The organism is Paenibacillus sp. NPDC057886 (genome assembly GCF_042796655.1).
GTDB lineage: Bacteria > Bacillota > Bacilli > Paenibacillales > Paenibacillaceae > Paenibacillus.
Window position 1 is genome coordinate 461,371 of sequence record NZ_JBHVMZ010000006.1, and the last position, 57,107, is coordinate 518,477.

Consider the following 57,107-nt stretch of genomic DNA (forward strand, 5'->3'; position numbering starts at 1 on the left):
TTCTTCATGAGTGAAGCCACACTATCGGAAGGGTTGAACCCAAGGGGATGATAGAGTGTTAGTGGGAATCCCTGAACCCCCATTACATACCATTCTCCATCCAGCTCAAGCAGCACGCTTGCTGTTTCTCCCGTGCCTGTACTTCCGCCCAGGCGTTTCCACATATGTTCGTGTTTCTCTTCATAGTGGGCAATCCACTGTTCTGCTTTCTGTTCTTCACCCACATGTTTAGCAATACAGCGCAGCTGCTCGGCCGTATTGCTGGCCGGATCAATGGTCAGTGTGGGCGCCACCTGCTCAAGCAATTCTCTCATCGCGTCCGAACGGTGTTCATAGACAATAAGGTCAGGCTCCAGACCTGCAATAACGGAAGCGTTGTTGATTACACCGACATCTTCAATGTGCTGCAATTGGTTCCGGTACACGACTTGATGACGGATGATGGTGAGTTCTGCGCCAACAGGCCGAATGCCCAGTGTCAGCATGTGCCCGACCATACTGCCCATCGTGACAATTTTGGGAGAGTGTGTCGTCGGTTTGGACTGCAAAGGGTTAACAGCAACGGGGAGAATCGATGGAAAGGATGGAACAGGTGCATTAGGTGCATTCTCTGAGTCGGATGGTGCCAGGGAGGGGGAAGCGGACAATATGTTTGTTGAGTCAGAGTCAGGTGAAGTTTGGGATACGTTCCAGGTGGATAAGAAACTACTGTCGCTTCGATGCTGACGAACATATTGTTTGGGTGAAAATCCAGTCATCTGACTGAATCGCCGATTGAAATAGTACTCATCGCTGAACCCTACGCTGCGAGCGATCTCACGTAAAGGATCCTCTGTACGCATCAGCAGGGTCTTGGCCTGTTCGATTCGTAACCGGGTAATATAGTCCAGCGGCTTATACCCCGTTATGCTCTGGAATCGTGAACTATATTGTGAGCGTCCCATACTGGCTTGTGTTGCAAGCTGTTCAACTGTAAGTGATTCTGTGTAATGCTGCCCGATGTATTGAATGGTGGCGCGCACTGATTCATCCGGATGGGTATTTTTGCGAACGGTTTGGGCATTTTCCAGCAGAAGCACGATCATTTCCTGTAAAATAATCTGCTGTCTGAACTGTTGCAGCTCATCCAATGCATCTTCCCCGTACCCAACATGTTGTTCAAGCAAATGAACATATTGAGCGAACGGACGAACAGGTATCGGCTGCCCGTAAGGAAAAAGACGGTCCAAGGCAGATACCGGTTCCTTGCTGCCTCTGGCAAACACATCAAAAGAGATATGGATTCCGTCTAACTGTCCGTCGCTGGTTAATTGAATCCGACTCTGGGGATGCAGGATCATGGTGGTTCCTTTTTTGACGGGTACAGGGATTTCCTGTACATATAAAGTTCCTTTTCCCGAAGTAAACGAGAGCAGGGAATGCTTTGCAAGAACGGTGGAGATGTTCGGTGTCAGCAGATTGCTGAGCAAATGGGATTGTGAGTTGGCATAGGATAGGGACAGAAGATCCGGAGTAATCTGGGTAGGTTGTCTCAACACGGAATCCTCTTTTCATAACGTATTTATTGAGAATAGTTATCAATTATAGTTGATTGTATATAAAGGAGCGCTTTTTTTCAATGGCAAATAACCGGAGGCTCCTGTGTGTCAGGAACTGCTCCGGTCATGAGTGGAGGGCAGTAGCCCTACAGATATTGCTTTACTGGCAAAATGGTTTATCCAGAAGACCCTAACGCTTCATGAATTGATGCGTTATTTACCTAGTATGGAAGGTAGCTCATCCATCAGTCGTTCTTTGGTAATTGGATCATCAAAGTTCCACTTGGTATTAAGATAGTAGACTTTATTGTTTTTAACAGCCGGGATGGACTTCCAGATATCGGTTGTCATGATGGAGTCACTGTTATTTCGCTCTTCCTCCGACAGATCCGTGAGGACAAACAAATATTCGCCTGCATATTCCGGCAGCAGCTCGCTGGAGATGTTGGCAAAGGGTTCATTTTTATCAATCAGGGATTCTTTAACTTTGGGAGCCGGGATGAACTGCAACGTATCATACACCGTTTCGGCAAGTGCGCTGTTACCCATTACGTACATGTCTTTGCCAAGCTGGAGAAAGACGGATGCGGTAACACCTGTGGGCAAATCAAGCTGATTGCGTACTTGCTCGGATTGCTCTGCATAGGTTTTGATCCATTCCTCGGCTGCCTGCTCTTTCCCTAGAATGTCACCGAAGACTTTCACACGTTCATTGGTTGATAGTCGGTCATAGGTTACTGTCGGAGCAATCTTCGACAACAAAGTATATTGGTTCTCTTCATAATAACTGCCGCCAGCATCCAGCAGGATCAGATCAGGACTTAATGAAGTGATTTTCTCCAGATCGCCTTGCAAGTCGCCTACATCTTCAATCCCATCCAGCAATTCGGGATAAGCGATCTGATCACCAATGATGCCTAGGGCTGCACCAACAGGCTTAACATCCAAGACGAGCAAATCTCCCAGATCACTGCCGGTGAAAATAATGCGTTTCGCGTTGACCGGAATCTCTACCGTGTGGCCTAGTGAGTCGGTGTAACTCTTGGTTTCACTTTGTCCGGACTCCGCTTGAGTTGAGGTGGTAGATTCACCTGATTCTGCTTTAGCGGTTGTAGCAGATGGCTCTGTTTTGCTGCCACAGGCTGATAACAGCGCACCAATCAGGGTAATCATGAATATAAGGGTACCGAGCTTGCGTGTTGCTTTCATCGTTATGGTTCCTCCCGCATATGGTTACTTATTGGATAATGATAATCATTATCAATTTAGTTCGAATGTGATCAGTTTATCGAAAGCGGGGTGGCAGTACAATGGACAAACAGGCGGAAATCCTTTGTACAAAAATAGAAGGAAGTTAAGAGAGGAGACAATCGCTATGTTCTACATTTTCATAACTTGGCTAATATTGATTTTATTGCTGATTATCCTGACTCAAGGCATCCAAAAGAATTCCAAGGATAGAGGGGGATCTGTTTTCAAACGTTGGGGCGGATGGTTAATCGGACTTTTTGTGGTAGGTAGCGTACCATTGGGTTATGCATTATATACGGAGTTACGCGGGGGCTATATAGGAGCCAACATCGGGCTGGGACTGGCTTTGTTTTTCACCTGGGGATACTGTGCGCTTTTGTTATGTGTGGCATTATTTGTATGGGGGAGATACTGTTACAAGAGAAATAGATCAAGGTGATTCTGTTGACATAAAAGGGATGTTAAACGTACGTTGAATGCAACAATCACCCTATAGGCAACGTCAAAAAGAGAATGAGGAAGTAAATTGAGGGGGCTTTACATATGTGGAATCTTCGTATGCTGCTCAGATCGTTCTCGATCTTGATATTATGTCTTACAGGTTGTACTGTTACTGAGAAAAATGAATGTGAGACAACGCATGTTCAAGCGGATGCACAAAGAGAAGAAGGCTTCGTTGGTTATGTGGTTGACCGCAAAGATAATTCCATGCTTGTTGTTAACCCTGCATATGAAAATTTCAGTACCAGAAGGGAAGAGGATCGGTATTATCCGGCAAAATGGTTCTCCAATGCGCCTGATCCACAGGTCGGCACCTATGTTGAAGTCTGGACGGATGGTAGCCCCTTACCCTGGACAAGCCAGAGCGGAAACGATTGCTGTATCTTGCCCGGCCACTCCAGATGGTGCTCATATGAGTGAGGCGGATGCCATCCGGGCTGGATTGTACTCATCAGATGGAGAGCAAGTACGTATTCCCGTAATTGAGAATGTCGATTTCGATGAGGATATAGGAACATGGACCATTCGTATGCGAGATGCCATGTCAACCACGGATACTCAGGATCAGATTGAAGTGAAAATAGAAGATATCGAGCCGACGGAGGAGCAGAAGTAGGAATGCAGGATTTCATCGTTGGATGACAAGAGGTGATGAGCATGGATGTTAGAGAATGGCTTCCCCGCGACAAGCATGATTTCGAAGCGGTGCGTAAGTTAAGTGAATTAGGTAATGAAGAGTTGCGAGATATCATTCCTGATCTTATGGAATGGTTGCAAGACGGAAATTGGCCCATTGCCAAGTCCGTAGAAGATTTATTTTTGAGATTTGGAGAAGAACTTATTCCTCATATAAAGCATGTTTTTAGAACGAGAGACTCTACATGGGAATATTATATGTTGACGGGGTTAATTAATAGATTGCCTTCTAAGTATTTGGTTATGTTGAAAGAAGATTTAGAAAGATTATTAAAAAATCCTACGGAAGATGAGGTACTAGAGGAATTAAATGAGATTATAAAACCATTGCTGAATAAAATACAATGTCCTTAATAATCTTGAACGGTTTATTGCCTTTCAGGTTTTTTTTTGTTAAAAACAGATCATACTTTTAAGTACAAGCCATAGCTAAATATAACATTTTTGAGTTGAACTTACGATCCACTTGTGTTGTGCTTAATTTGGAAACAAAAAAGACGAACGTATGTTTTACAAATGAATTGACTTTTTGTCCTGACAATAATATATTAATGTCAGGACAAAAAAAGAGGTGAAGCGATGTCCTCCAAAAAGATGGGGCGTCCTAAATCCGACAAACCCAAAAGCAAAACGATTGAGATACGTGTCGATGATGAAATTATGAACAAGCTCGATATTTCGGCGGAGAAGCTGAATACGAACCGATCAGACATCGTTCGCAAAGGGATTGAGAAGATCTACGACGAGCTCCAAAAATAAAAAAAAGGAAGCAGCGTGAGTCCCGAGAAGAACACCGCTACTTCCTATCTGCAATCACTTAGAATGAGCTGACTGCATAAATATCCTACCATGTGCAGAACACTCATTCAAGTCGATGCGAATCCATTTCTGGGAGGATGCACATGAATTCAATTCTGGAAGCACTTTATAGCGGGCGACTTCGCCCGGATGAGACGATGATGCCGACACATCCTGAATACCAATTATTAGGGCGGCAAATTGCGGCTCTGACGGAACAATGGAAGAATCGATTGAGCGAGGACGAATTCCGTGAGCTTGAACAGTTGTTCGACTTGTGTGGCCAATGTGATGGCATACATAGCGAAGCTGCATTTGTTCAGGGATTTCGACTGGGGGCCAACATGCTGATCGAAGTGATGAGTCATGAGTCAACGTGAGGAGTCGGTTCTGGCGACCTCTGTAGATTGTAGTGTATGGATGATTTAATGGTGTAGAAGTTTATTGAAAAAAGAAGGTGTGATTTTGTATCAAGGAAAATCAAGAAAATTCATCATTGTATTGTTATCGTTGTATACTTGTTTAACATTGTATTTCTTATTCTTGGGCTTCGATAGAAGCTCATCCAGTCCTGATCAGGGCTTGCGATACAGCTTAACCCCTCAAGGAATTCCTTTACATTTTCCGATGGGGAGAGATTTTAAGATTTGGTTTTTTGAAATGGGGAATTTTATAGCCTTCATCCCCTTCGGGATGGTCATTCCGCTCCTCTTTCGCTGTGGGTTTATTCGCTTTATCAGCCTATTCATTCTATGTATTACGATGATAGAGACATTGCAAATGATTTCCCGCTTAGGTGCGTTTGATATAGACGATATCCTGATTAATACTTTAGGGGCTGCCGTGGGATATGGGGCACAGCGGATAGTAACGCATCATCGGAATACATTAAAAGGACTTATTCGAATCTTCCTGACAGCGATTATTTTTTCAATGGCTACGATCACTGTTGTTGGCGGCCTCAATCATTATTTAGATAACGTTGACGGTAAAAGAGTTGCACTGAATGAACTTGCTTTGAGTGACGGGGCTGTAGTATGGGATACAGAGCTCTCCGATTTTACAGTAGGCCAGACAAAGGTCGAGCCTCAAATCAATTTGTATAGTAGAGAGAAACAAAAAACGAATGAGTTTTCATATCTCTTAAATGGAAAATACAAAAATATGACAGGTTATTTCGCTATACCGGACGATGTTGTCCGAACAGCAAGCCATGAGACTATTACAATAAGTTTTTTCGCCGATGGCACAGAAATCTATTCCCTGGTTGTATCAGCGAACAGCGGGGAGAACCATCCTGACTCTTTTCAAACTCCGTTAAATGGAGTTAATGAATTGACTGTAAAAGTAATGAATGATGGTTCAAATCTGCTGGCCAATATAGTGATGTGGGATATTACACTGACAGAGCCAAACACAGGGCAAAAGTTCATCAATAGCATTAAATCCATGTTTTAATATATCAATGATAAAGCCCTCGATCCTGCCACTGAAGCAGCAAGATCTGAGGGCTTAATCCATTTTCATGCCAAATCAACAACAACTAATACATCCACTACATAACGCTACCTTAATCCGCAATATTTCCCGCCATCTTCAGACGACGTGCAATTTCCTGGAAGTCTTCCTGCGAAATACCTGGTGCGAATTCTTCTTCCACCGCAGGAGCTTCAGGAATCGGGTACCCTTCAGGTACGCCTTGAATGACTTCCAGCGGTTGTCCATCTTCAGGGTGTGTCCCTTTCCAGATCTGACTAATCGCATTAAAGTCTTTATCACTATAGGTATACAGCTTGGTGTGTAGGCCTTTTTCTTCGTATTTCCACGCTTCGTTAAAGGATTTGTTGCTCAGTGATGGAATCGGCACCAATTTGGTTACATTTACTCCGGTTGCAATCTCAAGCGCTTTAGCATAAGCGACCACATGCACGCCGCCACGTACCAGCAAATAGCCAACAACTGCCCGGGCTGCGGGGTGATCAGTCATTTCGTAAACTTTCATTTTATGTGTACGTGCTCCGCATTCAAGAAAAAAGTTATGCAGCAGATCTTCAACCAGATTTCCACTGTTAAAGACATGGGCGCCTGTCCATGGATTGCCCATGGAGTCGAAAGGCATTGCTCCCTGTGCGCCAGCCAGGAAATGATAGGAGAGACGCGCATCCTTCACGGAACCAAGTGGTGTATCGTCAGGCTCTTTGTACTCAGTGGAACCTCTGAGGCATTTGTTAATGCCATGAGACACAAGCTCTACATGACCCAATTCTTCGGCGGTGATACTCATCACCAGATCGTAGAAGGGTTTCAATTTTTCCTTGGAGCGAAAATTAAAGGATTGATAGAGGTAGTTGTTCAACGTTGACATCTCTCCGAATTTACCACCCAGCAATTCTTGTATCGCTGCCGCTGCATTCGGGTCCGGCCTCTCGACATTGGGGATTTCAATTGCGATTTCATCCATACGTTTGAACATTCGGGTGTAACCTCCTCGAAATGATTGTTCAGAATAAAGAAGTGATGTTGTCATGGCCTATTACACGTTTATCCACTACGCTAAACCCATAATTATGCAAATGAGGCTTAAGGCGTATGTAGTTTACGTTTCTCATTCGTCTACTGGTGTAAAATAAACTTCTACAGGGCAGGCTAACGTAAACATTGTTCCGAGGAGTGAATGATATGAGAATGCTCATCGTAGCCCTGATGACGGTGATACTAAGTTTAAGTGGATTATCAACCAGTTCAGCAACTGCGATTCCGGATTATGCGAAGTGGGGAATCATTGCAGTGAAGGAAACACAAACCAAGTACAACGTGGATATTTTGGATTACAAACACATCGGCCGCACCTCACTAACAGCAGACCAATCCCGTGAACAGTTCAAGTTATGGGTTCGTAACAAAGACGGTAAACAATTTGCTGTATTTGTAAATGTTGATTTTAATCCGTCTACCCAGCAGCTGAAAAAAGTACAATTCACGGAATCGGATCGACGTTGAACTGAACATGAACTGCACAGCAAGCAGGATAGGAACCAGACTTCCCTATGAAAGGGAGTGAGTCTGGTTTTTTTATTTCAAAAAATCCTTTTTTTAGTTGTTGAATAAAGAACTTATGTTCGTATATAATAATAAAACAAACACATGTTCTTATTGGGGGGATGATTATGCTAGGGAAATATATTGGTCAGATGGTGGAGCTCGTCTACATGGATCGTGCAGGGCATATTACACAGCGGCAGATTCGAATCAACAGTGTACGGGGCGGGAAGATTAGAGCATCTGCAGGTAAAGAAGGGGCACCCCGAACATTTCTGGAACAAGGTATTCTGGCATGGCGTCCCGTACTCCATAAGGAAGGGAAGGAAGAGATATGCTGAATGATTTTGAACGCAAAATTTTGCGTATTATTGTTAATTATGCGGGGCAGCGTCGCCGAGTGCCACGAATGGATGAGCTGGAGAATAAGACGGGTAGAAGCAAGGCGTTCATTCACGAGTCACTGCTGGAGCTTGAGCGCAGGCAGCATATTGTGTGGGAGAACAAGTCTACATTGGAAGGCATACTCATTCTGCAAGCATGGGAGCAGGAACCACAGCCCATTCGCAAAAGCCAGCCTGCAGGGGATGCCGTGAAATATTTTACCGAATATTAAAACGTAAAAAACGCCAACCCGGAAAGTCGGATTGGCGCCTTGTCATGCAGCATACATCTATTAGAAGATTGGAAGTTGATCAAGGTTATTGGTTGGGTCGCCGTCTGCGTCACCGCGAATGTACATTTCTCCATCTTTGCCTTTAAAGACGTTCACACCTGCAATTGCTCCTGCTTTTACTTCTGCCAGTGCCTGTTGATAATCCAGCACACGTCCGGATGAAGTTTGGAACGCCGTCAGATCGCCGTCACCATTTTTTTGTACTGCTGTGAAGCTTTCGCGTGTCGTTTGATCCATGATGTCACACTCTCCTTATCTGACCAAATAGGTATCTGGTTACCTCTTTAGCCTGTCCGGATCAAAAAAAAGTATGCACAACATGACTTTATATCGCACGCAGAGGTTATTTACAGGCTCTTTTGCATACGAACATGCAGAATGTCTGCATCATAAAAAGGCTCTTCCGAAATTACTTCATATCCGAGCTTCTCATAGAACTTCTGCGCCTGGCATTGTGCGTCCAAAACAGAGTAGGCCAACCCCAATTCGCGTGCCCGTTCTTCCATAGCTAACAGAAGCACACGTCCGTACCCGAACGCACGATGAGATTTGAGTACAGCGATGCGCTGCATTTTGGCGGTATCCTTTGTGTAATAGATCAGACGGCCTGTGGCTACAGCCTGTCCATCTGTACTCAACAATACATGATACACATCAGGACTAATAACATCATATTGATCGATCTCAATGTCAGCAGGCACCTGCTGCTCGATGACAAAAACATGATTGCGAATATCCAATGCTTTCTGGAGTTGTTCTTCAGTCGTTATATAACTAATCTCAGCTGCCAATTCCATACCTTCTTTCTGCTCTACGCTATCAGACTGAATTATACAAAAAAATGCTTTTCCTGTATAGTTAAGACTGGAACATACTGGGAGAGGAGGTGCGAACCATGGGTATGGCTGGAGTGATGGCAATCACCCTTTTGATGTCGGCCGGAATGATTGCTTTGTTGTATTATGTGACCAAGAAAGCTTATTCCAAAAAGTGGGACGAAGATGAGTGAAATGCGACATAATGTTTCTCAGGGTAAGACTTCAACCTTGCCTTGTGGGGAGTAAACGTCATGCACAACAGACTTGGAATACACATCCATCCAAACAGGCAGGTCATCATTAACCTCATTGGGTACTTTCAACTGTTGGAATTGTACGGTGTGTTCATCCCGTTCCAAACTACAACCGACAGAAACGTATATTAATGCAACAAGCGCAATCAGACAGGCTAAGTTTTTGGCTGTGATAAATAAACGCAGTTTACGTTCTTTCATGTTCCTCATATGGAAGTCACCTCGTCATCAAAATGGTAATCATTCCTTTATTGTGCCACCAATTCGAATAAAATATTACCAATATAACGATTGACAATGAACACGGTTACTTGGTATGATACTGTTACTTGATTGGAAAACAATTAGATATCATGATCTGTTAGCTCAGCTGGGAGAGCACTATCTTGACAGGGTAGGGGTCAGTGGTTCGAGCCCACTACAGATCATAACAAAAAGTCCTTGCGCAGCAAGGGCTTTTTTCTTTGTCTAGTTTTTTGAGAAGGCATTATGAAGTCTTGGGGGACAATTGGGGGACAAAAATTAAAAGAAATAAGCTTTATCCTTCGCTGCGCTACGTTCACTAACTCTTCTGCAAATCAGCAAGATTCTGTTTACCCCAATCGCAGAGAACCTCAAGCACAGGCATCAGCGTTAATCCTTCACGAGACAAAGAATATTCTACTTTTGGCGGTAATTGTGGGTACTCAGTACGGATGATTAATTGATCTGCCTCTAATTCCTTCAGTTGAGAGCTTAGCATTTTATGCGTAATTCCGCCCAAGGCTCTTTTCAATTCTCCATATCGCAATGTTTCTCTTTCCATAACCAAAACAAGATATGCATTTTCCATTTTCCGCCGATCAATGACATGGCATGTGAAAATGGTTTAACGTTTACTTCCTCAGCAGTTTCCATATTCCACTCTCCTTTTAGATAGTATCTACCTTTTAAGTGCATACTATACTCTTTTTTTACCCTACTATACAATAACTCATGAAACAGAGACAAGGGCGAACAAGCCTAATAAAAGGAGAGAATATATATGGAAAAAAAAATCGTAATTTCTTGCAGCCTTATACATTTGCGAATGGTTTTACGTTGAAAAATAGAGTGGTCATGGCGCCAATGACAACGATGTCCAGTTTCTTCGACGGTTCAATCACCAATGATGAAGTCGATTATTATGCCGAACGGGCTGGTGGCCCTGGTATGATCATTACGGGTGTTGCGTACGTAACCGATGGGGGAAAAGGCTTTGAAGGTGAGCTTTCCATCGCAAGTGATTCTACAATCAAAGGACTTTCCAAAATTGCAAGAGCCATTCAGAAAGACGGAACGAAAGCCATTGTGCAAATCTTTCATGCAGGGCGCAAAACGAACTCCAAAACGCTAAGAGGTGTTCAACCCACCAGTGCGAGTGCAATCGCTGCCACACATCCAATTGGCTCGGAGACACCACGTGAATTAACACCTGATGAAATCGAAAGCATTATTAAGGACTTCGGCAGAGCAACCTTACGAGCCATTCAAGCTGGTTTTGACGGGGTAGAGCTTCACGGGGCCAACACGTATCTGTTGCAGCAATTTTTCTCCGTCAATTCCAATCAACGGTCCGATCAGTGGGGTGGCAGCTTTGAAAATCGCATGCGATTTCCGCTGGCGGTCATTCAGGAGGTTGCATCGGTTATCGATGCCCATGCGGATAAACCCTTTATCCTCGGTTACCGGATTTCACCCGAAGAAATTCATATGCCGGGCATCCGGCTCGAAGACTCCTTGGCTTTTGCCCAAGCTCTGACGAACACTCGGGTTGACTACATCCATCTGTCGATGGGAAGTTACAAACGAACATCTTTAAACCAACCTGATGACAAGGAGCCAATCTTAACTAAATTTGTTCGGGTTTTGGATCAAAAAAAACCTCTGATCGGCATCGGATCGATTGAGCGGCCGGAAGACGCGGAAGAGGTCATCAACGCCGGGGCAACTTTGGTGGCACTCGGACGGGAATTGATTCGCGAGCCGAAATGGGTACAGAAGGTGAAAGCAGGTGACCTTGGCAGCATTCGTTACCAAATATCCCCGTCGGATATGGATGAACTGCGCATTCCATTGGCGATGCAGACTTATCTGGAAGGTTCGTTTCGTGAGGTCATGCACTTTACTACCGACAATCAGAATTCCCTTGCACCGATGGAGGGCTTTGAGAAGAAAATGTAAAGGATAGCATTTATAATTTAGTTGAATTCAACTTTTGATCACTAATTAGATATCATCATTACAGAGCAACCATCTCCTTGTATTACAAGAGGGAATGGTTGCTTTTTTTTTATAATAATGATTTACAAACACAATTAAATTGTGTACAATTTAATTGTTAGCAAAAAAAAGAGATATCATCTTTACAAAATAAAATCTAAACATACAGAGGAGCCAATACTCATGAAAACATTATACGAAACTACAGTAATTAATACAGGTGGACGTCAAGGGATTGTGCAATCACCGGATAACGTATTTATGCTTGATGTCGCTGCCCCGCCTGAACTGGGAGGCAAAGTGACGACAGCTACGAATCCAGAGCAATTGTTTGCAGCAGGCTACAGTGCTTGCTTTAATTCAGCGCTGGAGTTTCAGTTGAAGAAACACAAAGTTGAAATTGAGAGAAGCACAGTATCGGCTACGGTTATGCTTGTGACAGACCCTACGGATAATGGTGTGAAGCTGGAAGTGGAGCTTGAAGTGAAAATCGAGGGTCTGGATGAGGAGACAGCACAGAAATTTGTCAAACTTGCCCATGACTACTGCCCATATTCCAAAGGCATCAAAGGGAACGTCAATGTTACTGTGGGACTAGCCTAATCATTGAGCCGAGTCGATTGAACGGTTTCATCTAAAATACTGAAGGCCTCTGAGAAATCGGAGGTTTTTTGATATTCTTTTTAATTCTTCAGCGATATTCAATAATAGATAAAGAAATTAATCATGATTGAAATATACCCATATGGGGTATATTATAAGAGTACAAATTGAAACTTCAAAGGAGTGCAACTCATGAAAAAGTATACAATGATATTGCTGACTACGTTGATCACGGGCAGTCTGATGTTAAGTGGATGTGGCAAGAATGCTGAGCAGGATAATAGGAGTAGTGACAGTCATGCAGCGAGCACAGGAGAGATGCACCACTCGGATTCGGGAGAACTACCGGAAGGGCTCCAGGAAAAGAAAAATCCTACATATCCAGTGGGCAGCCAGGCCGTAATGAGTACGGACCATATGGCTGGAATGAAGGGGGCAGAAGCGACCATTGTGGGAGCCTATGAGACGACAGCCTATGCAGTCTCGTACACACCAACCACAGGGGGAGACACTGTGAAAAATCATAAATGGGTTATCCAAGAGGAAATTCAGGAACATACGGATCAACCATATCCTGCAGGAGCAGAGGTTGTGCTGAACGCTGATCACATGCCAGGAATGAAAGGGGCTAAGGCAACGATTGACTCCGCTGAGCAAACGACGGTATATATGGTTGATTATACCCCGACCACAGGCGGAGATCCGGTAAAGAATCATAAATGGGTCACGGAAGAAGAATTGTCTGCTAAATAATATTACTTTTTAGTGACACAGGATGTTTACACGCATATGGCGGCTTCTTTGTATGAAACCAGCAACCTTTTTTAATAAATAATCAAATTTCCACTCATTTATGGGTTATAATGGAATAATAAGATTAAAGCTGCTGGAAAGGGGAATGTATATGATGGACTTCAGCAAGCCGTCCCATGCCTCCGAGTCACATACACACAAACAGCGTCATGAAGAAAATGAACAACAGCTTTTATCCGGAGGGAAAAGCATTTGGTGGGAAATCAGCAACTGGCTAATTCTCGGTGGGATACTCGCGGTCATCTTCGTATTGTTTAAGTTCGTTTTCTAGAAAAAGAGAAACATTAAAACTTGAATAAGAGGCCATCTTAAATGGGCTCTTTTTTCTTTACGCTCGTACATATAATTCATCTAGCGAATAACAAATGACAAAAATAAATATTTGTCATTTGTTATTCGCTGTGTTAATCTAATTTCAACGGAGGTGACTTGAGGATGGTGTAACCATCTTATTCATATGGAAAAGGACAAAACTTCTGAATTTTTAACCAAAGAACAAATTATCGCAGCAACGCAGGAAACTCTCCGGCGCTTCGGTGTTGCCAAAACATCTGTTACGGATGTCGCTAAATTGCTAGGGGTTAGTCATGGTACCATTTACAGGCACTATAAAAGCAAGAAAGAATTACTTGAGGGCGTGACCGCACAGTGGCTCGAAGATGAGATTATCGCACCTTTGACGGTAATAACTCAGGATCAGAGTTACAACGGAGAGGGAACACGTCATCTGAAAGTATATATAGAAGCATTAATCGCTCGTAAACGTCATTATGCCGAGTCCGATGCTGAATTATTTGAGATGTACGCACGGGTGACACAGGAATCTGTAAATATTATCGATAAACATGTGCAACATCTTGTGCGCCATTTGAGTGAGATCATCCAGCAGGAAAACCAGTTCAAATTCAACAACTCAGATGTGGTTGCAACGGCGATCCTTCAAGCTACCGCCCGTTTTCATCATCCGGCACACGCCTATGAATGGCAAAGCCCTACAATTGATGCGGAATTCGCGCAGGTGTGGTTGTTGATCGAAAAGGGATTATTACATTTGGAACAAGAGAGGGAGTAATCGTAAATGAAAAAGCTAACAGGTAAAGTGGCCATTGTAACCGGCTCATCCCGGGGGATCGGACGTGCTATTGCAGAGCAACTCGCTGAATTGGGCGCGGATGTCGTCATTAACTACGCGAGCAGCCCAGACAAAGCAGAACAGGTGGCAGATATTGCTCGCCAAAAAGGAGTGCGTGCCATTACCATTCAGGCCGACCTTGCGCGGAAGGAAGATGTGGAACGTTTATTTTCCGAAACGATTAGCCAGCTTGGAAAAGTCGATATTCTGATTAACAATGCAGGCATCATGAAGACAACGCCTTTGGCAGATGTGACTGAGGAAGAATTCGATCAGCAGTTTGCGATTAATGTGAAAGGTACATTTTTTGCTTGTCAGCAAGCGTTGAAACACATGGAGGACCAGGGCCGAATCGTCAACTTCTCCACTTCTGTGACCGGACAGATGTTTCCGGGATACAGCGTGTACGCAGGTACCAAAGGAGCAGTTGAACAGATTACTCGTCAGCTTGCGAAGGAATTTGGCTCCAGACAAATCACTATTAATGCCGTTGCACCAGGTCCGGTGAATACCGAATTGTTTTCTGTCGGGAAGACGGAGCAACAGCTCGAAGGGCTGCGTAAAATGAATGCTTTTGGTCGTCTGGGGGAGCCGGAAGACATTGCAAATGTGATCTCTTTCCTCGTCAGTGCAGAGTCCCAATGGGTTACAGGCCAGACGTTGCGTGCAAACGGCGGTTTCATTTAACGATATCATGCACGAAATTTATTCCTTTTGACACACAACCGGGCGAATCCCCATATGATGCATTACATCAACAAGCAATTGGGGAAATGGGGAATCCGGGATGGCAAAAGCAAAGGGAAAAAAGGCTCCCGTGTTAAAGAGTGACAAACTTCGTGTATCCATGAAGTTGGTTACATCGGACGTATGTGAGCGTTGTAAGACCCCCTGTACACGAGGAATGGATTATGCAGCACGGATGCGAACCGATGGAGCTGTAGGCAAGGGCGTACCTTGTATATTGACTCGTCATACTTCGTAGCCAGCAGCATAATAAAATTGACTCACAAGAAGTTCGTATAATTACGTATTGCTAACAACTATACTATAGGGGCGTCCTTTAACAGGGAACGCCTCTTTTTGATCGTTCCAAGGGGTGGGAAATATTCTGGATAAAAAATGAAAAATGATGAAAAACAGCGCAACTTTGTGGATGAATCTGCAGTATAAATGTACAACAGCTAGCAGCAGGGGAGGGAATATTGACGGAATGAAATGGAAAAGAATTTTGCTGTGTGTCACGGTATTCTCCTTGCTCGGCGGGTCTTTATTGTTTGCAGATTCAGTGAACGAGAAGATTCGGGTTCTCATTAATGGCAAGGAAGCAGCTGACGGTGGTTATCTAATTGACGGGACGACCTATGTACCTGTAAGGGAAGCGGGCGGAATCGCCAGATGGGATAGCACAAACAAGAGAGTAACGGTTATCAAACCGAATGTACATATTTTTCTCTTCAAGGGAGATACCGTGTTTGGCAACGTGAACGTGGGTAAGTTGAAATTTAATGTGTTCTCACAAGTCGACAGTTTGACAACGGATATAGCTGCCGTGAAGGTGACGATTACCAATCCAAGTGGTGAGGTTAAGGATATTCAGTCCCAGGAGCTTAAGACACAGAAGGATAACTTCTGGTTCCGAACGTACGATTTTACGTATGATTTCAGCCGGGCTGGCAAGTACCAAGTCGGTTTTTATATTAAAGAAAATGCAAACAGTAATTATGTGCTGGCAGCCGAGAAAATCATTACGGCGCTGAACGATTGAAGCGAAAATAACCTTGGCGGTTAAATTGACCTGGACCATTGAACATGTTACGATATGCAAGGTTACACAATTTCTATTTATAAAGCGAGGTATATCAATGAGCGATCACACACATGAACACGGCGATGCCTGCGGATGCGGTCAAGACCACGACCACGACCACGAGCATGAAGAAGTTCTTCTGACACTGACAGACGAGAACGGAAATGACGTGGAGATGGTTTTGGTGGAGACGTTTGACGTGGAGAAGCATGTTTATGCGCTCCTGCTGGAACGTAACAATCCTGAAGCTGACGGCATCATTCTGCGTATGGAAGAAGAAGACGAGGAAATGGTGCTCTACAATATTGAAGACGAAGAAGAGTGGACCCGTGTTGAAGCGGCGTACAACGAACTCGTTGCAAGCCAAGAATAGTCATCCTTTTGGAATAAAGCAAGAAGGCTCCTTGATCACAGGGGGCCTTTTGTTTGCTTTTTATTAGGTGTATATGCTGTTTTTTCTTGCGATAGGGACAGTGGAATAGGTGGGAAAATGCAAACGATACAGCGAGCATAAGCCCAAGGCAGGGCAGATCTGCACAGAGAAAAATAAAAAGGACCAAGCATCCGGCTTGGTCCTTAGCGATCGATCAACCTCATGTAGAGGTGGCTGTTCTAGAAAATCGCATCTGCTTCCACGATAACTTTCACGTTGGTTACGCTACGGTCTTCGGGTCCTTTTACAGGAAGTCCAACTTCAACATGATCAATGATGTAGTCGATGTTTTCCTGAGTGATAACCTCACCTGGCAGCAGAATCGGAATTCCTGGTGGATAAACGTAGATGAATTCCGAAATAATCCGGCCTGCGGATTCCTTGAAAGGAATAACTTCGGTATCACCATAGAACGCATCACGTGGAGTCAGCATCAGCTGTGGTACGTCTGGAACCTTGACCACCAACTCATGAGCTGGATTCACCTGATAATACGTACGGGATAGATCTTGCAGGGCGTTCAGCAAGATTTCTACGGAATCATCCGTATCTCCCGGCGTGATGAGGCACAGAATATTATACATATCACTGAGCTCCACCTCGATTTTGTAATGCTCACGTAGCCAGTTCTCTGTCTCGTAGCCTGTAATGCCAAGGTGGCGAACATGAACGGTTACTTTGGTTGGGTCGTAATTAAAAGTAGCCTCTGTGCCCAGCAGCTCTTTGCCGAAGCAATACAGTCCATCCATATCATTAATGGAGCGTCTTGCAAACTCAGCCAGATCAATGGCTTTTTGTGCCATCTGATGGCCATTTAGAGCCAGATTACGTCTCGACGTGTCGAGCGAAGCCAGCAGGATGTAAGAAGTCGACGTTGAAGTCAACATACTCAGAATGGTTTGTACACGCTGCGGATTCACATATCCATTCTTCGTGTTCAGGTTGAGTACAGAACTCTGAGTCATCGAACCACCCAGCTTGTGCACACTCGTTGCAGCCATGTCAGCTCCGGCGGCCATGGCAGAAAGCGGCAGATCTTCATGGAAATGAATGAGTACGCCATGCGCTTCATCCACAAGTACTGGGACCTGATAGCTATGCGCCAGTTCAACAATTTCTTTCAGATCGGTACATACGCCGAAATACGTTGGGTTAATGACGAGCAATGCCTTGGCATCGGGATGACGCTCAAGAGCACGTCGGATCGCGCCCGTAGTGACACCGTGATCGATCCCCAGATTGGCATCCTGTGCAGGAGAGACGAACACGGGTTTCGCTCCTGAGAAAATAATGGCAGACATGACCGATTTATGCACATTTCGGGGCACAATAATCTTGTCACCCGGCTCACATACGGACAAAATCATGGTCATGATGGCACTGCTTGTGCCTTGCACACTAAAATAGGTATAATCGGCTCCGAAGGCATCGGCTGCCAGAATCTGCGCTTCCTCAATGACACCGGTTGGCTGATGCAAATCATCTAGCGGTGCGATGTTAATCAAATCTATGGAGAGGGCATTATCGCCGATAAATTCACGAAATTCGGTATCCGTTCCCAATCCTTTTTTATGTCCCGGAATATGAAATTGCACCGGATTGAGTGCCGCATGATTTTTTAAAGCGGTAAACAGCGGCGTACGGCGGTGATCCATCAGTGCTGTCACAACCTTTCCTAATTAAAATTTGTAAGAAAAACGTCTTTCGACGTAAATTCTATGAAGACAGACCGCATATAGCGGATGTTTTTCTTGCGATCACGGATTTAGTTCAGCTTCGCTGAAAACTTATCATTTTGTAATCTTAAACAAATTTGAGTATAGCAAATTAAGAACCGAATGCAAGCAGTATTGCTTGACAATTTTTCGAATTGCTGAGATTTGGACACATCCCCGAAGGTTAGAGTAAGGATAGGAGATGGGCAAGCAAGCATCGAAAGGGGAAAAAGAATGCAAACCAATACAAAACCAGCCAAAATCCTGCGATCACCTTTTTTTATCGCCATGTGGCTAACGCTTTTTTTAGTTGAAATTATCAAGGGTGCCTTGCTGGTCGCTATTTTGCCCGTGTACATGGACAATATTCTGGGCTTGTCCGCTGGCGTGATTGGTGTGGCTTTTGCCCTTCAATATCTGGGAGATAATCTGTTCCGGGCTCCCTCTGGCTGGGCAGCAGAACGGATCGGGTTCCGCGCGACAATGGTGACGGCCCTAATTTGTACATTAGTTGCTGTAATCATGATTATATTTTTCAAAAGTGCATTTGGACTTGCCATGGCTTGTCTCATTCTTGGAATTGGTACGTCACCGCTTTGGCCTTGTGCCATGACAGGCGTGACGGCGATGTCAGGGCCACAGAACAAAAACGGTACAGCCATGGGCGCACTGGAGATGGCAGCTCTGGGGGGAACCGGACTTGGTCCGGTCGGCATGAACTGGCTGCTGGAGCGGACGCATCACGATTATCGCAGCATTTTCCTGGTGTTGATGGGTGTTGCAATTCTGGTCATTCTGGTGGCCTTGATTCTGCCCGGACGTGTCGTTGTTGAGGGGGAGCATGCGGAAGGTGAGACCAAGCGGGCAGATATGAAATATCCGGCTAAACCGAATTTGCTTACGCCTTTCATCCGACTCAAAAACAGTGTCCAGGGCACACTGCAACGGGTACGCAGCACCCTTAATGTGAATCCGCTCGTATATCCTGCACTGTTCATGCAATCCTTTGTTATTGGTCTGCTCAGTCCTGTCATTACGCTATACACTCGCACAGACCTGCACATCTCGCCCAACCTGTACAGCTTGTTGCTAATAGCGGGTGGGGGCATTACGGTCATTGCACTGCTGCCTGTGGGGAAAATGGTAGATCGGTTCGGAACGGCACCGTTCCTGAACATCGGTTTTTTAATGGCAGCAGCGAGTCTGTTTGCTTTTTCTTCCATTAAGTCCATTCCTGTCGTGTTTGGCGTCGTCATGCTGATTGGCGTCAGCTATGCGATGATTCTCCCGGCCTGGAATGCTTTTGTAGCCACCTTGATTCCCCAAGGAGAACGCGGAGCGATTTGGGGGTTCTTCCTTACCCTTCAGGGATCAGGCATGGTCGTAGGGCCTATTGTATCCGGACTGCTATGGGATCACATTAGTCATCCGGCTCCATTTATCGGAAGTGCTTTCGTTATGGCTGGACTTGCCGTTGTGCACTATGTGTTATCTCGGAATCCTTATCGTACAGTTCCTGCCAAATGATGTGTTGAAGTCTAATGATGCGGAAGATCTAATCAGAAAAGGGAGTTCCAACAACCGTGCAGGTTGTGGAGCTCCCTTTTTATGTAGCATGGTGCCATGCCTTTAAATAAAGATTATAAGGTTATTCTGCACGCTATAGTAATCCATTCCGGGAACTAATCGTTCACCGCCCTCCATGTCTACTTAAGACAAAGACATCTTGTAAAGCGGCAGCAGCGTTTTGAACGTTGAACGAACCGTTTCCAGGAACTTGTCCCCATCCGCGGCAAGCGGATCATCGCGATCAATTCGCAGTCCGCACATGACCTCTGCTTTTTTCACCGTCTTCAGCTTGGTGATGATTTTGTCATAATCCTCATCCTGCATGTCCTTTTGCAATGTACCGTGAGCAGCCATATGATCCATGGACCAATAGTACTGCCCAGGCAGATTGCTGCGCACTTCATCCAACTGGCGTTCGAGCCCTTCGGCGAATGCAGCCTTGTTCGGACTTTCGTAGATGATGGCGAAAATGACAAAAACATGTGTATCGAACATGCCCACTTCAAAGTGAGGCAGTGCTTTGTATCCACGTTTGGAAGATGCCCAGGCGACCCACGTATCCTTCGGAGGATTGACGGTACGCCGTGCGTGTTTGGCGACATGCATAAACATCTCTTCCCCGCATAAATCTGTCAGGTAAGGCGTAAGTTCAGTACCAAGCTCTTCCAGCTTCGGACGAACGCGTTCAATCAGCATTTCCATACGCGGCTCCAGCCCAGGGACCTGAAATACATCAAAATCGCTGCTGTTAAAACCTGAGAAAGTCATCCTGTATACCTCCATTTCGCGTCCATTATATCATGAAAGACGGGGGCTTGCCCCTGTGCATCTGCGGAAAGCTGCGATCCTCCGGATCAATCGGTGAAAAATAGTCAAATAACCAAGTACCCTTACATAAAATGAAGTATAAAATAGGGTAAGCCGATTGAGTAGAAGCGATTGAAGAAGATGGCCGGAGCATCTCCGGTACAGATGGAGGGAGTGCCGTGAATAAGAGTTATGAAGTTGAATATTGCAATCTGGAGCTGCGGTTCAACCGTCGGCATATCCAAAATTTGATCAAAGACCTTATTCGTGAGGGGTATTCACTATATTGGAGCGAGGACGAATCCTTTTTTATTCTGTCAGTCCGCACCGGACGCAAGCTGGTAAAGCTCCGTTTTCAACAGACGCGCAGTGGGAATTACAAGATGACCGGAGATTATATTATCAAGGACGCAAAGCTTGCGGAATGGTTGGAGAAGCTGATTGGGGATACACGCGGGCATGCCGTTGTGAAACGGTTTAAGGATCAGCAGATGACCGTGGAGAATATTTTGTTTGGGGAAGTCATTCGTCTCGTTGAAGTATCCGGGTTCAAACAGCGTGTTATTTTTCAAAAGGAACCTGCGCCGACGGCGGAAGAGATGGAAGAAATGTTCCTCTCGCGCGAAGGTGAGGAGCGACTCCTGCTGCTGCGCATGGAAGTGGATGATGAACTGGAACGTCTGCATGCCGCCATTCAGATGGATAATATCGAAAAAGCAAATGCCTGTCGTAAAGTCTTAAAGCAGTTGTCAGGGCACATGTTGATGCTGGAAGGCTGAAATATAACGCTGTATTTATGAAAATACGATGAACACCTCAGGTAATTGGGGTGTTTTCTCGCTGTGCGACCATGGTCCGGGGTTCACTTCTATGCGTAAAACCGTTAAAATGAGGGTATTGTTGAGAATTCATTTCAATAAAATTAATTGGAGCAAAGGATGGAGGACCAGATGGCGAAACAACAGATCGGTGTCATTGGACTTGCAGTAATGGGCAAAAATTTGGCCCTTAACATTGAAAGCAGAGGTTTCACGGTATCGGTATTTAACCGTTCCCCGGAGAAAACCAACGATCTTCTGAAAGAAGCCGAAGGTAAAAACCTGACAGGCACATTCTCTATTGAAGAGTTTGTGGCATCCCTGGAATCCCCGCGCAAAATCCTGATCATGGTACAAGCTGGTTATGCAACCGACGCAACCATTGAACAACTGCTTCCTCATTTGGATGAGGGCGACATCATTATTGATGGCGGTAACGCATACTTCCCTGACACCCAACGTCGCAGCAAAGAGCTGGAAGACAAAGGCATTCGCTTCATCGGTACAGGTGTATCCGGTGGGGAAGAAGGTGCGTTGAAAGGCCCAGCAATCATGCCAGGTGGACAAGAGAGTGCGTACAAGCTGGTTGAACCGATCCTGACAGCCATTTCGGCCAAAGTCGGTGACGATCCTTGTTGTACATATATTGGACCAGACGGTGCCGGACACTATGTGAAAATGGTGCATAACGGTATCGAATACGGAGATATGCAGCTGATTGGTGAAGCTTACCACCTGCTCAAATCCGTGTTGAATGTGTCCGTTGAGGAGCTTCACGCCATCTTTACAGAATGGAATCAGGGAGAGCTGGATAGCTACCTGATAGAAATCACAGCAGATATCTTCTCCAAATACGATCCAGAAACCGGCAAACCAATGGTTGATGTCATTCTGGATGCAGCTGGACAAAAAGGAACAGGCAAATGGACAAGCCAAAGCGCGCTGGATCTCGGCGTACCATTGTCCATGATTACGGAATCCGTATTCTCTCGTTTCCTGTCTGCAATGAAAGACGAGCGTGTGGCGGCGAGCAAAATTCTGAATGGACCTGCGGTTGAAGCGTTCTCTGGCGACAAAAAAGCGTTCATCGAGAATGTGCGTAAAGCGCTGTTTGCAAGTAAAATTGTCTCCTACGCACAAGGATTTGCTCAAATGCGCGCAGCATCTGACGAGTACGGCTGGGATCTGAAATACGGCAACATCGCCATGATCTTCCGTGGTGGTTGCATCATCCGTTCGCAGTTCCTGCAAAACATCAAAGAAGCGTATGACAAGGATGCAGCACTGAAAAACCTGCTTCTCGATCCATACTTCCAAAACATTGTTGAATCCTACCAAGGTGCATGGCGTGAAGTTGTAGCTGCTGCGGTAACCCAAGGGGTTCCGGTTCCTGGGTTCTCCAGTGCGTTGTCCTACTACGATAGCTACCGCACGGAGCGTTTGCCTGCGAACCTGTTGCAAGCACAACGTGACTACTTCGGTGCTCATACGTTCAAACGTCTGGACAAAGAGGGCAGCTTCCACCACAACTGGATGGAATAGTAACGTATACGCAAGTCCGTGAGATTTGGCTAAAGTGTCCTAGATCAGGAGCCTTGGCTGGAAGAAAGGCATGGACAGAAGCTTGAAAATGGGACTTGGAGAGTCGGTTCATACCGATGAGCTCCAGGTCTCTTTTTTTACCGTATGTGTAAGCCGGTCCTAAATCTTACGAACCTGAGAAGCTCTATTTGGTGGATATGAACCTTTTCTATTCTCTAACGAACTCAGAAGGTCCTATTTAGAACATTTGGAGCGAAATTGCGCTGTTTTGAGGGTGTTCTTGTGAAATAAGTTTCCTGAGATTCGTTAGAATTTTATAATCGCCTATAATTCAAAAATAGGCTTATCTGATTTCGTTAAAATCGTTTGGAGTATATAGACATGCTTTGATATGCTCTGGAAGTGCTTGCGAATGTTTGAAGGGAAGTCGGTCACACTATGGCCTTCCCCCGTCCGCAGGGCTGTGTTATGATAGGACAAAAGTGCTCACGAATTGCTTGAATTAAAGGAGTGTACACCTTGAGCAAGTCTAACAATATTATTCTCATCGGCATGATGGGAACTGGCAAATCAACCGTTGCTGACATGCTCGCACGCGAGTTAGGTTACCGACTGATTGATGTGGACGCCGCGGTGGAGAAAGAGGAAGGCTGTACGATTCCTGAATTGTTCACAGGCAAGGGAGAGACGTATTTCCGCGATGCCGAGAGTCGCATGTTGTGCTCGGTGTTAGAGAAAAAGGCGCAGGTGATTGCAACCGGAGGCGGTGTGGTTCTGCGTTCGGACAACTGTGATGTCATGTCGAAGAACGGCTGGGTGGTTGCCCTGACTGCCGATCCGGCAGTGATTGTAGAACGCGTCAGCGGTTGTGAGAACCGTCCGCTCTTGGCAGGCAACGCGGAGGAACGCATTCAGACTATTATGCAGGAACGGAAGAACGCATACAGGTTTGCGCATTACACGGTGGATACAACCGAGTTATCCGCTTCTGAAGTGACTCGTTTAATTTTAGCGCATTACCGCGTCTAAGCTTGTAATTATTTCATTTTCTCGTCAGTGAGTGTATGGATAGACTGTGCACAGGAGTGCAGGGTAGATGCTAGGAGAGGGATACATTTCGCATGTATGTGGAAGAAGAGATGTCGAAGGAATTAAAGCATTAAATGGAGCCATGTGTTCGTGGTAGATCTATGGGAAAAACGGGCCGATTGGCCCGTTTGACTGACTGTAAGGATCAGGATGCACAGTGGTTATTGAGAACTGCTGCTAGCAGCTCTCCTGACTCTTTATCCCAATCCTGATGTTATTCAGTTTTCCTCTTGCCATTGCAGCATGCCGCCAACCATATTGGTGCAGCCATCATATCCGAGCTGCTGTAAGTACTCACAGGCACGCTCGCTACGGTATCCACTGCGGCAGATCAGAACAATCTCACCGGACTTTTGAATTTCCGACAGTCTGTCCGGAATCTGTCCAAGCGGAATGTGTTTCGCTCCTTCAATCATGCCTTGTGCGACTTCATCGTCCTCACGGACGTCTATCATCTGCAGCTTCTCTCCCGCCTGCAAACGGCGGCGCAGCTCAGAAGGTTCAATTTCAGCAATTTGTGTCATATTCAGGTCCTCTTTTCTGTATGGACTTAACGCCTATAATGATACCCAAGCGATGTATGGAATGTCAATTTGGCAGTACAGCATCACCGCATGTATCCTGAACCCAATACGTAACAGGGATCATCTAACGAAGCACATTATAATTAATGAAGGAGAATTTCATCCATGGACGTTATCGTTAAACCGACTCCATCCCTGAACGGGGAAATCGGAGCTTTGTCTTCCAAAAACTACACCACACGCTACTTGCTAGCTGCTGCGCTGGCAGAAGGCACGAGTACGATCCATTACCCGGCTCACAGTGAAGATAGTGACGCGATGCGCAGATGTATTCGTGATCTTGGAGCGGTGCTTGAAGAAGATGACAGCAAAATCGTCATCCAGGGCTTTGGCAGCCATCCACGTGATGTGCGTGAATTGAATGTAGGCAATGCGGGTGCAGTGTTGCGTTTCCTGATGGGGGTTACGGCACTTTGTCCTGAGGTGACGTTTGTAAATACGTACCCGGATTCTCTTGGCAAACGCCCGCATGATGACCTGATCGATGCGCTTGGTCAGCTCGGTGTTGAGGTACAACACGAACAAGGGCGCTTGCCGATCACCATCAAAGGCGGTCAGGCCAAGGGCGGACATATCCGTGTATCCGGTTCGGTTAGCTCCCAGTATTTGAGCGCATTACTGTTTGTGACACCTCTTCTGGCTGAAGACAGCACAATTGAAGTATTGAACGATTTGAAATCCAAAGTGGTTATTGGTCAGACGCTGGAAGTACTGGAACAAGCGGGCATCGTCATTCATGCGAGTGATGATTACATGTCCTTCCGCGTACCTGGTGGTCAAGCTTATAAACCACAAACATATACGGTTCAAGGAGACTATCCGGGTTCAGCAGCTGTCCTCGCGGCTGCGGCTGTCACCCAATCGGATGTTAAAATTTTGCGATTGATGGAACAGAGCAAACAGGGTGAGCGTGCCATTGTTGACGTTCTGCGCATGATGGAAGTGCCGTTGACGCATGAGAATGATGTGGTACACGTTCAAGGAAACGGCACATTGAAAGCCGTGGAATTCGACGGAGATGCCGCGACAGACGCGGTTTTGGCGATGGTAGCGGCAGCTGTGTTTGCGGAAGGCACTTCACGGTTCTATAATGTAGAGAACTTACGTTACAAGGAATGTGACCGAATTACGGATTATTTGAATGAACTGCGGAAGGCAGGAGCCAACGTAGAGGAACGTCAGGCTGAGATTATCGTACACGGTCGTCCAGAAGGCGTAGAAGGCGGCGTTGAGATTAACGCTCACTACGATCATCGCGTAATTATGGCACTGACCGTTGTCGGTCTGCGTTCCAAAGAACCGCTTCGTATTCGGGATGCACACCATGTAGCCAAGTCTTATCCACAATATTTCGATCATTTGCAGGCGCTTGGCGCCTCGGTTCAATGGGTAAAAGAGTAAAATAACACGTTTAAGAGGTTGTTCAAAAAAACCGCTTTTGATTACGAAGGATGCCTGGAGGCATCATCAGCTGAAAACCGGTCTTTTTGAACACGCACGTTAAGCAGAAAAGGATGGTGCTTGAACATGGAATTTAACAATCCTACTCGTGAAGAAATTGGACAACTTTTGCGCAAGGCAGGCAACATCGCAGTCGTCGGCTTATCGGACAAATCAGATCGGACTTCCTATATGGTAGCGGAAGCCATGCAAAGCAGAGGTTATCGCATCATCCCGGTAAATCCACAGGTACAAGGTGAGATTCTTGGGGAGACGGTATATGCGGCCCTCACGGATATCCCTGAGCCGGTAGATATCGTGAACGTATTCCGCCGCGATGAATATTGCGCGGATGTCGCTCGTGAAGCTGCGGCGATCAAAGCAAATGTATTGTGGCTTCAGCTAGGTATCCACAGTGATGAAGCGGTACAGATTGCTGCTGAGAACGGCATGACAGCGGTAACGAATCGTTGTATCAAGGTAGAGGATTCCATCGTTCTGCGCGGTGCTGGACGCGGTTAAATCTCGATCACCAAAAATCCCGTTAACCTCGAGTTGACGGGATTTTTTCTGTTGTATAATTGGAATATAGAATAAATTACCAACAGGTTACTGTTTTGTTTTGACAAAACGTTGCGTAAAGCTTACCATCTAGGATAGAAAGGAGAGGTCGCCATGAATTGGCTCGGATCCTTGCAGCAGCTCGGACGAGCGGTAATGCTGCCTACAATGGTCCTGCCCGCCGCCGCAATTTTGCTGAGTGTTGGCAGTTTGCCCTGGGACGCCTGGGGATTGAAAGTTGTTGGTGAAGTGTCTACCGTGGCCGGACACGGTATTTTTTATTTTTTGCCGTATTTGTTCGCTGTCGGTGTAGCGCTGGGACTCTCCAACCAGGCCGGACAAGCGGGACTCGCTGCTCTGGCTGGTATTGTGATATATGATCAGGTGACTCGCAATTTCGGGGATGGCACCGTTCAACCTGCTTCCTTAATCGGAATTATTCTCGGCGCACTTGCCGGGGTGACGCATAATCGGTTCAAAAGTATTAAACTGCCTGAAATCTTACAGTTTTTCGGTGGATCCAGATTTGTTTTGCTCATAGTAGGACTGTGCTCGGCACTGTTCTCCTTCTTTATGTTATGGATCGCACCCATTTTGCAACATGCATTGAACGCCATCGCCACCTGGGAATACAGTCTCGGCGGTTTTGGGCTGTTTATATATGGGGTCCTGTACAGGGTGCTGGTGGCCTTCGGACTGCATCATCTGCTTAACAATGTGTTCTGGTTCCAACTGGGGACGTATGAAACAGCAGACGGCAATATTGTGCAAGGGGATTTGCCGCGATTTTTTGCGGGTGATCCAACAGCAGGGTATTTTATGGCCGGGTTATTCCCGATCATGATGTTTGCGATTCCAGCGATTGCCTTTGCGATTATTCAAGAGGCAAGGGAAGATCTGAAGCCGAAAATAAAAAAAACATTTCTCACTTCCGCACTCGTTTGTTTTCTGACAGGGGTATCGGAGCAGATTGAGTTTGCCTTTTTGTTTGCGGCACCTTATCTGTTCATCGTGCATGCAGTCATGTCAGGACTTGCGATGTGGATCAGTTACTGGCTTGATATACGCCATGGTTTCTCCTATTCGGCTGGCATTATTGACTACATACTCAATTTCCATCTATCGGAGAATGCTTGGAAGCTCATACCGATTGGCATACTATATGGGTTGGTCTACTATTTCCTGTTTAGGTGGGCGATTCGCACGTTCAAGATTCCAACTCCAGGGCGCGAAGAGGGGTCCATGCTGGAAGATTGGGTAGGTAACATTCCCTATCAAGCTCCTCTCATTTTGGAAGCATTGGGCGGGAAGGAAAACATTGTCCAGGTAGAGGCCTGTATTACACGACTTCGACTCACCGTGCATAATGATCGGTTAATTGATACAGGTGCTATGAAGAGTATGGGGTCCGCGGGGCTCATTAAGCTGGGTGGCGGTAACGTACAAGTGGTATTTGGCACCTATTCGGAATTAATCCGGGAAGAGATTGCGAAGCTGCTTGAACGGGACCTGCAACAAGTTCTGTTCTGTGCTCCTGTGCAGGGTAAAATGCTGCCGATTGAAGAGGTGCCGGATCAGATATTTGCAGCCAAGCTTGTGGGCGATGGTGTAGCCTTTGTTCCGGAAAAAGGAGAGCTGGTCTCACCCGTGTACGGAACGATTATGCACATGTATCCGACGATGCATGCCTTGGGCATCTCAACCAGAGAAGGACTCGAGGTCCTGCTGCATATCGGTATCGATACATCCCAACTGAAAGGCCACTTTGAAGCCTTTGTTCAGGAAGGGGATACGGTGGAGCCGGGTCAGCTGTTAATCAAGTTTGACCTGGCTGTGTTGCGAGTCGAGGCGGCATCGCTGACGACACCGATGGTGATCACGAATCCCGATCGTGTCAAATCATGGAGCTTTGCTCCATTTAAGCAAGTTAAGAAAGGTCAGGCATCCGTTATGTCCGTGGTGCTCTATGACAGGAACGTTGGAGGGGTAGAATGAAGATACAAGGCATCAACGGCGCTGCAGGCATAGCCATCGGCAAAGCATTTGTCCTGCCCAGTTGGGAATGGGATCTGCCGGACCAGAAGATGGATTCGGTGGATCTCGCCCAAGAGTTCGAACGGCTGTACGAGGGCATACGGACATCGAAGGATGAGATTGAATATATCAAGAACGAGTTCAAGGAAGTGGTCGGTCCCGAAGAGTCCAGCATCTTTGATGCGCATCTGGCCATTCTGGAAGATCCGGTGTTCATGAACGAAATTCGCGGCATTATTGAACGGCAGTACAAAGCAGCAGAAGTAGCCGTCAAAGAGGCCATTGATCATTTTGTCACCATGTTTGATCTGCTCGACGACGAGTATATGAAGGAGCGGGCGATCGACATCAAGGATGTGGGTAACCGTTTGTTAAAGCATCTGCTGGGCGCACCAGAAATTACGCTCCCATCGGATACCCAGCCTTATATACTCGTGGCCAAAGAGCTGTCTCCCTCTCAATTGGCGCATTTGAATCCAAGCCACGTGCTGGGCATTGTGACACTTATCGGAGGCAAAACGTCACATTCGGCAATTATGGCTCGTGCCCTTGGTATTCCTCTCGTTTCCGGTCTGGAAGCGAGTCTTGGCATGCCGGTAGAGACCGGAGATATGTTGGTTGTCGATGGAGATAACGGCCTCGTATTTACGGAGCCGGATCGCAAGACGATTGAACGTTACACGATGATCCGCAGCAAACAATTGAAGAAAAAAGAACAGTTGCAGGTGCTTGCAACAGTGGATGCCGTAACCAAAGACGGCTCCGTTTTGCATCTGGCTTCTAACATCAGTTCCGTCAAGGAACTGGATATGGCACTGAAACATGGAGCGAAGGGCGTGGGGTTGTTCCGGACAGAATTCCTTTACATGGACCGGGCTACGTTCCCGGGTGAGCAGGAACAGTATGAGGTCTATCGCCTTGTCGCTGAGAAAACTGCTGGTCAGTCTGTCGTTATTCGTACGCTCGATATTGGCGGTGACAAGCAGTTAGACTACTTCGAATTGCCAGAAGAAGATAACCCATTTCTCGGATATCGTGCGATTCGGATCAGTCTGGACCGCAAAGATCTGTTCAAAACACAGCTCACAGCCATTCTGCGGGCCAGTGCTGCGGGCAATGTCAAAATTATGTACCCGATGATCTCTTCGGTAGAAGAACTTCAGGAGGCCAATGAAATCCTGCGTGAAGCGATGTCTGATCTGGACGAGCGCGAATTGCCTTACGATCCGCATATTCAGGTTGGCATCATGATTGAGGTTCCGGCAGCGGTAATGATAGCCGATTTGCTTGCCGAGGAAGCTGATTTCTTCAGTATCGGTACCAATGATTTAGTGCAATATGTGCTGGCTGTGGACCGAATGAATGAGCAGATTGCACATATGTATCATCCGTATCACCCGGCTGTATTGCGCATGCTTCGTGCGACAGTGGAGGCGGCTCATACAGCAGGCATTGATGTCAGTGTGTGCGGGGAGATGGCAGGGGACGAGCGTTCGATTCCTCTATGGCTGGAGCTCGGGATCAGCAATCTGAGCATGTCTCCACAATCCTTGCTGCGTGTGAAGCACAGGGTATTGAATACGACAGCAGCTGCTGCCAAAGAGGCAGCCCATGATTGCTTCACCCTGCGGACAAGTGCTGACATCGAACAACGCCTGCAGGTCTTCAATGATTCGATGGGCAGTCCGGATGAACAGAGTGGATCGAATGCATCTTGAATGGGTATTTTCAAATAAATACCTTTAAATGAAAATATTAACTTTTGTACGATTTTGGTAAATAGTCATATATCAACGATAAAGCCCCACGCCTTATTGGCGCGGGGCTTTGTTTTATTTTTCAGCGAGTGCATCGCAAAATGCTTTGCCATACGGCGGAAGGTCAGGTGGACGGCGAGCTGAAATGATGTGTCCATCCACAACAACGGCTTCATCTTTCCAGATGGCTCCGGCATTCTCCATGTCATCCCGAATACCTGGTGTTGAAGTAACCGTAACACCGTCCAGTATTTTGGCGGATATCAGTACCCAGCCTGCGTGACAGATCTGTCCAATCGGTTTACGATCCGCATGCATTTCCTTTACCAGTTCAAGTACTTTAGGGTAGCGACGAAGCTTGTCCGGTGCCCAGCCCCCGGGTACAAGAATACCATCATATTGTGAACTATCGAGTTCATCAAAACTGTATTCCGCCTCGGCGGGAACACCATATTTACCAATGTAGGTTTTGCCTTTTTTCTCTCCGGCGAGATGCACCTCAGCGCCTTCTTCACGGACACGATGCACCGGATACCACAGTTCCAGATCTTCGAATTCTTCATCGACCAGGGCGATGACTTTTTTGCCTGTTAATCTCATCATCATCTCTCCTTTTGCGGTAATTAGCACATAGCGTCTTTATTGTAACAGATTATCATGGTGACTTCATCGTCAGCAATCTAGCGATCGGGGAAGCGATTACAACTCAATGAACGCCTACATTCGACAACCTTCTTTTGGAGACGGTGGTAATTTGTGCAACCTATGGTTTATAGCAGGATTTGAGCGGAAATAGGTCGAATGGTATCTGTATAAGAGTATAGAACGAATGAGGTGATGACTGTGCGTAAGACGTGCAGATGCGGACATGTAATGGAACTGGAATTAAGAACGGTGGTATATGCCAAAAAGGTGGAGATTCGTAACGTACCTGTATTTGCTTGTACAGACTGCGTTTCCTATGAAGTGCTTCAGCCGGTCAAGCCGGATTTGAAAGAGTGCATCAGTACACTCGGTGAACAGCCAGTGAAACAGGATGTATCGTTTGGAGAGCGAAATGAACTTGCGGACCTCTTTCATGAACAGTTGCTGGCTTGGCCGGATGCTACGGATCGTGAGATGGAGCATCGGATGCAACGTGCTGTGGAGGAGAGAATTAACCTGCTGCTGGATATTATGGGTTACGCTCAAAAGTCTAATGATGAAGAATGGATCGAGACAACACAGCGCAGATTAGGTCAATTATCTGGCTTTGTATGGCAGGCGCACTTCTCGAATGCTGTCTAATTTTGACGTGCAAAATGCTTGTTTTCATGAAAATTGGCTTTTTCGCCCGCTTTTTGTTAAGATATCGTAGAGTGAAAACGCTCAACATAGCGGTAATCCTGGTAAAGGGGGATGTATATCAAATGGCTGAGATGACTAAAATGACAAGTATTGAACAGCTAAACTCCGCAGTGGAGGCTACCGAGGATCAACCCTTGCTTCTGTTTAAGCACAGTACACGCTGCCCGATCAGCGCGAACGCCTATCAGGAGATGAACGATTATTTGCAGAATAGTCCAAGTGAACAAGTGAAATACGGTATCATTTATGTAGTGGAAGATCGCCCAGTGTCCAACGAAGCGGCGGATAAGCTGGGTGTTAAGCACGAATCTCCGCAGGCGATTCTAGTCAAAAAGGGAATTCCTGTATGGCATACTTCCCACTCGAATATTACTTCAACCACAATCACGAAAGCACTGCGTGAGTCCTAAAGCCTATTTTAATTGATTAATGCATAAATTTGTCGTAATATAAATCTTAATGAAAATGGTATGAAAATTTACTGGTAATGGAGAGAAGTACTGTGACGGTAACCATTTATGATGTGGCACGTGAAGCCGGTGTCTCTATGGCAACGGTATCACGGGTTGTTAATAATAACCCTAATGTTAAGCCACAGACACGCAAAAAAGTATATGAAGCCATCGATCGGTTGGGATATCGTCCGAATGCGGTAGCCAGAGGCTTGGCGAGCAAGAAGACAACCACGGTCGGGGTCGTTATTCCGGACATTTCGAACTCAACCTTTGCAGAGATTGCCCGCGGAATTGAAGATATTGCGAATATGTATCACTACAACATTATTTTGTGTAACGCGGATAAGAAGAAAGAAAAAGAAATTCGTGTAATTAACACGTTGTTGGAGAAACAAGTGGACGGTCTGCTCTTCATGGGTGGAACTGTGACGGACGAGCATATTCAGGCGTTCCAATCAGCGGCTGTGCCGATTGTTCTCTGTGCAACAAGTGACGAGAAAGGTACGTACCCTTCGGTAGATATCGATCATGAAGCAGCGGCATTTGACGCTGTAAATACGTTGATCCGTCATGGACACAAGGAAATCGCAATGATCAGTGGTACACTGCAAGATCCTGCCAACGGTTATGCTCGTTTCCAAGGGTACAAGAAAGCGCTTGAAGCAGCAGGTATGGAATATCAGGAGGATCTCGTACGCATTGGTAACTATCGTTATGAGTCCGGTGTGGAAGCGATGAAGTATTTCCTCGGATTGAAGAAAAAACCATCGGCAATCTTCGCTGCAACAGATGAGATGGCAATTGGTGCTATTCACAGTATTCAGGATGAGGGTCTGAAAGTACCGGATGACTTCTCCATCATTAGTGTGGATAACATTCGTATGGCTTCCATGGTCCGTCCTCAGTTGACTACGGTAGCTCAACCGATGTATGACCTGGGCGCTGTAGCGATGCGTTTGCTGACGAAGCTGATGAAGAAAGAAAATGTGGAGAACCCACGGGTTATTTTGCCGCATGAAACGATTCTTCGTCTGTCTGTAAGCCACGCAGACGTAGTTTAAATAAGAAAGGGAGAAGGCATTCTCTCTACATAGTGGAATGACGAAAGCTCCGGAAACGGAGCTTTTGTGCTGAATGGGGCTCTGAACGTAGACGAAAAAACACAACTTGGAGGAACAAGTTCAGGTTCAACATGGAAAATGCTATATAGGAGGTCATAACATGCGTGAAACGATCGGCATTATTGGTGCAATGGATGAGGAAGTAGAACTTCTCTTGGCCGGTATGAAGCAACTAGAGACTGTAAAACAAACGGGTATTACCTATGTTGCAGGCGAATGGCTGGGTAAACAGATTGTGGTCTGCAAATCAGGCGTGGGTAAAGTGAATGCGGCTGTGACGACGCAGATTTTGATTGATCGTTTTCAGGTTAACCGGATTATTTTCACAGGTGTTGCGGGTGCAGTTCATCCGGAGTTGAACATTGGAGATATGGTCATCTCCTCTGAATGTGTACAGCATGATATGGATGTGACCCCACTTGGGTTTGAGCGCGGGGTTATTCCTTACCAGGAGACGTCCGCCTTTCCGGCGGAAGCCTCGCTTATCGGGTTAGCTGAAGAAGCCTGCAAAGCGCAGGGAGCGAACTATCTGATCGGTAAAGTGCTGTCTGGAGATCAATTCATTGCAAGCAAGGATACGGTGAAAATGCTGTATACCGAAATGAATGGGGCATGTGCGGAGATGGAGGGAGCTGCCGTAGCACAAGTGAGCTTCATGAACCGTGTTCCGTTTGTTATCCTCCGTGCAATGTCTGACAAAGCGGATGGATCAGCACATGTGAACTTTGCCGAGTTTACTGTGGAGTCCTCCCAGCGCTCTCACCGTATTGTGGAACATATGCTGGCACGTATGTAAACCGGTAAGGCTTATCGTATAGTGAGTGTGATAGAGGTTTAAAAGGCAACAAAAAACCGCTTCTTCGTAGCAGGTCATCCATGATGAACCTGTTTGCGAAGAGGCGGTTTTTCTATGTATACGTATTCGGAAGTCATCCTTATGGATTTTGGGATTAATACATAAAACGATGGCGGAATCGCACACGGTCGAACTGTTCCTCCGACTCAAGGGGAACCTGGCTGCCGATGCGAACCATGAGGCAGTTGGCCGGATGTGAACAAATCTCGGGATCGTCGGTGGCGTACCAGGTCATGTCTACGGTTTGCATCAATTTTTCCATCATCTTGCGGTAATCCCATACGGAAAGGGCGCTGCCCTTCAAATCCCAATGCCAATAATATTCCGTTGTGAATATGATATATTTCTCCATCTGTCCATTTTCAAAGGCGGTGAGCAGCATTTCTCGTCCGATCCCGAGAGAGCGATAGGAATCCGCAACCTCAATGGCGCCCAGCTCAATTAGATCGGTCATATTGCCTTCCGACCAACGCTCGCATTCATCTGCATAATGGAAAGTCACATAACCGATAATGGTCTCATTTTCCCGTGCAATGATGATTCGACCTTCAGGCAAAGCGGCAATTTCGGCCAATGCCTCCTGTTGTTCCGAAGGGCGCCGGAAGGCATCCAGATCGGAATGAAATTCAAGCTGCTTAATCGTCTCGGCCTGAACGGGTCCCTCAATGATGATTCGGTGGCCGGACTTTAAGATGGAACGCATATGATGCTCCTTAATATGCTCCATAGTTCATGCTCCTCTCTCCCCCTACTTATAGAGGTTGTTCAAAAAGTCCGCTTTTGATTACGAAGGATGCCTAGTGGCATCATCAGCATCGAATATGGAATTCAGCCGAAATGTCCGTTGCTCACGTAGTTTTCCCTACGCTCCGCTACTCCCTTTCTAGCTTCATCCCATCTTCTTGGTACTGAAAACCGATCTTTATGAACACATATTTATAGCAAAAAACCAAAAATTTGAAAAGCCATAGACGATGATTGAAAAGATTTGCTATAATTGCGTAGACAAAAAATGTTCACAATTCAACTGCAGTTTGGGTTCATTGGTTTGGCCTGGCAAGTACATGATGAGTAGTTCTCTCTACTAATGTAAGCGCTAACTGGAAGTTCAGTCAACACAAAGGCAATCAGAAGTGACCCATAATGGGAATCGAAATGTCGAGTTGAAGGAGGCTGGCAAGCATGAGTCAAGCACATGGTGAGATGCTGCAAACGGTTGTGTCTGAATCTAATCTGGGCGATTACGCGGAGGCCCGAAGCCGGTTTGATTGGGAATCGGTTGAAAGGCACTTTACGTGGCACGCCAGCGGGAAAGTCAACATGGCACATGAAGCGATAGATCGTCATGTGCTGGAAGGAAGAGGCGGAAGAACGGCATTATTATATAGTGATGCTTCGCGTGAAGAGGCATACACGTTTGCTGATTTGAGCGAGCAATCGAGTCGCTTCGGTAACGTTCTGCGCAAATATGGCATTGCTAAGAGTGATCGGGTATTTATTTTTATGCCTCGCAGTCCTGAGCTCTATTTTAGTCTGTTGGGCATATTGAAGGTTGGTGCTATTGCAGGTCCGCTATTTGAAGCCTTCATGGAAACTGCGGTGAAGGACCGGCTGGAGGATAGCGGAGCCGTGGCACTGGTAACGACCCCTCAATTACTTGGACGAATCAAACGTTCGGAATTGCCTGAACTGAAGCATATTTTTGTTGTAGGTGGAGGTCCGCAGACGGAAGAAGGCCTTATTGACTTTGATGCAGAGATGTCCGCGGCGTCGGATGATATGGAAGTGGAGTGGCTGACTCGTGAAGACGGTCTGCTGATTCACTATACTTCCGGCTCTACGGGTAAACCAAAAGGTGTATATCATGTGCAGAATGCGATGATACAGCATTATTACACCGGCAAGGTTGTACTTGATCTGCGTGAGGATGACGTATACTGGTGCACAGCCGATCCAGGCTGGGTAACAGGTACCTCATACGGGATTTTTGCCCCGTGGTTGAATGGGGTGACCAATGTTATTCGCGGGGGACGTTTCAGTCCGCAAGACTGGTACAGCACCATTGAGAAAAACAAAGTCAGCGTATGGTACAGTGCGCCGACGGCTTTTCGCATGTTGATGGGAGCGGGTGAAGAGACCATTGCCCAGCATGATCTGAGCAGTCTCCGTCACGTCATGTCTGTTGGCGAACCGCTTAATCCCGAGGTGGTCCGTTGGGGCTGGAAAGCCTATGGACAGCGAATTCATGATACCTGGTGGATGACGGAGACGGGTGGACAGTTAATCTGTAACTACCCGGGAATGCCGATTAAACCAGGTTCCATGGGACGTCCATTACCGGGAATTGAAGCAGCCATTATTGATGATCGAGGACAGGAGCTGCCGCCATACAGTATGGGGAACCTGGCTATTCGTACTTCCTGGCCGTCCATGATGGCAAAGATCTGGAATAACCCGGCCAAATACGAGGAGTACTTCCGACTGTCTGGCTGGTATGTATCCGGTGATTCCGCTTATATGGACGAAGATGGCTACTTTTGGTTCCAGGGCCGGATTGATGATGTTATTAACTCTTCAGGTGAACGCATTGGCCCTTTTGAGGTGGAGAGCAAGCTCGTAGAGCACCCTGCGGTAGCAGAGGCGGGCGTTATTGGCAAACCGGATGTAACTCGGGGAGAGATCATCAAGGCCTTTGTGGCACTGCGTGAGGGGTATGAGCCGACACCGGAGCTGAAGGAAGAGATCTATCGATTTGTAAAAGAAGGCTTGTCTGCCCACGCCGCTCCGCGTGAGATTGAGTTCAAGGATAAACTGCCCAAGACCCGCTCCGGCAAGATTATGCGCCGTGTGTTGAAAGCTTGGGAGCTGGATCTGCCGACAGGCGATCTATCGACCATTGAAGACTAAAGAGTAAATTAGCGAATGCAACGTGTTTGCATATCCCGTATTTCCCATTAAAAGCCTGATTCGTGTGTCTCATTGCGGATCAGGCTTTTGCGTTGGGGTATCAATGAATCACAAAACCCCATCCTCATGATGCGAGAATGGGGTTAAGAGCATAGTCATAGTAACTCTGTATTACGGTTGGAAATGCACGGCTCCGGACGGCTCAGATTCGCCTATGCTGTTGCTGGCGGATACCTTGAACCATCCACTGGTAGATGCAGGCACTCCGTAGTCCATGGAGGTACCTGAAGTTGTGCCAATTTTGGTGTAAGGGGCTGCCCCTGTCTCACTAAAATATACAGCATAACTTTGAACACCATCCGATTCCGGATTGGAGGCCCACTGAATGCGCAGTCCTTGGGAGAGCGCCGACACGCTCACTTGGCCCGGTGTAGCCGGAGCCGTAGTTGCGGCGTTCTCATTTTGGGGATTTTCCGGTGTAACAACTGTTCCCGGAACATTAATCGGTTCATTTATTTCTTCATCTGAAGGAGGCTCTACCGTTCCTACACTGCTAACTGCTGCGCTAGGAGCAGACTCACGACCAGCTACATCAACCGCTGTAACGTAGAACGCAAAGTTTCCACCTTGTGCATATGCGGTAAATGATCTGGACTCACCTGTCAGGACAACCTGCCCCTGATTCTGGAATCCGGCGCCATTTACTGAGCGATACAGGCGATAACCAACCACGTCACTTTCCGGTGTTGCATTAAACGTAATCACGGCGTTACCGTTTGCAACGGAGATTCTCACATTACCTGGTGCATCTGGTGCTTTGCCGTTATCCGTTCTTGGATCGATCTGTGTCGGCATGTCTGCACCGGCATCTTCCGGCAAGTAATATGCAAGTGATTCGTGACGACTCATACGTGAGAAAGCACTTTGCAATTCCTTGATGAGATCAGAGATCGGTTTCTTGCGCTTGACGACGGTTTTCTCTTTCGTCATGTCTCCAGGTGTTTCATCACGCGGAATGTAGTTGACACCATTGTAAGTGATATATTTGGCTTTGGCGACACCGTCATCGCTGTCCTTCGGCACAAATTTACTATTGAAAATATCAGTGACAAATTTGTCGGTCAGAGATGTTGGCAATTTGCCGCTATAAGCGGATACGGTTCGTGTCTCGATTCCGGATGGCTTCTTGAACGAATCGGTTACGAACATCTCTTTGTCTGTAGCGATGACTTGATTCATGATCTGGGTCCACAGCTGCTGTGCACGTTTCTTCTGTGATTTTGTCTCCAGCGTGTTTACCGGCTGTTTGTATCCAACCCATACACCCAGTGTGACATCCGGCGTATAGCCTTCAAACCAGACATCCGCATAGTTTTGGGTTGAACCCGTTTTGCCTACGATAGGCGCACTCTTGGAGTACTTGTAATTTTCACGAACCTTATCGGCTGTACCTTCCGTAATAACGGTGCGAAGCATATCTGTCATCAGGTATGCCGTCTGTTCTGAGAAAGCTTGAACAGGTTCTGCATCGTGTTTATATACGATATTCCCTTTGGAGTCTACAATTTTGCTAATCATATAGGAATCATTGTACACACCATTGTTGGCAATCGCTCCATAGGCATTGGTAAGCTCTTCAACGGTAACACCGTACTGAAGTCCTCCGAGAACACCGGTCTGAGCTTGGTAGTCAGCTGGCTGGATGGTGGTAATCCCCAGCTTCTTGGCAAAAGCCCATGATTTGTCGATACCAACTTCTTCGTTGAACAGCTTCAGCGCAGGTACATTCAGCGAGTAGTTGAGTGCTCTACGGGCAGTCACAAGTCCCTGGTAGCGATTGTTGGCATTTTTCGGAATATGGAATCCGTTCGTGCCGTCCTTCAGAATAATGGGTGAATCATCAATAATGGAAGCTGGTTGAACAAGTCCTTCATCCAGTGCGGGCAGATAAGCGGCAATAGGTTTCATGGTTGAACCTGGCTGACGCACCATCTGAGTTGCATAGTTCATCTGCTCATCCTGGAAATCACGGCCTTCGATCATGCCGAGAATGGCTCCTGTTTTGTGATTGATCAACATGGCAGCAGTCTGTTCTTTTCCCTTCACGGGATCGTCTGCAGAGAAATTACTGTCATCTTCAGCAATGGTACGCATCGTTTTGTAGATACTCTTGTTGATGGTCGTATAGATACGATATCCGCCTGTACGCAATTGCTGCTGAGCTTCTTCCAGCAGAGCACTGCTTTCTTTTTGCGGTGTATCGGTATCCGTATCCTTGGCTGTATCCGCGTTGGCATCATCAGTGCCGTCAGCTTTATCCGAATTCAGTTGCTTCATTAAAATCTGTGCAGCTTGTCGTTCCGTTTCCATCATAAGGTATGGATAAGTATTGTAAGCTTTGATGGTTTTGGGTGCGAGAGAACTCTTGATGTCAAAAGCAAGAGCTTCGTCATACTCGGATTGATTAATTTTGCCCAGTTCCAGCATACGGCGCAAGACCAGATGCTGACGATTGATTGCCCGCTCAAAATTGTCCTCAACAAAGTCGCCTTTTCCATTAAAGGCAGAGTAAGAGGAGGGGAGCTGAGGCAATCCTGCAAGATAAGCAGCCTGAGCTGTGTTTAATTTGTTCAAATCATTAATATTGAACAGTCCTTTGGCAGCTGCCTTGACTCCATATACATTATATCCACTGGAGCCGTTACCAAAAGGAACCTTGTTCAGGTACGCGGTCATAATTTCGTCTTTGGTCAGGAAACGTTCGAGTCGGAGTGAAAGTAATATTTCTTTCACTTTCCGGTCCTCGGTTCGATCCAGATTGAGGAATACACGCCGGGCTAATTGCTGAGTCAGTGTGCTTCCGCCGGTTTGAACAGATTCTTTCAGCACTTTCTGTTTCACGGCACGGAGCGTTCCGCTCATGTCTACACCTTTATGTTCGTAAAAATGATTGTCTTCAATCGAAATGACTGCATCAATAACCTTCTGCGGGATCTGGTCAAAGGTGACCGGCCGCCTGTCTTCTTCTGTTCGTAATTGACCGATCGGGCTGCCGTCGGCAAAGTAAGCAAAGCCTGTGATGGAGTTTTCGCTGACTTTTTGTTCAATCAGCGCCCTTGAACGGACGGGTTCGTCTTTCACAATGGAACTGACGTATCCCATCAGAGCACCGCCTACAAATAGTACCCCCATGAATCCCAGGACAACCATCCATTTGACGAAACTACCCAGTCTGCGGGCAAAGCTGCGCTTGCGGGCAGGCTGTTCATCGGGCTTTTTCTTATTAACATCAACCATTCAGTGTCTTCCTCCTTTTAACAGCACTTATTATAGCATAAAAAGGCTGGTTTGCATGCCTGAGAAATACAAGCAATGGTCGAAAATTGCCATTCCTTCTTGGATTATGATATATATCATGCGGAATTGAATTACATATCATGAGAAGTCATGGAGAATTTCAAAAAAATGTGGAAGTAGCGGGTCATCAGCGAGGCGATGAAAGGGTGATTCAATACCAAGGCAAAAGGCCGCATCTGTATGTTTTGTACAGGTACGACCTCCTGAGGTCTTTGCTTTCTCCGTGTTATACACACGATAAATAATGGCTTTCAATCTAGGTTCTGAAGCGTTGAATTAGCTCCAGTAGTTCCTGGGTAAGCTTCGCAAGCGCGGCCGATGCCGCCGTAATCTCTTCCATGGCAGCAAGCTGCTCTTCAGAAGCAGCTGCAACACTGGTGGCGTGATCCGCCGTTTCATGACCAATGGTTTTTAGTTGTTCCAAGGTGGCATCCACCTGCTGGGAGCCAGCTGACATCTGTTGTGCGATGGCGGAAACATCCTCAATCTGCGTATTCACGTCCGAAATCTGTGATGAGATGGTGAGGAACAGTTCTCCGCTTTCGTTAATCACATCGGCAATGTGGAGGACTTCTGAATTTCCTTTTTCTATATTATTAACGAGGGAGAGCACCTCTTGCTGAACTGCTTGAATTAATTCTGAAATCTGTGCAGCTGACGTGCGTGATTGTTCAGCCAGATTGCGAATTTCAGATGCTACCACACCAAATCCGCGACCATGCTCACCTGCTCGTGAAGCCTCAATCGATGCGTTAAGTGCCAGGAGATTGGTCTGGCGGCTCACTTCGGTAATCATGCCGGTAATATGACCAATCTGCTCCGAACGCTCGCGGAAGTTCTCCAGTGCCGTCATGGAGTTCTGAACAGAAGAAGAGGCAGAGTCTACCATACGCATGGCAGACTGTATCTTATCTGTCCCAGCAGCCGTACGGTCGGCGACGGTTTTGGATGAGTCGGATACATCTGCAGCGGCTTGTGCAATTCGGCCAATCCCTGTCGATATTTCATTCATGGCACGCGAGCTTTTCTGAAGCTCTTGCATTTGTATGCCAGCTTTTTCAGCAACTTCTTGCCCCGTTAAGGCAATCAACTCTGCGGCTTTACCTGTTTCTTCTGCACTAGCCGTCAATTGTTGTGAAGTGGAGCCTACAGACAAGGCATGTTCCGCTATAACAGACATGGTATGACGGAGGGTTTCCATCATTTGATTTAGATGACCTGACATCACACCGAACTCGTCTTGGGAATGGATGGGAAGCTTTTGCGTCAAGTCGCCATCTGCCAGTTGCCCGGCAACGGTATTGACTCGATTCAGCTGCCTCACGATGGTGATGATAGTGTAGGTTACGACACCACCGAGCAGCAGTACAGCCAGCACCGCAATAATAATGGACCAGCTCAGGCTATCATAGAATGGCTGCAAAATATGACTTTTCGGCAGTGCAGACACGAGGTACCATTTCGAATCTGATCCTTGCAGACGGGCAGGCTCTGCGATAAACAAATCTTCTTGTGATCCATCTGAGACGTAAAATGGGGAATTACCAGCTTGTACACGCTTAATGACGGTCTGGATCTCCGATGGGATCACAGCGCCTTTCTGGGCCAATTCTGGATGAGCACCGTGTGCAGCAATCATTCCTTCACTGGTTACCAGCATGGCATATCCGTTCTCTGGATTTAGTGAAGCCATGTTTTGTTGAAAGCGTTCAATGGTGAAATCAGCACCTACGATGCCCAGAAACGTATTATTTTCATCCAGTAAAGGCAAAACGATTGAGACAAGCAACGTTTCCTTGCCAGCTACCGTAAGGTAATCGGTTCAGACCAATAGATGGATTTGTTCTTTTTTGGTTCCTGATAGTAGGTGCTGGTTTCACTTTCTCCCTCGTAAGTCGTAAGAGGTTCCAGATGCAAAGAATTGCCATCACGTATGACGTAAGGAACAAAGCGGCCAGTATTATCGTCATATTCGTTTTTATTAATATTTTCCTTATCTTTTCCATCAAAGGCATCAGGCTCCCAACCGGTATAAAATCCGAAAACTTTCTCGTCTTTTTTCAAGTATTGTTCAAGTAGTGTTACAACCTCTTTGCGATTGAGTGACCCGGTATGAGCCGCATTCACTAATGTGGTGCTCATCGCCTCAAGGGTGTTCTTCACTTGGTTAATTTCATTCATGAATTCGTTTGCAGCACGGTCTGAGGCTTGCTCAGCAACGGATTCACCGTACTGAAGGCTTTTGTCATAGATTGCTTTGGTATTAAATGCAATCAATGTTCCGATACAACAGGACAATACCACTCCGAGTAAAAGTCCAAGTTTGAAAGCTAATTTACGGTTACGTAAGAACTGCATATTCATTCCCCCATGTCTCTCTTAAGATGTAATGTTTTATTCAGTTCTCCCATAGGGAACTTACATGTTATATCGTTATTTGGGGTTATATAATGAATATACAGATGAAAAAAGACATAAAAAAACAGCTGCCGAGAAAATCTCGGACAGCTGTTTGGTGTGAAGCTTAATGAAATTCCAACGATTAACGGTTGTAGAACTCGACGATTTGTTTTTCGTCGATGTCTTGGGACAATTCCGAACGCTCAGGCAAACGGATAAATTTACCTTCCAGAGCAGTATCGTTGAATTCTACGTATGCCGGAAGATGCGAACGGTTTTCCAAAGCTTCCTTAACGGAAGAAAGACCGCGGCTTCTTTCACGCAGGCTGATAACGTCGCCAGTGCTTACTTGGTAAGAAGCGATGTCGACTTTTTTGCCGTTTACAGTTACGTGACCGTGGGATACCAACTGACGCGAACCAGCGCGGGAGTTAGCGAATCCAAGGCGGTATACGAGGTTATCAAGGCGACTCTCAAGCAAGAACATGAAGTTTTCACCCGCGATACCTTGCATTTTTTGCGCTTTAGCAAAGAGAGTGCGGAATTGCTTCTCGCCCAAACCGTACATGTGACGCAGTTTTTGTTTTTCTTGCAATTGCATACCGTAGTTGCTCATTTTTCTCCGTTGGTTAGCTCCATGCTGACCTGGAGGGAAAGGACGTTTCAATTCTTTGCCTGTTCCGCTCAGGGAAATGCCGAGGCGACGGCTCAATTTAAATTTAGGACCAGTGTAACGTGCCATGTTTAAAGTAGCTCCTTTTTAGTTAAAGTTCATATAGGGCTCTGTTTGCGCTCCAATTTGTTGATGCAGGCTAAGCCACGCATAAAACGATCAGGAAAGTTCAGCCGCTGTCCTGAAAGCAACAAAAAGAATGAGGGTGACACAACCGGTAATGCCCAAATTTAAAGACCCATTAGTAGTCTTCATCAACAATTTATTTTACAGTTTACTAGAACCAAAGTCAAGCATGTGATAAAAGCAAAAAAACGTCTAAATTTGTCGATAGGTCCTTAGGCCCAAAATAATGGGACAATTTTCTGAAATATGGATGCAAAAAAGCTTTAAAGAGAGTAAAATAGATTGTATCTTAACTTTAAATGATCTTGTACATTAAGGTTATCGCATAGATTTGCAGGTTTGCGATAACGTCTGCAGATTAATGCATCCGAGTGGATGCAAAAACGGTGCAAAGGAGCGCCTGACATGTTAGAACATCTAAGAAGTAAACCAGCCAGCTTGAATTCGCGAAGTTCGGGCGATTCCGCATCTTCTGCCGCTCCTCACGAAGCGCATGTATTTTGGATGCAAAAAATGGACATCACACCTTTTGATTTTTCATATTTGGGAAGCCTGCTGCAACAAGCATACACCGATTGGCATACCCAACGACGGCCACACTCAGACAGATCATCAATAATATACAACGTATGGAATACAGAAGGGATCTGTATGGGGCAAGGGAATGAAGGAGCTCCATTGCTCGATGTACATTCGACTGTGATGCAATGCCTTGACACGGGACAGGCCCAGTCGTTACGTGGAACCACTGAAAATGGAGAGTACCATCTAATGGCTGAACCTTTGTTCTCCAGAACAAACAGGGATATGTTTGCTGTCTTCACTGCTGTAACCTACGAGCAAAATCGAGATGACACGTCTGAAGCCGTTGTTCGATCGGAGGCATTGCATTATCGTACCTGCTTTTACCGAAGATTTGAATACATATTTATGACGGATCTACTACAAGCTCATGAACAAACTGCCCGTGAAGAGCATCGAAGGTCGATTCTGTTCCAAATTGTTCAACGGATGCATGACAAAATGGATGTGGACGCCATATTGGATGAAGTGTTTGACAGCATTGACTACTTATATCCAACGACCCGCATGACATTGTATATGTCTCAAGATCAGAGCAGCCTCAACCCCCGCATCAAACCGTTGCTTGTTCATGAACGTGGAGAAGACATCTGTGTACAATCGTTCATGGAAGGCAAGCTCATTGTTGTTCGATCAGATGAAGGTGAACGTCGCATTCTGGAGGTTGGCCTTCCTCTAAAAGGCAAGCAAGGGATCTATGGTGTATTTCATATTGAGATGAATGAGGAGTTAATGGAAGATTCCGATCTGCAGCTCATAACGATGATGGCGGATACAGCAGGAACTGCTTTTGAAAATGCCAAGCTGCACGAGCAATCGAATATGTTGATCCAGGAACTTCGTCTAATCAACGATCTGACACAACGTTTGAATAAGAGCCTGCAGCTAATGGAGATCTATCAATTCTCTGAGCAGGAGTTAAAGGACATCTTTCAGGCTGAATCCTGTTGTATTCTTCAACTGAATGACAGTACGAATCACTTCGAAGTGATGTCATCCAATGTGAATGAGTTATGTCGCAAATCGTTTCCAATGGATTATGGAATCGCAGGTTTGCTGTATCAAACCGAAGAACCGCTTATTCTATCCAATTATGCGAAATACGATAAAGTGTCATCAGTCTTCATGGATCTTACCGGCTCGATGTCATTGATCGCTTCACCCGTTCGGGTAAATGGTGAAGTGAAGGGTGCCATTTTGCTGGGTCATCCGAAAAAGCAGTATTTTTCGTACGATAATTACCGTCTGCTGCAGATGCTGTCCATTCATATTGGACTTGCTCTCTCCAATGCAACGCTTCACGCCGAGGTACGACGTTTGGCAAACCTGGATATGCTGACAGGACTATATGTGAGGCATTACCTGGATAGTGTGATCCATGAACGTCAGGCTCATGAATTCTGTGGTTCACTGGTTGTCGTGGACATCGACCAGTTTAAGCAGGTGAATGACACGTTTGGGCACCAAACCGGTGATCAGGTATTGAAACAGGTAAGCGACATTGTGACGAGTTCTGTCCGGCCTGAGGATATCTGTGCCAGATGGGGCGGGGAAGAGCTGGCTATCTATATGCCTCAGATCGGTGCTCGTCAGGCACTGAAATATGCCGAAATCATTCGCACGAGGGTTGCTGAAGAGACAAGGCCTTCCGTGACCGTATCCAGCGGTATTGCTGAATGGAACTGGATGGATGAGAAGGTTAGTGTGGAATCGTTATTTTACCGGGCTGATATGGCTCTGTACGATGCGAAGCATGGCGGTCGAAACCGGATCGTCATGGAAGAACAGGAAGTTACACGTTAAGAGAGGACTATTCCGATTGCGGAGTCGTCCTCTCTTTATTTTTTTGACGAGGTGATGCCAAAGGAAGGAAGTATAAGCAAATAAGGGAGGGGCAGGCTATGGAGAAAGTTTAATGGAAAGGTGGAATAGAACATGTTGAATCGTCGGTATATACGTGGGCTATTGTTAATTCTGAGCATTGTTGTGTTGTGTGCTCCTGGTTGTGGATTGTTAGGGCGAGATCGAAGTCCCGAAGAATTATTCTCACTGGCTTTATCAGGAATTGCAGGTAAAGAAAAGCTGAGTTTTGATGGGGAAGCAGGATTACGACGTGAAAGCAGCGGGCTGTTCGAAAATCAGTTCAAATTTGAGGGCAAGCTGGAGAATCATGACCGCTTGACCTTGCAAACACGACTTCCCGGAGCCGTGACTGCTGCAGGAACAGGAGTAAATACGACGGTGGTAAACCATAACGGGCAACCGAGCGGATTCAGCGCAACTTTTGAACGGAAACAAGGACAATGGATGGCTTTAACTGCCCATCATGAGCCCCTGCGCGGCTCGCTGTCCCGTTTTAATCCTATCGCTCAAATGGAAAGTATCGATCGTATGAACAAAACGATAAAGTCTGAGTACGGCTCAGGCCGTCGAACGAAAATACTGCGAATTGAACTTGCGCCAAAAGACGCCAAAACCTGGGCACTCGCGCAGCTTAACGACGAGATGAATGCCATCCGGGCAGAGTATATGCACAAGGCAACTGCGGTTAAGGGAGGCAGTCAGGAGAAACTGGAGAAGGATTTGAACAAAGTGTGGGAGCAAGGGGAGACATCCATGCAAGAGATGATGAAACAAGCCGAGGTACAGACGGTGTATCATCTAACCGTGGATCGGAAAACCAGCTTGCCTTTGCGACTTTCCTCGGAAAGCCAGGTGAGCTATAAGGACATGAACAGCAAAAAGAATAAAGAAGCTCTTGTCACAGATGTAAACTTCAGGGCTTATGAGTAGATGAGTTGCGGGACTGCCTGCTGACGGGATCGTTGTAGCGTGCTACAATAGTATCGTAATTTACCGTTGTTCAATTCGGGAATGGCGGATGACAGGAGGAGTTTACACGATGAAGGACCCAAGAATTCAGAAGCTCGCAGCCAATCTGGTGGGCTACTCTGTAGATGTACAGCCCGGCGAGAATGTGCTGGTTGAGATGATCGGCACGGAACGTGATTTAATGAATGCTATTATTGAAGAAATAGGCAAAAAAGGCGGTAACGTCTTTGTACAGCTGACTGACAAAACAGTACAGCGTGCCATGCTCAAAAATGCAACAGAAGAAATGATGAAAACCTGGGCAGAGATCGATTTGAACCGGATGAAACAAATGGATTGTTACATTGGCATCCGTGCAGGGGAGAATGTGAATGATCTGTCCGATGTACCGGAAGAGAAAATGAAAATGTACAATTCACTTTATTCCCATCCGGTACATAGCGAGCAACGGGTAAAACATACAAAATGGGTTGTGCTTCGTTACCCGAACGCAAGTATGGCACAGCTGGCGAATACGAGCACAGAAGCGTTTGAAGATTTCTACTTCGACGTATGTAACCTGGATTACGCCAAAATGGACAAAGCACAAGATTCACTGGCTAATCTGATGAAACGCACGGACAAAGTGCGTATCACTGGACCGGGAACAGACCTGAGCTTCTCCATTAAAAATATCGGTGCAGAGAAATGTTCTGGCCAAAAAAATATTCCGGATGGCGAAGTGTACAGTGCCCCTGTACGTAATTCCGTGAACGGAACGATTAGTTATAACGCGCCAACGCTGTATAACGGGATTACTTTTGAAAATATTAAATTCACCTTCAAGGACGGTAAAATTGTTGAAGCAACAAGCAACGATACAAACCGCATCAATGAAATTCTGAATTCGGATGATGGAGCTCGTCATATCGGTGAATTCGCCATTGGATTTAATCCACATATCCTGCACCCGATGAAGGACATTCTGTTTGATGAAAAAATTGCAGGCAGCTTGCACTTTACGCCAGGCCAAGCATATGAAGAAACAGATAACGGAAACCGTTCCTCCATTCACTGGGATCTGGTGTTGATCCAGCGTCCAGACTACGGTGGTGGCGAAATTTATTTTGATGATGTGTTGATCCGTAAAGACGGTATTTTCGTTATTCCTGAGCTGGAATGCCTCAATCCGGATAATCTGAAGTAGGAACAGTATTTTGCTGTTGCTAGGAAAGCGGATTCACGGTATCATGTAGTGGTAATTAATAGATGATACCAAAAGTGAAAAGACGGAGGGATTCCTATGTCGAGTAATAACGCAGCGGTAGTGGAAATTGCTCAAACAGCGAGCAAGTTTACTTCTTCAATCGTGCTTCATTCAGAGAACAAGTATATCGATGTAAAAAGTATTCTCGGGCTGTTCACAACGCTGATCAGCACGCACAGCTATGAACTGCACGTTCATGGCCCGGATGCAGCTGAAGCCAAAGCAGCTATGTCAGAAGTATTTGCCAAGCATGGACTGAATGTGAGTATCGCATCCGAGTAATGGCACTAAGAAGCATCTCTGCCTATTATGGCAGAGATGCTTTTTTTTGCATGAGATAATTCAGGTGTATGGCAAGACCTCCGTAAAATAGGGGGATTAGACAGGAATAAAGCTCGTCATGTTGTATGGTTATTTTGGTCAGGTTCTTGTATTAGCTCCTGATTTCGTCTAATATTAGAGGTAGAACGTCTTTACGCGATTTTTGGGACATAGGGGGGAAAAATGCATGACTTCATCTGATCTGCAGGACCAGTTGCACTTGAAAGCGATCAGTCTTCTTCAAGAAGATGCAGATAAAATACAGAAGCTTATTGAAGTACAGATGGAGAATCTGGCTACCCGCTACTGCCCTCTCTATGAGGAAGTATTGGATACACAGATGTATGGGTTCTCCAAGGAAGTCGATTTTGCTGTTCGTGCAGGGCTTCTTCCAGAAGGTGCTGGTAAGCAGCTGGTAAGCGCGCTTGAGCGGAATCTGGCGATTCTATATGAAGCTTTGAACAAGAAGAATGAGCAATAGCCTGCAATAGCGTGGGTCAGAATAGAAGGCATGCAGGTGTTTGCATGCTTTTTTTGTGCGCCTGAATCGGAACAGTTCGTCTGATGTGGTTCAGGCAGAGGGGTAAAAGAAAAAAGCAGTCTGGAAATGCGATTTCCAGGCTGCCTTTTACGCTAAATTGTCTGTCGATCATCTAAGATGATTGGAGAACTGTTATACCAGGAAGAACGATACACCCAAAATAATATACACGACCATTAGGAGCAGACCTTCGTACCAGTTTGTTGAACCGTCCTGGGTGATGGACTTGGCGATAAATACGGCTACGCCAATAGCGACCAGCTCAATTGTTGTAAATACAATGTCCATCGTTCTGCCTGTAAAGTAGCTGACAAAAACGAGCACAGGGGCAACAAAGAGTGCGATTTGCAAACTGCTGCCGACAGCGATCTCCACAGCGGCACCGATTTTGTTTTTCATGGCAAGCATGATGGCTGCACTATGCTCCGCGGCGTTACCGATAATGGCAACGAGGAACGCACCGACGAACAGTTCGCTGAGTCCGAATTGTTCGGTAAACACCTCAAGGGTACCAACGAGCCATTCACTGACGAAGGCAACCATGACGGTTGCAAGAACAAGATAGAGAATTGATTTTTTCTTGGACCACTCGGGTGCATGTTCATGCGGCAATTCTTCATCTTCATCCACAGTGACATCTGCGAGATAGTTCTTGTGTGTGACCATGGAGAATACTAACCACGCTATGTAGGCAAGGATCAGCAAGCCTGCGACAATGAGACTGAGTGTATTCGTATCCTTTTGTGTGATGGAATGGGTATTCAGGAAGACGGCTGGAATAAATAGGGCAATGATGGCTACAATCATCAGGGAGCCGTTTAGACCGGCAAGCGATACGTTATAATTCTGAATTTTGAACTTGAGTCCTCCGGCAAAGATACTTAAACCAAGCACCAGCAGCAGGTTACCGATAATGGAGCCTGTCAAACTGGCCTTAACCATGTCGAACAATCCTTCTTTGACGAGAAAAATGGCGATGATCAATTCGGCGGCATTGCCGAATGTAGCATTCAAAAATCCGCCTAACCGCTGTCCGGCATAATGGGCTACATTTTCAGTGGCTTTGCCTAAAAAACCGGCCACAAAAATAACCGAAATGGCTGAAATGACGAATTGCAGAATCGAATCCCAGTTCATGTAGTGGGCGACGGCGCTGAGAGCAAAAAAAGCAATCAGCAAAATGGATGAAATTCGGTTTCTCACAACAAACACCTCGGTAACTTATTATTTTGTTTTAAACGATATCACGAAACACTTATGAGATTATTTTCATATTTCAATATAACCAAATCGTGGTAGGTTGTAAACGCATCTTTTTGAGTTTAATTTGCTTTTTGGGGTGGAAAGGATTTAAAATACGAGTAACGAAGTGAAGGAGGATGTGGCATGGCAGAACAACTTCAACTAGAGGGCGGAAACATCCGGATTGCCGATGACGTAGTGGCGAAAATTGCCGGAATGGCTGCGATGGAGACACCCGGAATTGCCGCAATGTCTGGAGGATTGTCAGAGGGCTGGGCGAAGCGCCTGAGCGGTAAAAACGTACAGAAAGGCGTAGGCGTGGAGGTCGGCCAGCTGGAAGCAGCCATTGATCTGCGCATCATCGTCCTGTACGAGACACCGATTCATGAAGTTTCCCGCATGCTCCAGCAGAATGTAAGAGAAGCGGTAGAGACCATGACCGGATTACGTGTTGTTGAAGTCAATGTAAAGGTAGAAGGCGTATCTTTCAGAGGCGACGATCTGTAAACTTTAGCAATCCGTGATGGAAGAACAGCGGTACATTGACCTGGTTCTTCATCTAGATAGACAAAACCAAAAAGACTTCGCATCGAATTCGATGCGAAGTCTTTTTGTGTTTCCTTCTTTTTGTTTCCAAAACCATTCGTATAACGTTTCCTTCGCATTACCGAATTCGGCGAATGGATTCACGTGAACGAAGTGCGGGAGAGGTACGTGATGTCTGAACCGTCACCGACTTCGTTTTCTCTTCCTTGATGACGTCCAAATTATTGGTACGCGAGATGCTGAGCAGGATACCCATGGCCACCATCATTACAAAGAGTGAGGTACCGCCATAACTGATGAACGGAAGGGTAACCCCTGTCACCGGAATGGTCTGGGTCACGCCCCCAATGTTAATAAAGGCCTGGATCGCAATTAATCCCATAATACCAATACCGACCAGCGTCCCAAATGGATCGGGACAGCGAAGGGAGACGATAATGCCTCGCCAGATGAAGTAGAGGTAGACCAACAGAAACAGGACACTTCCAACAAAGCCGAGCTCTTCCCCAATTACGGAGAAAATAAAGTCGTTATAAGCATTGGGCAAGTAATGCAGCTTCATCGTACCTTGTCCGATCCCGGAGCCGGTGATGCCTCCATCCCCGATTGCAACAAGGGAGCGATAGAGGTTGAGACTGTCTCCGGTTGTGTCCGATGTTGGATCAAGGAAAGCCTGAATGCGTCCCATTTTGTAGTTCTGCTTCGCCTCCGTTGTGGTAGACGAACTATCGTCAGATGAAGATAAGGAAGAAAAAAGGGCGTTGGCGCCCAGCGCCAATGCTGCTCCCAGCACCACCAGCAGGATGGAACCCATAATATGTTTCATGCTAGCGCCACCTGCATAGATGACCAGACCGCAAGTAGCCACGAGAATGAAGCACGTACCAAAGTCCGGTTGCAGCATGATTAACCCGGCAATGAACCCGACAATGACCAGCACAGGAATATATCCTGTCTTAAGATCCCTGAACCGTTCTCCTTTTTTGGTAATAAGTGCAGCAAGGTACAGAATAATAGCGATTTTGGCAAACTCTGCTGGCTGAATACTGAATCCAAAAATGTGAATCCAGCTTCGTGCGCCGTTCAGCATCTTGCCTGAAACCAAAACAATCAGGAGCAATACCGTGGTGAACAGGAAAAACGGTGCATAAAGTTTCTTGTATTTGTTAAATCGGATATTCATGGCAAAAAACATGCCCACTAAACCGATAACCGCCCACATAAGTTGTTTTTTCGTGAAGAACAGGGCATCATTGTTAAAACTTTTGTTTGCAATTGCAATGCTGGAACTGGAGCTGAACACCATCACCAGTCCGAAGCCCACCAACAATAAAGTGAGGATTAGCAGTTGAAAATCCGGCGTGCCTCTCTTCGTTTTCGTTTGGGCCGTTTGTTGTTTCATGGTTCGGCCCAGCCTAAGCTTCCAGCAGTTCTTTAAGCTGCTGTAGTTTTTGGGCCGCCAGCTTCACGACTGGCTGCGGTATGGTAGAGTCATAATCCAGACCATGCGGAAAGGTTGCTTTTCCAAGATAAACAGCCTCAACTGCGAGAACCGTATCCGGTTTTTCGAGTTTGCCATCGATCGCACGGGTATTAATACGTACAAAGTATTCCGATTTGGTTTGTTCATCTTCAATTTTGTAGTCATATGTAGCACGATAATATTCCCATTGCCACCGGACAAATCCGACTTTCTCGGCGCTCTCATCCAGGTATGCCAAGTCGCTCTTCAAGCCATCCAAGCCTGTATTCTCAAAAATCATAAGCGTCTGATCCTCCTCATAAGCTTCCGAGAGTATAATTCTCGTTCTTTTCTCTAGTTTATGATAGTATGTTTCCCCTTCCCGTGCAAGCTTTCAAGCGGTCATTCGTATCGGTTTTCTTCCAATTCTGCTACAATATACAGCAATAGGTTTCAAGAGGAAGGTTCGGGCTTGATGAAAGTCCCGTATAGAGAGCGAAAGGATGGAGAGACATGACAAATAATATATGGTGGAATGACCTGCAAATCCACATGGTAGAATGGCGTCGTCATCTTCATCGGAATCCTGAGGTTTCCTTTCATGAGGAGAAGACATCCTCTTTTGTAGCGGATATGTTGGAGAGCTTTGGCGTTGAAGTGAAACGACACGTTGGCGGACACGGGGTTATAGGTACCCTTCGTGGGGACAAGCCAGGGCCTGTCGTAATGCTTCGTGCAGATATGGATGCACTTCCGATCCAGGACGAGAAGGACGTTGAATACGCCTCACAACAAGCAGGAGCCATGCATGCCTGCGGTCATGATGGTCACATATCCATTTTGCTGGGCACTGCACTGTATTTCAGTCGCCATAAACATGAGATCAAGGGTGAGATCCGCTTTTTGTTCCAACCTGCAGAAGAATTGCTTCCAGGTGGGGCGCTCAAGGTCATTGCAGACGGCGGACTGGAAGGGGTAGATGTCATCTATGGCATTCATCTGTGGACCCCGCTTCCTGTTGGCGTGGCAGCGAGCACCCCGGGGCCGATGATGGCAGCGGCAGATGACTTTTATATCGAGATCAAAGGAAAAGGTGGACATGGCGGCATGCCGCAATCCACAGTGGACAGCCTGGTGGCCGGTTCCGCCCTTGTGATGCAATTGCAGACGGTTGTCAGTCGCTCGGTGGATCCCTTGCGTCCCGCAGTATTGACGATTGGCACGATGCAGGCGGGGTCAGCACAGAATATCATCGCCGAGTTATGCAAAATGACGGGTACAGTAAGAACCTTCGATGAAGAGACGCGCAGTATTATGAAGGAACGTGTGCATACGATTGTAGCTCAGACCGGAGAGATCTATGGTGCTGAGACGAAGTTGAATTATATTATGGGATATCCTCCTGTTGTGAATGATGAGCAGGAAACGGCACGATTCTTCAAGGAAGCGGTGGATGTATTTGGCGCAGACCATGTACAGAAGTCACCGATGCTGATGCCAGCTGAAGATTTTGCTTATTACCTGCAGCAGATTCCTGGCTGCTTTATGTTTGTCGGAGCAGGTAACCCGGAGAAGAATGCCATTTATCCGCATCATCATCCCAAGTTTGACTTTGATGAGGATGCCATGCAGAATGCTGTGAAACTATTTATAGCAATGGCTAAAGGATATACAGCCGAATGATTTGATTATAGTTGGGCATCCTATTCATACCAAGGTATGAGCAGGGTGCTTTTTTGGTAGGTCTCTATAAAGCTTAAGTTAAGGCTGAACTGTTGTACCATACAGGTTCAATTTCGGAAGTCACCGGAACTGAACTTTTTGTGATGCCTGTTAATCAGATAACATATAGATTATTTTTTAAATTAGGGAGGAAGCGGAATGGAGAAAACGGACGCCTGCATTGTCCAGCGTGATTTTACAGTATTGCTTGAAGTGGGTCATCCTGGATTTGATCAGGCCAGAGCTCAACTAGGGATGTATGCCGAGCTGGTGAAAACACCTGCGGCTTTTCATACATATCGTATCACTGCATTATCGCTGTGGAATGCCGCTGCACTCGGATGGAGTGCTGATCAAGTGATTGCAAGTCTGGAATCAGTGTCTCGTTGGAATGTTCCTGCCGCCCTGATTCAAGATATCCAGAGAATTATCCATCAATATGGGAAGCTGCAATTGAAGCCAGAAGCAGATCACGGGAGAATGCGTCTTGTAAGTGAAGATGAACGATTGCTGGATGAACTAAGCAGTATGAAGACCATCTCGGCTTTTCGGATGGAACGTGTCGATTCCCATGAGCTCATGCTTGGTGGGGAGCTACGTGGATTGCTGAAGCGTGAATTGACCCGTTTGGGTTATCCGGTGCTGGATTATGCAGGATATCGAGAAGGAACAAGTCTGCCGTTTGAGTGGAGAGCGAATACTCTAGGCGACAGTTCGGATGGCTTCCGGTTGCGTCCGTACCAACGAAGTGCTGTGGATGCTTTTGAAGGTAGCGAAGGCATGGGAGGCAGTGGTCTGCTTGTTCTTCCCTGCGGTGCAGGCAAAACGGTTATTGGGATGGCAGTATTGGAACGTCTGCAGTGTGAATGCCTTATCTTGACCTCGAATACCACATCCGTGCGGCAATGGATTCAGGAATTGCAGGACAAAACAACGATAACGAGTGAACAGATTGGTGAGTATTCCGGTCAGAAAAAACAGGTGAAACCTGTGACCGTGGCAACTTATCAGATTCTTACACATCGAAAATCGAAAGATGCTGATTTTACTCATATCAAATTGCTCAGTGAACGTCAGTGGGGACTTATCATTTATGATGAGGTCCATCTGCTGCCGGCACCTGTATTTCGGGCTACTGCAGATATTCAGGCTACGAGAAGACTGGGATTGACAGCAACATTGGTGCGTGAGGATGGCTGTGAACAGGATGTGTTTTCACTAATTGGTCCGAAACTATATGACATGCCGTGGAAAGAATTGGAGCAGCAAGGCTGGATTGCTAATGTAGAGTGCCAGGAAATACGCATCCCGTTTACTCCTGAACTACGATCAAACTATTTGGAAGCGGAGGTGAAGCATCAATTTCGCCTTGCAGCCGAAAATCCGGCCAAATTAGCTGTGATCAGACGGATATTGGATCATCATGAGGGGATGCCAGCGCTTGTCATCGGACAGTATTTGGATCAGCTTGAGAGCATTGCCCGGGAAATTGAAGCGCCGCTCATATCGGGTACGATGTCCCAGCAAGAGCGAGTGAAATGGTTTGCAGCGTTCCGGCGTGGTGAGATCAAAACGATTGTAGTATCCAAGGTTGCCAATTTTGCCGTAGACCTGCCTGATGCTGCTGTTGCACTTGAAATATCCGGCAGTTTCGGTTCAAGGCAGGAAGAAGCCCAGCGATTGGGTCGGATCTTAAGGCCGAAGTCCGGAGAAAATAAAGCTTATTTCTATGCCCTTGTATCCGAGGACAGTAAGGAACAGGAGTTTGCATTACGTCGTCAGATGTTTCTGGTCGAACAAGGATATGAGTACAAAATCGTTCATGAATTGCAATGAAAAGCTGTTTACTTTACATCTCTACTTAAAATAATGGGAAAGGCATGATAAGCAATGCATACACAAGGTAATCTGGACGTGAATTCATTAAAAGAGCTTTCATGCGTTGAAAGAACGGTACTTGGTGTGATTTTCTGCAAATATGCCGGACAACCCTTTTCCAACATGCTGACACCAACAGAGTGGGCTGCGGACGGTCTTAGCCGAGCTGAAGCGGTGACGGCGTTTATAGCGCTTCGGCACAAAGGGTGGATCAAAGCTGTGCGCAAGTCTTGGGGCGAACGCTTGTACTACATACCGGAATCACTATTTTCTTTGTTAACCATTGCGTATGCAGCAAGGGTCGGACAATTCGTTCAGCAGAAGACGAATGTAACACAGGATGAAATGACAAAAGATAAGTCCATATCCAGTAATGAAGTCCTGAAAGTGAAGATTGTTCGAGAGGGAAAGCCGGATATTGCTGCAGAGCTTCTTCATGTATTGGCTTGGATGGTAAGAGAAGGTCAAGCTCAAGGAGGACTTCCATTCACAAGTAAAGGAACTATCCACAAGAAAATGGTGCAGCGATTAAGTCAAATGACGGTTCTGGGCCCTGAAGATTTCACCGAACTAGGTATTCGCTACGATCATGCGGATGTGTATCCAGTCCATGTGGCCCTTATTATTGATGTGCTGCTCAGTCTGGGTTTGATTGAAAAGGTGCATAATCGAATGCATATGTCACCTGATCGTTTTTCTCGCTGGTTAACATTGCCTTGGTCTTCAATGCACAGAGAAATCTATAGCGTATGCATGGACCGATATGGTGTAGCGGAGCCCCAACATCAGCATTTTCGTCATCAGTTGTTGATGTTTGCTTCACAGGAAAATGAATGGCTGAGTATTACAGCAGGAACTATAGACCACGACGGCCCGGAAGAAGCAATGGAGAGTAGAGAGAGTGGAGGTTCTTCAGGAGTATCCTTCTTAACACATATCCGGGGTTGGCTCGATGTTCTGGCAGGCTTGGGATA

General features: G+C 46.3%; 58 protein-coding genes, 1 tRNA gene and 1 pseudogene (2 of these 60 only partly in view). 41 read left to right on the top strand and 19 right to left on the bottom strand.

All coding sequences use genetic code 11. The features are described 5' to 3' along the window. Nucleotides 1-1,535 carry the 5' portion of a helix-turn-helix domain-containing protein gene (locus tag ACFVQB_RS22285; protein WP_379444058.1) on the bottom strand. 259 nt of this gene lie to the left of the window's left edge, so only the first 1,535 of its 1,794 coding nucleotides appear in the window; it begins with the start codon at nucleotides 1,533-1,535; its stop codon lies off the left edge, out of view. Between the two features lie 216 nt (nucleotides 1,536-1,751). After that, on the bottom strand, nucleotides 1,752-2,747 hold the full coding sequence (locus tag ACFVQB_RS22290) for an ABC transporter substrate-binding protein (protein WP_379444062.1): 996 nt from the start codon (nucleotides 2,745-2,747) through the stop codon (nucleotides 1,752-1,754). 585 nt (nucleotides 2,748-3,332) lie between these two features. Here ACFVQB_RS22290 and ACFVQB_RS22295 point away from each other — a divergent pair. From ACFVQB_RS22295 to ACFVQB_RS22320, 6 genes are all read left to right on the top strand, one after another. After that, nucleotides 3,333-3,710 carry a hypothetical protein gene (locus ACFVQB_RS22295; protein ID WP_379444066.1) on the top strand — a complete coding sequence of 126 codons (378 nt, stop codon included), beginning with the start codon at nucleotides 3,333-3,335 and terminating at the stop codon, nucleotides 3,708-3,710. Continuing rightward, nucleotides 3,703-3,906, top strand: a complete 204-nt coding sequence (locus ACFVQB_RS22300; protein WP_379444070.1) for a hypothetical protein — start codon at nucleotides 3,703-3,705, stop codon at nucleotides 3,904-3,906. The genes ACFVQB_RS22295 and ACFVQB_RS22300 overlap by 8 nt, the downstream gene beginning before the upstream one ends. A 41-nt stretch (nucleotides 3,907-3,947) precedes the next feature. Further along, nucleotides 3,948-4,340, top strand: a complete 393-nt coding sequence (locus ACFVQB_RS22305; RefSeq protein ID WP_379444074.1) for a DUF5071 domain-containing protein — start codon at nucleotides 3,948-3,950, stop codon at nucleotides 4,338-4,340. A 225-nt stretch (nucleotides 4,341-4,565) separates the two neighbouring features. Further along, nucleotides 4,566-4,745, top strand: coding sequence for a ribbon-helix-helix protein, CopG family (locus ACFVQB_RS22310; protein WP_379444077.1), 180 nt, complete (start codon nucleotides 4,566-4,568; stop codon nucleotides 4,743-4,745). 143 nt (nucleotides 4,746-4,888) lie between these two features. Beyond that, the gene (locus tag ACFVQB_RS22315) at nucleotides 4,889-5,164 is read left to right on the top strand and encodes a DUF6809 family protein (RefSeq protein ID WP_379444081.1); all 276 of its coding nucleotides are present in this window, start codon (nucleotides 4,889-4,891) and stop codon (nucleotides 5,162-5,164) included. 64 nt (nucleotides 5,165-5,228) lie between these two features. Beyond that, nucleotides 5,229-6,242 (top strand): VanZ family protein, encoded by a 1,014-nt coding sequence (locus ACFVQB_RS22320; protein ID WP_379444084.1) that lies wholly within the window; start codon nucleotides 5,229-5,231, stop codon nucleotides 6,240-6,242. A 112-nt stretch (nucleotides 6,243-6,354) separates the two neighbouring features. Here the strand turns inward: ACFVQB_RS22320 and ACFVQB_RS22325 are convergent, their stop codons facing one another. Next, nucleotides 6,355-7,257, bottom strand: coding sequence for a manganese catalase family protein (locus ACFVQB_RS22325; protein ID WP_379444088.1), 903 nt, complete (start codon nucleotides 7,255-7,257; stop codon nucleotides 6,355-6,357). Nucleotides 7,258-7,463: 206 nt separating this feature from the next. Between ACFVQB_RS22325 and ACFVQB_RS22330 the strand changes: the two genes are divergently transcribed. The 3 genes from ACFVQB_RS22330 (at nucleotide 7,464) to ACFVQB_RS22340 (ending at nucleotide 8,439) form a co-directional block, all read left to right on the top strand. Then, complete coding sequence (locus tag ACFVQB_RS22330; protein ID WP_247898462.1) at nucleotides 7,464-7,784, top strand: DUF3889 domain-containing protein; 321 nt, start codon at nucleotides 7,464-7,466, stop codon at nucleotides 7,782-7,784. Nucleotides 7,785-7,951: 167 nt separating this feature from the next. Then, on the top strand, nucleotides 7,952-8,164 hold the full coding sequence (locus tag ACFVQB_RS22335) for a hypothetical protein (RefSeq protein ID WP_379444093.1): 213 nt from the start codon (nucleotides 7,952-7,954) through the stop codon (nucleotides 8,162-8,164). Continuing rightward, on the top strand, nucleotides 8,158-8,439 hold the full coding sequence (locus ACFVQB_RS22340; RefSeq protein ID WP_079349571.1) for a hypothetical protein: 282 nt from the start codon (nucleotides 8,158-8,160) through the stop codon (nucleotides 8,437-8,439). The genes ACFVQB_RS22335 and ACFVQB_RS22340 overlap by 7 nt, the downstream gene beginning before the upstream one ends. A 60-nt stretch (nucleotides 8,440-8,499) precedes the next feature. Here ACFVQB_RS22340 and ACFVQB_RS22345 read toward each other — a convergent pair whose 3' ends face one another. The 3 genes from ACFVQB_RS22345 to ACFVQB_RS22355 form a co-directional block, all read right to left on the bottom strand. Beyond that, nucleotides 8,500-8,736, bottom strand: coding sequence for a DUF3892 domain-containing protein (locus tag ACFVQB_RS22345; RefSeq protein ID WP_076288193.1), 237 nt, complete (start codon nucleotides 8,734-8,736; stop codon nucleotides 8,500-8,502). Between the two features lie 110 nt (nucleotides 8,737-8,846). Next, on the bottom strand, nucleotides 8,847-9,290 hold the full coding sequence (locus ACFVQB_RS22350; RefSeq protein ID WP_379444477.1) for a GNAT family N-acetyltransferase: 444 nt from the start codon (nucleotides 9,288-9,290) through the stop codon (nucleotides 8,847-8,849). Between the two features lie 236 nt (nucleotides 9,291-9,526). Then, a complete protein-coding gene (locus ACFVQB_RS22355) occupies nucleotides 9,527-9,781 on the bottom strand; it encodes a hypothetical protein (RefSeq protein ID WP_379444100.1) in 255 nt (84 codons plus the stop codon). Nucleotides 9,782-9,926: 145 nt separating this feature from the next. Between ACFVQB_RS22355 and ACFVQB_RS22360 the strand changes: the two genes are divergently transcribed. Continuing rightward, nucleotides 9,927-9,999: transfer RNA gene (locus ACFVQB_RS22360), tRNA-Val, on the top strand. A gap of 134 nt (nucleotides 10,000-10,133) precedes the next feature. Here the strand turns inward: ACFVQB_RS22360 and ACFVQB_RS22365 are convergent. Next, nucleotides 10,134-10,468 (bottom strand): annotated as a pseudogene (locus ACFVQB_RS22365) (winged helix-turn-helix transcriptional regulator). Nucleotides 10,469-10,546: 78 nt separating this feature from the next. Here ACFVQB_RS22365 and ACFVQB_RS22370 point away from each other — a divergent pair. From ACFVQB_RS22370 to ACFVQB_RS22410, 9 genes are all read left to right on the top strand, one after another. Further along, nucleotides 10,547-11,773, top strand: coding sequence for an NADH-dependent flavin oxidoreductase (locus tag ACFVQB_RS22370; RefSeq protein WP_379444103.1), 1,227 nt, complete (start codon nucleotides 10,547-10,549; stop codon nucleotides 11,771-11,773). Between the two features lie 222 nt (nucleotides 11,774-11,995). Beyond that, on the top strand, nucleotides 11,996-12,415 hold the full coding sequence (locus tag ACFVQB_RS22375; protein ID WP_064636540.1) for an organic hydroperoxide resistance protein: 420 nt from the start codon (nucleotides 11,996-11,998) through the stop codon (nucleotides 12,413-12,415). Nucleotides 12,416-12,607: 192 nt separating this feature from the next. Then, nucleotides 12,608-13,168 carry a YdhK family protein gene (locus ACFVQB_RS22380; protein WP_379444108.1) on the top strand — a complete coding sequence of 187 codons (561 nt, stop codon included), beginning with the start codon at nucleotides 12,608-12,610 and terminating at the stop codon, nucleotides 13,166-13,168. A 151-nt stretch (nucleotides 13,169-13,319) separates the two neighbouring features. Continuing rightward, nucleotides 13,320-13,499, top strand: coding sequence for a hypothetical protein (locus ACFVQB_RS22385; protein WP_379444112.1), 180 nt, complete (start codon nucleotides 13,320-13,322; stop codon nucleotides 13,497-13,499). A 186-nt stretch (nucleotides 13,500-13,685) separates the two neighbouring features. After that, nucleotides 13,686-14,300: a TetR/AcrR family transcriptional regulator gene (locus ACFVQB_RS22390; RefSeq protein WP_379444115.1), complete on the top strand. Its 615-nt coding sequence runs from the start codon at nucleotides 13,686-13,688 to the stop codon at nucleotides 14,298-14,300. A 6-nt stretch (nucleotides 14,301-14,306) separates the two neighbouring features. Further along, nucleotides 14,307-15,047, top strand: a complete 741-nt coding sequence (locus tag ACFVQB_RS22395) for an SDR family oxidoreductase (protein WP_379444118.1) — start codon at nucleotides 14,307-14,309, stop codon at nucleotides 15,045-15,047. A gap of 100 nt (nucleotides 15,048-15,147) precedes the next feature. Beyond that, a complete protein-coding gene (locus ACFVQB_RS22400; protein ID WP_090901151.1) occupies nucleotides 15,148-15,345 on the top strand; it encodes a hypothetical protein in 198 nt (65 codons plus the stop codon). Nucleotides 15,346-15,573: 228 nt separating this feature from the next. Continuing rightward, complete coding sequence (locus ACFVQB_RS22405) at nucleotides 15,574-16,128, top strand: stalk domain-containing protein (RefSeq protein ID WP_076288201.1); 555 nt, start codon at nucleotides 15,574-15,576, stop codon at nucleotides 16,126-16,128. 97 nt (nucleotides 16,129-16,225) lie between these two features. Beyond that, a complete protein-coding gene (locus ACFVQB_RS22410) occupies nucleotides 16,226-16,543 on the top strand; it encodes a DUF1292 domain-containing protein (RefSeq protein WP_063565566.1) in 318 nt (105 codons plus the stop codon). A 239-nt stretch (nucleotides 16,544-16,782) separates the two neighbouring features. On the opposite strand, the gene ACFVQB_RS22415 is transcribed toward ACFVQB_RS22410, so the two are convergent. Then, complete coding sequence (locus ACFVQB_RS22415) at nucleotides 16,783-18,258, bottom strand: aminotransferase class I/II-fold pyridoxal phosphate-dependent enzyme (protein ID WP_379444479.1); 1,476 nt, start codon at nucleotides 18,256-18,258, stop codon at nucleotides 16,783-16,785. Between the two features lie 294 nt (nucleotides 18,259-18,552). On the opposite strand from ACFVQB_RS22415, the gene ACFVQB_RS22420 reads away from it, so the two are divergent. Continuing rightward, nucleotides 18,553-19,845 (top strand): MFS transporter, encoded by a 1,293-nt coding sequence (locus ACFVQB_RS22420; RefSeq protein WP_379444124.1) that lies wholly within the window; start codon nucleotides 18,553-18,555, stop codon nucleotides 19,843-19,845. Between the two features lie 183 nt (nucleotides 19,846-20,028). On the opposite strand, the gene ACFVQB_RS22425 is transcribed toward ACFVQB_RS22420, so the two are convergent. Continuing rightward, a complete protein-coding gene (locus ACFVQB_RS22425; protein WP_379444128.1) occupies nucleotides 20,029-20,655 on the bottom strand; it encodes a YktB family protein in 627 nt (208 codons plus the stop codon). A 218-nt stretch (nucleotides 20,656-20,873) separates the two neighbouring features. Here ACFVQB_RS22425 and ACFVQB_RS22430 point away from each other — a divergent pair, with 218 nt between their 5' ends. The 3 genes from ACFVQB_RS22430 (at nucleotide 20,874) to ACFVQB_RS22440 (ending at nucleotide 24,083) form a co-directional block, all read left to right on the top strand. Beyond that, nucleotides 20,874-21,473, top strand: coding sequence for a hypothetical protein (locus ACFVQB_RS22430; protein WP_379444131.1), 600 nt, complete (start codon nucleotides 20,874-20,876; stop codon nucleotides 21,471-21,473). Between the two features lie 171 nt (nucleotides 21,474-21,644). Then, nucleotides 21,645-23,054 carry an NADP-dependent phosphogluconate dehydrogenase gene (gndA, locus tag ACFVQB_RS22435; protein ID WP_064636561.1) on the top strand — a complete coding sequence of 470 codons (1,410 nt, stop codon included), beginning with the start codon at nucleotides 21,645-21,647 and terminating at the stop codon, nucleotides 23,052-23,054. 519 nt (nucleotides 23,055-23,573) lie between these two features. Further along, the gene (locus tag ACFVQB_RS22440; protein WP_379444137.1) at nucleotides 23,574-24,083 is read left to right on the top strand and encodes a shikimate kinase; all 510 of its coding nucleotides are present in this window, start codon (nucleotides 23,574-23,576) and stop codon (nucleotides 24,081-24,083) included. A gap of 278 nt (nucleotides 24,084-24,361) precedes the next feature. Here ACFVQB_RS22440 and ACFVQB_RS22445 read toward each other — a convergent pair whose 3' ends face one another. Beyond that, a complete protein-coding gene (locus ACFVQB_RS22445) occupies nucleotides 24,362-24,667 on the bottom strand; it encodes a rhodanese-like domain-containing protein (protein WP_379444140.1) in 306 nt (101 codons plus the stop codon). A gap of 165 nt (nucleotides 24,668-24,832) precedes the next feature. Between ACFVQB_RS22445 and aroA the strand changes: the two genes are divergently transcribed. The 4 genes from aroA (at nucleotide 24,833) to ptsP (ending at nucleotide 30,480) form a co-directional block, all read left to right on the top strand. After that, nucleotides 24,833-26,128: a 3-phosphoshikimate 1-carboxyvinyltransferase gene (gene aroA, locus ACFVQB_RS22450; RefSeq protein ID WP_053784276.1), complete on the top strand. Its 1,296-nt coding sequence runs from the start codon at nucleotides 24,833-24,835 to the stop codon at nucleotides 26,126-26,128. A gap of 126 nt (nucleotides 26,129-26,254) precedes the next feature. Beyond that, nucleotides 26,255-26,689 (top strand): CoA-binding protein, encoded by a 435-nt coding sequence (locus tag ACFVQB_RS22455; RefSeq protein ID WP_379444145.1) that lies wholly within the window; start codon nucleotides 26,255-26,257, stop codon nucleotides 26,687-26,689. A 153-nt stretch (nucleotides 26,690-26,842) separates the two neighbouring features. Further along, a complete protein-coding gene (locus tag ACFVQB_RS22460; protein WP_379444149.1) occupies nucleotides 26,843-28,723 on the top strand; it encodes a glucose PTS transporter subunit IIA in 1,881 nt (626 codons plus the stop codon). After that, nucleotides 28,720-30,480 carry a phosphoenolpyruvate--protein phosphotransferase gene (gene ptsP / locus ACFVQB_RS22465; RefSeq protein WP_090901128.1) on the top strand — a complete coding sequence of 587 codons (1,761 nt, stop codon included), beginning with the start codon at nucleotides 28,720-28,722 and terminating at the stop codon, nucleotides 30,478-30,480. Before ACFVQB_RS22460 ends, ptsP begins: the two co-directional genes overlap by 4 nt. 114 nt (nucleotides 30,481-30,594) lie before the next feature. Here ptsP and ACFVQB_RS22470 read toward each other — a convergent pair whose 3' ends face one another. Beyond that, nucleotides 30,595-31,122 carry a type 1 glutamine amidotransferase domain-containing protein gene (locus ACFVQB_RS22470; protein ID WP_064636568.1) on the bottom strand — a complete coding sequence of 176 codons (528 nt, stop codon included), beginning with the start codon at nucleotides 31,120-31,122 and terminating at the stop codon, nucleotides 30,595-30,597. A 270-nt stretch (nucleotides 31,123-31,392) separates the two neighbouring features. Here ACFVQB_RS22470 and ACFVQB_RS22475 point away from each other — a divergent pair, with 270 nt between their 5' ends. The 4 genes from ACFVQB_RS22475 (at nucleotide 31,393) to ACFVQB_RS22490 (ending at nucleotide 34,238) form a co-directional block, all read left to right on the top strand. Next, nucleotides 31,393-31,806 (top strand): hypothetical protein, encoded by a 414-nt coding sequence (locus ACFVQB_RS22475; protein WP_379444155.1) that lies wholly within the window; start codon nucleotides 31,393-31,395, stop codon nucleotides 31,804-31,806. Nucleotides 31,807-31,928: 122 nt separating this feature from the next. Further along, nucleotides 31,929-32,276 (top strand): bacillithiol system redox-active protein YtxJ, encoded by a 348-nt coding sequence (ytxJ, locus tag ACFVQB_RS22480; protein WP_379444158.1) that lies wholly within the window; start codon nucleotides 31,929-31,931, stop codon nucleotides 32,274-32,276. Nucleotides 32,277-32,368: 92 nt separating this feature from the next. Continuing rightward, on the top strand, nucleotides 32,369-33,382 hold the full coding sequence (gene ccpA / locus ACFVQB_RS22485) for a catabolite control protein A (RefSeq protein WP_024631149.1): 1,014 nt from the start codon (nucleotides 32,369-32,371) through the stop codon (nucleotides 33,380-33,382). A 160-nt stretch (nucleotides 33,383-33,542) separates the two neighbouring features. Beyond that, a complete protein-coding gene (locus tag ACFVQB_RS22490; protein ID WP_379444162.1) occupies nucleotides 33,543-34,238 on the top strand; it encodes a 5'-methylthioadenosine/adenosylhomocysteine nucleosidase in 696 nt (231 codons plus the stop codon). 154 nt (nucleotides 34,239-34,392) lie between these two features. Here the strand turns inward: ACFVQB_RS22490 and ACFVQB_RS22495 are convergent, their stop codons facing one another. Then, complete coding sequence (locus ACFVQB_RS22495) at nucleotides 34,393-35,025, bottom strand: GNAT family N-acetyltransferase (RefSeq protein WP_379444166.1); 633 nt, start codon at nucleotides 35,023-35,025, stop codon at nucleotides 34,393-34,395. Between the two features lie 455 nt (nucleotides 35,026-35,480). Here ACFVQB_RS22495 and acsA point away from each other — a divergent pair, with 455 nt between their 5' ends. Further along, nucleotides 35,481-37,205, top strand: coding sequence for an acetate--CoA ligase (gene acsA, locus ACFVQB_RS22500; protein WP_379444170.1), 1,725 nt, complete (start codon nucleotides 35,481-35,483; stop codon nucleotides 37,203-37,205). A 171-nt stretch (nucleotides 37,206-37,376) separates the two neighbouring features. Here acsA and ACFVQB_RS22505 read toward each other — a convergent pair whose 3' ends face one another. The 4 genes from ACFVQB_RS22505 to rpsD form a co-directional block, all read right to left on the bottom strand. After that, nucleotides 37,377-40,502, bottom strand: a complete 3,126-nt coding sequence (locus ACFVQB_RS22505; RefSeq protein ID WP_379444174.1) for a transglycosylase domain-containing protein — start codon at nucleotides 40,500-40,502, stop codon at nucleotides 37,377-37,379. Between the two features lie 316 nt (nucleotides 40,503-40,818). Beyond that, a complete protein-coding gene (locus ACFVQB_RS22510) occupies nucleotides 40,819-42,351 on the bottom strand; it encodes a methyl-accepting chemotaxis protein (RefSeq protein WP_379444178.1) in 1,533 nt (510 codons plus the stop codon). 14 nt (nucleotides 42,352-42,365) lie between these two features. After that, on the bottom strand, nucleotides 42,366-42,920 hold the full coding sequence (locus ACFVQB_RS22515; RefSeq protein WP_379444182.1) for a cache domain-containing protein: 555 nt from the start codon (nucleotides 42,918-42,920) through the stop codon (nucleotides 42,366-42,368). Between the two features lie 184 nt (nucleotides 42,921-43,104). Next, nucleotides 43,105-43,704 carry a 30S ribosomal protein S4 gene (gene rpsD, locus ACFVQB_RS22520; RefSeq protein ID WP_076288214.1) on the bottom strand — a complete coding sequence of 200 codons (600 nt, stop codon included), beginning with the start codon at nucleotides 43,702-43,704 and terminating at the stop codon, nucleotides 43,105-43,107. Nucleotides 43,705-44,166: 462 nt separating this feature from the next. Here rpsD and ACFVQB_RS22525 point away from each other — a divergent pair, with 462 nt between their 5' ends. From ACFVQB_RS22525 to ACFVQB_RS22545, 5 genes are all read left to right on the top strand, one after another. After that, nucleotides 44,167-46,146, top strand: a complete 1,980-nt coding sequence (locus ACFVQB_RS22525) for a sensor domain-containing diguanylate cyclase (RefSeq protein WP_379444187.1) — start codon at nucleotides 44,167-44,169, stop codon at nucleotides 46,144-46,146. A gap of 132 nt (nucleotides 46,147-46,278) precedes the next feature. Continuing rightward, the gene (locus tag ACFVQB_RS22530; RefSeq protein WP_379444191.1) at nucleotides 46,279-47,136 is read left to right on the top strand and encodes a hypothetical protein; all 858 of its coding nucleotides are present in this window, start codon (nucleotides 46,279-46,281) and stop codon (nucleotides 47,134-47,136) included. A gap of 109 nt (nucleotides 47,137-47,245) precedes the next feature. Further along, complete coding sequence (locus tag ACFVQB_RS22535) at nucleotides 47,246-48,361, top strand: aminopeptidase (RefSeq protein WP_379444194.1); 1,116 nt, start codon at nucleotides 47,246-47,248, stop codon at nucleotides 48,359-48,361. 96 nt (nucleotides 48,362-48,457) lie between these two features. Next, a complete protein-coding gene (locus ACFVQB_RS22540; RefSeq protein ID WP_024631140.1) occupies nucleotides 48,458-48,703 on the top strand; it encodes an HPr family phosphocarrier protein in 246 nt (81 codons plus the stop codon). Nucleotides 48,704-48,929: 226 nt separating this feature from the next. Further along, nucleotides 48,930-49,223 carry an Fpa/YlaN family protein gene (locus ACFVQB_RS22545; protein WP_024631139.1) on the top strand — a complete coding sequence of 98 codons (294 nt, stop codon included), beginning with the start codon at nucleotides 48,930-48,932 and terminating at the stop codon, nucleotides 49,221-49,223. Nucleotides 49,224-49,415: 192 nt separating this feature from the next. Here the strand turns inward: ACFVQB_RS22545 and cax are convergent, their stop codons facing one another. Continuing rightward, a complete protein-coding gene (gene cax, locus ACFVQB_RS22550) occupies nucleotides 49,416-50,486 on the bottom strand; it encodes a calcium/proton exchanger (protein WP_379444223.1) in 1,071 nt (356 codons plus the stop codon). Nucleotides 50,487-50,669: 183 nt separating this feature from the next. Between cax and ACFVQB_RS22555 the strand changes: the two genes are divergently transcribed. Further along, nucleotides 50,670-51,032, top strand: coding sequence for an Asp23/Gls24 family envelope stress response protein (locus ACFVQB_RS22555; RefSeq protein ID WP_024631137.1), 363 nt, complete (start codon nucleotides 50,670-50,672; stop codon nucleotides 51,030-51,032). 157 nt (nucleotides 51,033-51,189) lie between these two features. On the opposite strand, the gene ftsW is transcribed toward ACFVQB_RS22555, so the two are convergent. Further along, a complete protein-coding gene (gene ftsW / locus ACFVQB_RS22560) occupies nucleotides 51,190-52,473 on the bottom strand; it encodes a putative lipid II flippase FtsW (protein ID WP_379444225.1) in 1,284 nt (427 codons plus the stop codon). 13 nt (nucleotides 52,474-52,486) lie between these two features. Then, a complete protein-coding gene (locus ACFVQB_RS22565) occupies nucleotides 52,487-52,834 on the bottom strand; it encodes a YugN family protein (RefSeq protein ID WP_063565586.1) in 348 nt (115 codons plus the stop codon). Between the two features lie 212 nt (nucleotides 52,835-53,046). Between ACFVQB_RS22565 and ACFVQB_RS22570 the strand changes: the two genes are divergently transcribed. The 3 genes from ACFVQB_RS22570 to ACFVQB_RS22580 all read left to right on the top strand — a co-directional run. Further along, nucleotides 53,047-54,216: a M20 family metallopeptidase gene (locus ACFVQB_RS22570; RefSeq protein WP_379444228.1), complete on the top strand. Its 1,170-nt coding sequence runs from the start codon at nucleotides 53,047-53,049 to the stop codon at nucleotides 54,214-54,216. A gap of 198 nt (nucleotides 54,217-54,414) precedes the next feature. Beyond that, on the top strand, nucleotides 54,415-56,091 hold the full coding sequence (locus ACFVQB_RS22575; RefSeq protein WP_379444230.1) for a DNA repair helicase XPB: 1,677 nt from the start codon (nucleotides 54,415-54,417) through the stop codon (nucleotides 56,089-56,091). A 54-nt stretch (nucleotides 56,092-56,145) separates the two neighbouring features. Next, nucleotides 56,146-57,107, top strand: partial view of a helicase-associated domain-containing protein gene (locus tag ACFVQB_RS22580; protein ID WP_379444232.1) — the 5' portion only. The gene runs 949 nt beyond the window's last position; 962 of the gene's 1,911 nt are visible here — the first part of the coding sequence; its start codon is at nucleotides 56,146-56,148; its stop codon lies off the right edge, out of view.

Coding starts and splice junctions, on each gene's coding strand:
- ACFVQB_RS22515 (WP_379444182.1), bottom strand. CDS start 42,920: ATGCAGTTCTTACGTAACCGTAAATTAGCTTTCAAACTTGGACTTTTA.
- ACFVQB_RS22470 (WP_064636568.1), bottom strand. CDS start 31,122: ATGATGAGATTAACAGGCAAAAAAGTCATCGCCCTGGTCGATGAAGAA.
- ACFVQB_RS22305 (WP_379444074.1), top strand. CDS start 3,948: ATGGATGTTAGAGAATGGCTTCCCCGCGACAAGCATGATTTCGAAGCG.
- ACFVQB_RS22315 (WP_379444081.1), top strand. CDS start 4,889: ATGAATTCAATTCTGGAAGCACTTTATAGCGGGCGACTTCGCCCGGAT.
- ACFVQB_RS22375 (WP_064636540.1), top strand. CDS start 11,996: ATGAAAACATTATACGAAACTACAGTAATTAATACAGGTGGACGTCAA.
- ACFVQB_RS22490 (WP_379444162.1), top strand. CDS start 33,543: ATGCGTGAAACGATCGGCATTATTGGTGCAATGGATGAGGAAGTAGAA.
- ytxJ (WP_379444158.1), top strand. CDS start 31,929: ATGGCTGAGATGACTAAAATGACAAGTATTGAACAGCTAAACTCCGCA.
- ACFVQB_RS22415 (WP_379444479.1), bottom strand. CDS start 18,258: ATGGATCACCGCCGTACGCCGCTGTTTACCGCTTTAAAAAATCATGCG.
- ACFVQB_RS22425 (WP_379444128.1), bottom strand. CDS start 20,655: ATGACTTTCTCAGGTTTTAACAGCAGCGATTTTGATGTATTTCAGGTC.
- ftsW (WP_379444225.1), bottom strand. CDS start 52,473: ATGAAACAACAAACGGCCCAAACGAAAACGAAGAGAGGCACGCCGGAT.
- ACFVQB_RS22545 (WP_024631139.1), top strand. CDS start 48,930: ATGACTTCATCTGATCTGCAGGACCAGTTGCACTTGAAAGCGATCAGT.
- ACFVQB_RS22555 (WP_024631137.1), top strand. CDS start 50,670: ATGGCAGAACAACTTCAACTAGAGGGCGGAAACATCCGGATTGCCGAT.
- ptsP (WP_090901128.1), top strand. CDS start 28,720: ATGAAGATACAAGGCATCAACGGCGCTGCAGGCATAGCCATCGGCAAA.
- ACFVQB_RS22530 (WP_379444191.1), top strand. CDS start 46,279: ATGTTGAATCGTCGGTATATACGTGGGCTATTGTTAATTCTGAGCATT.
- ACFVQB_RS22405 (WP_076288201.1), top strand. CDS start 15,574: ATGAAATGGAAAAGAATTTTGCTGTGTGTCACGGTATTCTCCTTGCTC.
- ACFVQB_RS22335 (WP_379444093.1), top strand. CDS start 7,952: ATGCTAGGGAAATATATTGGTCAGATGGTGGAGCTCGTCTACATGGAT.
- ACFVQB_RS22575 (WP_379444230.1), top strand. CDS start 54,415: ATGGAGAAAACGGACGCCTGCATTGTCCAGCGTGATTTTACAGTATTG.
- ACFVQB_RS22525 (WP_379444187.1), top strand. CDS start 44,167: ATGTTAGAACATCTAAGAAGTAAACCAGCCAGCTTGAATTCGCGAAGT.
- ACFVQB_RS22295 (WP_379444066.1), top strand. CDS start 3,333: ATGTGGAATCTTCGTATGCTGCTCAGATCGTTCTCGATCTTGATATTA.
- ACFVQB_RS22300 (WP_379444070.1), top strand. CDS start 3,703: ATGAGTGAGGCGGATGCCATCCGGGCTGGATTGTACTCATCAGATGGA.
- ACFVQB_RS22330 (WP_247898462.1), top strand. CDS start 7,464: ATGAGAATGCTCATCGTAGCCCTGATGACGGTGATACTAAGTTTAAGT.
- ACFVQB_RS22310 (WP_379444077.1), top strand. CDS start 4,566: ATGTCCTCCAAAAAGATGGGGCGTCCTAAATCCGACAAACCCAAAAGC.
- ACFVQB_RS22455 (WP_379444145.1), top strand. CDS start 26,255: ATGGAATTTAACAATCCTACTCGTGAAGAAATTGGACAACTTTTGCGC.
- ACFVQB_RS22570 (WP_379444228.1), top strand. CDS start 53,047: ATGACAAATAATATATGGTGGAATGACCTGCAAATCCACATGGTAGAA.
- ACFVQB_RS22390 (WP_379444115.1), top strand. CDS start 13,686: ATGGAAAAGGACAAAACTTCTGAATTTTTAACCAAAGAACAAATTATC.
- ACFVQB_RS22505 (WP_379444174.1), bottom strand. CDS start 40,502: ATGGTTGATGTTAATAAGAAAAAGCCCGATGAACAGCCTGCCCGCAAG.
- ACFVQB_RS22495 (WP_379444166.1), bottom strand. CDS start 35,025: ATGGAGCATATTAAGGAGCATCATATGCGTTCCATCTTAAAGTCCGGC.
- ACFVQB_RS22400 (WP_090901151.1), top strand. CDS start 15,148: ATGGCAAAAGCAAAGGGAAAAAAGGCTCCCGTGTTAAAGAGTGACAAA.
- ACFVQB_RS22370 (WP_379444103.1), top strand. CDS start 10,547: ATGAAACAGAGACAAGGGCGAACAAGCCTAATAAAAGGAGAGAATATA.
- gndA (WP_064636561.1), top strand. CDS start 21,645: ATGGCGAAACAACAGATCGGTGTCATTGGACTTGCAGTAATGGGCAAA.
- acsA (WP_379444170.1), top strand. CDS start 35,481: ATGAGTCAAGCACATGGTGAGATGCTGCAAACGGTTGTGTCTGAATCT.
- ACFVQB_RS22355 (WP_379444100.1), bottom strand. CDS start 9,781: ATGAGGAACATGAAAGAACGTAAACTGCGTTTATTTATCACAGCCAAA.
- aroA (WP_053784276.1), top strand. CDS start 24,833: ATGGACGTTATCGTTAAACCGACTCCATCCCTGAACGGGGAAATCGGA.
- rpsD (WP_076288214.1), bottom strand. CDS start 43,704: ATGGCACGTTACACTGGTCCTAAATTTAAATTGAGCCGTCGCCTCGGC.
- ACFVQB_RS22340 (WP_079349571.1), top strand. CDS start 8,158: ATGCTGAATGATTTTGAACGCAAAATTTTGCGTATTATTGTTAATTAT.
- ACFVQB_RS22460 (WP_379444149.1), top strand. CDS start 26,843: ATGAATTGGCTCGGATCCTTGCAGCAGCTCGGACGAGCGGTAATGCTG.
- ACFVQB_RS22345 (WP_076288193.1), bottom strand. CDS start 8,736: ATGGATCAAACGACACGCGAAAGCTTCACAGCAGTACAAAAAAATGGT.
- ACFVQB_RS22540 (WP_024631140.1), top strand. CDS start 48,458: ATGTCGAGTAATAACGCAGCGGTAGTGGAAATTGCTCAAACAGCGAGC.
- ACFVQB_RS22385 (WP_379444112.1), top strand. CDS start 13,320: ATGATGGACTTCAGCAAGCCGTCCCATGCCTCCGAGTCACATACACAC.
- ACFVQB_RS22380 (WP_379444108.1), top strand. CDS start 12,608: ATGAAAAAGTATACAATGATATTGCTGACTACGTTGATCACGGGCAGT.
- ACFVQB_RS22290 (WP_379444062.1), bottom strand. CDS start 2,747: ATGAAAGCAACACGCAAGCTCGGTACCCTTATATTCATGATTACCCTG.
- ACFVQB_RS22410 (WP_063565566.1), top strand. CDS start 16,226: ATGAGCGATCACACACATGAACACGGCGATGCCTGCGGATGCGGTCAA.
- ACFVQB_RS22420 (WP_379444124.1), top strand. CDS start 18,553: ATGCAAACCAATACAAAACCAGCCAAAATCCTGCGATCACCTTTTTTT.
- ACFVQB_RS22445 (WP_379444140.1), bottom strand. CDS start 24,667: ATGACACAAATTGCTGAAATTGAACCTTCTGAGCTGCGCCGCCGTTTG.
- ACFVQB_RS22325 (WP_379444088.1), bottom strand. CDS start 7,257: ATGTTCAAACGTATGGATGAAATCGCAATTGAAATCCCCAATGTCGAG.
- ACFVQB_RS22565 (WP_063565586.1), bottom strand. CDS start 52,834: ATGATTTTTGAGAATACAGGCTTGGATGGCTTGAAGAGCGACTTGGCA.
- ACFVQB_RS22395 (WP_379444118.1), top strand. CDS start 14,307: ATGAAAAAGCTAACAGGTAAAGTGGCCATTGTAACCGGCTCATCCCGG.
- ACFVQB_RS22475 (WP_379444155.1), top strand. CDS start 31,393: ATGGAACTGGAATTAAGAACGGTGGTATATGCCAAAAAGGTGGAGATT.
- ACFVQB_RS22535 (WP_379444194.1), top strand. CDS start 47,246: ATGAAGGACCCAAGAATTCAGAAGCTCGCAGCCAATCTGGTGGGCTAC.